The 40,819-nt window shown below is 76.0% G+C and carries 28 protein-coding genes and 1 pseudogene; 15 read left to right on the top strand and 14 right to left on the bottom strand.

Translation table 11 applies throughout. From position 1 onward, the window contains the following. Positions 1 to 214 precede the first annotated feature (214 nt). A complete protein-coding gene (locus IF83_RS0122345) occupies positions 215 to 1,003 on the bottom strand; it encodes a DUF2249 domain-containing protein (protein ID WP_030546886.1) in 789 nt (262 codons plus the stop codon). A gap of 68 nt (positions 1,004 to 1,071) precedes the next feature. Here IF83_RS0122345 and IF83_RS0122340 point away from each other — a divergent pair, with 68 nt between their 5' ends. From IF83_RS0122340 to IF83_RS0122330, 3 genes are all read left to right on the top strand, one after another. Beyond that, positions 1,072 to 1,827: a helix-turn-helix transcriptional regulator gene (locus tag IF83_RS0122340; RefSeq protein ID WP_107046847.1), complete on the top strand. Its 756-nt coding sequence runs from the start codon at positions 1,072 to 1,074 to the stop codon at positions 1,825 to 1,827. Further along, positions 1,824 to 3,248 (top strand): hypothetical protein, encoded by a 1,425-nt coding sequence (locus IF83_RS0122335; protein ID WP_208605926.1) that lies wholly within the window; start codon positions 1,824 to 1,826, stop codon positions 3,246 to 3,248. Before IF83_RS0122340 ends, IF83_RS0122335 begins: the two co-directional genes overlap by 4 nt. Before the next feature lie 83 nt (positions 3,249 to 3,331). Then, positions 3,332 to 5,995, top strand: a complete 2,664-nt coding sequence (locus tag IF83_RS0122330) for a multicopper oxidase domain-containing protein (RefSeq protein ID WP_030546883.1) — start codon at positions 3,332 to 3,334, stop codon at positions 5,993 to 5,995. A 162-nt stretch (positions 5,996 to 6,157) separates the two neighbouring features. On the opposite strand, the gene IF83_RS0122325 is transcribed toward IF83_RS0122330, so the two are convergent. Continuing rightward, positions 6,158 to 7,450 carry a TIGR04053 family radical SAM/SPASM domain-containing protein gene (locus IF83_RS0122325; protein ID WP_244177170.1) on the bottom strand — a complete coding sequence of 431 codons (1,293 nt, stop codon included), beginning with the start codon at positions 7,448 to 7,450 and terminating at the stop codon, positions 6,158 to 6,160. 211 nt (positions 7,451 to 7,661) lie between these two features. On the opposite strand from IF83_RS0122325, the gene IF83_RS0122320 reads away from it, so the two are divergent. The 5 genes from IF83_RS0122320 (at position 7,662) to IF83_RS0122300 (ending at position 15,267) form a co-directional block, all read left to right on the top strand. Then, entirely contained in the window at positions 7,662 to 11,360 is a 3,699-nt protein-coding gene (locus tag IF83_RS0122320) for a nitrate reductase subunit alpha (RefSeq protein ID WP_030546881.1), read from the top strand. A gap of 88 nt (positions 11,361 to 11,448) precedes the next feature. Next, positions 11,449 to 13,002 (top strand): nitrate reductase subunit beta, encoded by a 1,554-nt coding sequence (gene narH, locus IF83_RS0122315; RefSeq protein ID WP_030546880.1) that lies wholly within the window; start codon positions 11,449 to 11,451, stop codon positions 13,000 to 13,002. Between the two features lie 5 nt (positions 13,003 to 13,007). Next, positions 13,008 to 13,808: a nitrate reductase molybdenum cofactor assembly chaperone gene (gene narJ, locus IF83_RS0122310; protein ID WP_078843747.1), complete on the top strand. Its 801-nt coding sequence runs from the start codon at positions 13,008 to 13,010 to the stop codon at positions 13,806 to 13,808. Next, positions 13,805 to 14,590: a respiratory nitrate reductase subunit gamma gene (gene narI, locus IF83_RS0122305; RefSeq protein ID WP_051723139.1), complete on the top strand. Its 786-nt coding sequence runs from the start codon at positions 13,805 to 13,807 to the stop codon at positions 14,588 to 14,590. Before narJ ends, narI begins: the two co-directional genes overlap by 4 nt. Then, positions 14,587 to 15,267 carry a vitamin K epoxide reductase family protein gene (locus IF83_RS0122300; protein ID WP_244177169.1) on the top strand — a complete coding sequence of 227 codons (681 nt, stop codon included), beginning with the start codon at positions 14,587 to 14,589 and terminating at the stop codon, positions 15,265 to 15,267. Before narI ends, IF83_RS0122300 begins: the two co-directional genes overlap by 4 nt. Positions 15,268 to 15,498: 231 nt before the next feature. Here the strand turns inward: IF83_RS0122300 and IF83_RS0122295 are convergent, their stop codons facing one another. Both IF83_RS0122295 and IF83_RS0122290 read right to left on the bottom strand, forming a co-directional pair. Continuing rightward, positions 15,499 to 16,698: a globin domain-containing protein gene (locus IF83_RS0122295; protein ID WP_030546876.1), complete on the bottom strand. Its 1,200-nt coding sequence runs from the start codon at positions 16,696 to 16,698 to the stop codon at positions 15,499 to 15,501. A 223-nt stretch (positions 16,699 to 16,921) separates the two neighbouring features. Continuing rightward, entirely contained in the window at positions 16,922 to 17,398 is a 477-nt protein-coding gene (locus IF83_RS0122290) for a pyridoxamine 5'-phosphate oxidase family protein (protein ID WP_051723136.1), read from the bottom strand. Positions 17,399 to 17,843: 445 nt separating this feature from the next. Here IF83_RS0122290 and IF83_RS0122285 point away from each other — a divergent pair, with 445 nt between their 5' ends. Further along, positions 17,844 to 18,554, top strand: a complete 711-nt coding sequence (locus IF83_RS0122285) for a response regulator (protein ID WP_030546874.1) — start codon at positions 17,844 to 17,846, stop codon at positions 18,552 to 18,554. Positions 18,555 to 18,638: 84 nt separating this feature from the next. Here the strand turns inward: IF83_RS0122285 and IF83_RS0122280 are convergent, their stop codons facing one another. The 4 genes from IF83_RS0122280 to IF83_RS0122265 all read right to left on the bottom strand — a co-directional run bounded on the left by IF83_RS0122280 (position 18,639) and on the right by IF83_RS0122265 (position 22,667). Then, a complete protein-coding gene (locus tag IF83_RS0122280) occupies positions 18,639 to 19,499 on the bottom strand; it encodes a universal stress protein (RefSeq protein WP_030546873.1) in 861 nt (286 codons plus the stop codon). A 279-nt stretch (positions 19,500 to 19,778) separates the two neighbouring features. Next, positions 19,779 to 20,444: a CBS domain-containing protein gene (locus IF83_RS0122275; RefSeq protein WP_030546872.1), complete on the bottom strand. Its 666-nt coding sequence runs from the start codon at positions 20,442 to 20,444 to the stop codon at positions 19,779 to 19,781. A gap of 67 nt (positions 20,445 to 20,511) precedes the next feature. Continuing rightward, entirely contained in the window at positions 20,512 to 21,552 is a 1,041-nt protein-coding gene (locus tag IF83_RS0122270) for a zinc-dependent alcohol dehydrogenase family protein (protein WP_030546871.1), read from the bottom strand. Positions 21,553 to 21,734: 182 nt separating this feature from the next. Then, positions 21,735 to 22,667, bottom strand: coding sequence for a universal stress protein (locus IF83_RS0122265; protein ID WP_030546870.1), 933 nt, complete (start codon positions 22,665 to 22,667; stop codon positions 21,735 to 21,737). Positions 22,668 to 23,132: 465 nt separating this feature from the next. Between IF83_RS0122265 and IF83_RS0122260 the strand changes: the two genes are divergently transcribed. Beyond that, positions 23,133 to 24,029 (top strand): universal stress protein, encoded by an 897-nt coding sequence (locus IF83_RS0122260; protein WP_030546869.1) that lies wholly within the window; start codon positions 23,133 to 23,135, stop codon positions 24,027 to 24,029. A 112-nt stretch (positions 24,030 to 24,141) separates the two neighbouring features. Here the strand turns inward: IF83_RS0122260 and IF83_RS0122255 are convergent, their stop codons facing one another. From IF83_RS0122255 to IF83_RS0122245, 3 genes are read right to left on the bottom strand one after another with little or no spacing between them, the layout of a single operon-like run. Further along, positions 24,142 to 24,555 (bottom strand): DUF742 domain-containing protein, encoded by a 414-nt coding sequence (locus tag IF83_RS0122255; protein ID WP_030546867.1) that lies wholly within the window; start codon positions 24,553 to 24,555, stop codon positions 24,142 to 24,144. Positions 24,556 to 24,566: 11 nt separating this feature from the next. Then, positions 24,567 to 25,007 (bottom strand): roadblock/LC7 domain-containing protein, encoded by a 441-nt coding sequence (locus IF83_RS0122250; RefSeq protein ID WP_030546861.1) that lies wholly within the window; start codon positions 25,005 to 25,007, stop codon positions 24,567 to 24,569. Next, on the bottom strand, positions 25,004 to 27,649 hold the full coding sequence (locus IF83_RS0122245) for a sensor histidine kinase (protein ID WP_030546859.1): 2,646 nt from the start codon (positions 27,647 to 27,649) through the stop codon (positions 25,004 to 25,006). The genes IF83_RS0122250 and IF83_RS0122245 overlap by 4 nt, the downstream gene beginning before the upstream one ends. Before the next feature lie 408 nt (positions 27,650 to 28,057). On the opposite strand from IF83_RS0122245, the gene IF83_RS0122240 reads away from it, so the two are divergent. Beyond that, entirely contained in the window at positions 28,058 to 28,558 is a 501-nt protein-coding gene (locus IF83_RS0122240) for a hypothetical protein (RefSeq protein ID WP_107046846.1), read from the top strand. Between the two features lie 159 nt (positions 28,559 to 28,717). Here the strand turns inward: IF83_RS0122240 and IF83_RS0122235 are convergent, their stop codons facing one another. The 3 genes from IF83_RS0122235 to IF83_RS0122225 all read right to left on the bottom strand — a co-directional run bounded on the left by IF83_RS0122235 (position 28,718) and on the right by IF83_RS0122225 (position 37,115). Next, entirely contained in the window at positions 28,718 to 34,138 is a 5,421-nt protein-coding gene (locus IF83_RS0122235) for a hypothetical protein (RefSeq protein WP_244177168.1), read from the bottom strand. Positions 34,139 to 34,294: 156 nt separating this feature from the next. Beyond that, a complete protein-coding gene (locus IF83_RS0122230; RefSeq protein ID WP_051723152.1) occupies positions 34,295 to 35,107 on the bottom strand; it encodes a hypothetical protein in 813 nt (270 codons plus the stop codon). Between the two features lie 436 nt (positions 35,108 to 35,543). Continuing rightward, positions 35,544 to 37,115 (bottom strand): hypothetical protein, encoded by a 1,572-nt coding sequence (locus tag IF83_RS0122225; RefSeq protein WP_107046845.1) that lies wholly within the window; start codon positions 37,113 to 37,115, stop codon positions 35,544 to 35,546. A gap of 303 nt (positions 37,116 to 37,418) precedes the next feature. Here IF83_RS0122225 and IF83_RS0122220 point away from each other — a divergent pair, with 303 nt between their 5' ends. From IF83_RS0122220 to IF83_RS0122205, 4 genes and pseudogenes are all read left to right on the top strand, one after another. Further along, entirely contained in the window at positions 37,419 to 38,150 is a 732-nt protein-coding gene (locus IF83_RS0122220) for a GntR family transcriptional regulator (protein WP_051723134.1), read from the top strand. Further along, on the top strand, positions 38,147 to 38,935 hold the full coding sequence (locus IF83_RS0122215) for a LamB/YcsF family protein (RefSeq protein WP_030546847.1): 789 nt from the start codon (positions 38,147 to 38,149) through the stop codon (positions 38,933 to 38,935). The genes IF83_RS0122220 and IF83_RS0122215 overlap by 4 nt, the downstream gene beginning before the upstream one ends. Before the next feature lie 11 nt (positions 38,936 to 38,946). Next, positions 38,947 to 39,543 (top strand): annotated as a pseudogene (locus IF83_RS0122210) (5-oxoprolinase subunit B family protein); the annotation flags it as partial. A 404-nt stretch (positions 39,544 to 39,947) separates the two neighbouring features. Continuing rightward, positions 39,948 to 40,802, top strand: a complete 855-nt coding sequence (locus IF83_RS0122205) for a 5-oxoprolinase subunit C family protein (protein ID WP_030546843.1) — start codon at positions 39,948 to 39,950, stop codon at positions 40,800 to 40,802. Positions 40,803 to 40,819 lie beyond the last annotated feature (17 nt).

Here is a 40,819-nt window from a genome sequence, read left to right as displayed (position 1 = left end):
GGCGTGGTGGGGGTGGGGCGAGGGGTGGGAGCGCGCCGTGAAACCCCGGCGTCCGGCTCCGCGGCCCGGGTCCCGACGGCATGAGGCACCGTCAACCAAGTGCCGCGGCGGACCCGTTGGGGCCCGCCCGAGGCGGGGCGGGCCCGGGCGCGCCGAGGCCGGGGCCGCCGGGGCATCGGTCGGCGGCCCCGGCGGCTCTCACCGGCCGGCGCGGTCAGCGGTGGCTGAGGCGGAGGCGCCAGGCCTCCGGTCCGCGCTCCAGGTACTCCACCGAGAAGACACCCGGGTTGCGGGACTCGATCTGGGCCAGCAGCGGCTTCGGGTCGTGCGGGGCGACGAGCACCATCGCCCGGCCGGCCGGAACGGCGCCGAGCGCGCCGAACACCGTGGCGTGACGGATCGCGTGCGGGACCTCGCGGACGTCGAGCTCGGGGTCCGCGGCCTCCTCGGTCTCGCCGCAGGCGCAGTGGCCGCCGCAGCCGCCCGCCTCCGCCTGCTCGCCGTCCTCCCCGTGCTCGTGGCCTCCGAGCATCTCGTGCATGCCCGCGAGCAGCTCCGCGAGGGAGATCTCGGCGGATCCCGCGATCAGCGGCAGGATCAGCGTGTTCTCCTTCTCCAGGTGCTCCTCGAAGAGGACCTGGAGGGCCCGCGCCTCGGCCGCCGCGTGGACCACGGTGGGCGCGGTGCGGACGGCGGCGACGAGCGCGGCGAGCCGTCGGTGCTCGGCGAGCATGCCGTCGACCAGCAGCCGGGCCTCGGTGGTGCCGTGGGCGGCCGGGTAGAGGGCCTTCTCCTCGGCGGTGGCGTGCGGGAGGAGCTCGCGTTCGCAGAAGGCGACCAGGCGCGTCCGGACCTCCGCCGCGTCCTCGGGGTTGCGGGCCGCGGTGTCGAGCAGGACGGAAACCCGTCCGGCCAGCTCACCGGCCAGGTGGGTGTGGTGTGCCTCGACGGCCTCCACGGCGGCGGCGTCCTCGGGGTCCGAGGCGATGGTGATCGTGCTCATGGCGAATCCTCCAGCATTGGCGGCCGGCCGGGGCCGACCGGGTCCGGTGACTGCAATATACTCCGGACATGTCCGTGAAAAATAATGGTCCCCGCCCGGGTGGCGGACCGGACGACCGGCCGCCCCTGTCGCGGCAGCGCGGTGCCGTGCTCCAGCAGTTGCGCGGCCAGACCGGTTCCGTCACCGTCACGGTGCTGTCCAAGCTCTGCGGCCTGCACTCCAACACCGTGCGGGAGCATCTCGACGCGCTGGTCGGCTCCGGCCTGGCGGTGCGCGAGCGCGCCCCGGCCGCCGGCCGCGGCCGCCCCGCGTGGCGCTACCGCGCCCGGCCGCCGCAGCAGTCCGCCGCGCGCGAGTACGCGGGACTGGCCACCGTGCTGGCCGGGCAGATCGCCCGTTCCAGCGCCGATCCGCGGGCGGACGCCCTCGCGGCCGGTGAGGAGTGGGGCCATGCCCTGCTCTCCGGCGAGGAGCCGGCCCGGACACCGGAGGAGGCACGCGGGCGGGTGCTGACCCTGCTGGGCGACATCGGTTTCGCGCCGGAACCCGACGAGGACGGACACGGGGCACGGCTGCCGCGCTGCCCGTTCATCGAGGCCGTCCGCGAGCACCCGGGCGTGATCTGCTCCGTTCACGCCGGGCTGGCCAAGGGCGGCATGGCGGCGCTGGGCGGCGACCCGGAGCAGGTGGAGCTGGCGCCCTTCGCGGAACCGGACGCCTGCCGGCTCCGGCTGGGCATCCCGCCGGGCGGTCCGTCCGGACCGGACGGGCTCGCGCCACGGGGCGGTGCCACCGCCCCGGCGGACGGCGGGGAGTCCCGGTGAGCGGCACGGACGCCGGTGCGCGGCGCTCGGCCGCCGAGGACGCCGGGGACGCGGACGGCCGGGAGACGGCAGCCCGGAGCGCGGGAACCCCGGATACGGAGGCACGGGGGACCGTGCCCCGGAACCCGGCGGCCCGGAGCGCGGAGGCGCGGAAGGCGGGAGCGCGGCGGGCCGTCCTGCTGCTGCCCGCCGGGCTGGCGCTACTGCTCGGGCTGGACGCCGCCCTGATGCTGCTGGACCTGCCCGCGCCGCTCACCGCCGACCGGCTGCCCGAGGTGCACGGCATGCTGCTGGTCCTCGGTTTCGCGGGGACGCTGGTGGCGCTGGAGCGGGCCGTCGCCCTCGGCAGCCGCTGGGCGTACCTCTCCCCGGCCTGCCTCGGCGCGGGCGGTCTCCTGCTCGTCGCACCGGTGGACCTCCGCGCCGGACGGCTGCTGCTGGTGGCCGGTACGGCGCTGCTGCTCGCCCTGTACGCGCGCTTCTGGCGGCGCCAGCCGGGCGCGGCGCTGCTGGCGCAGGGGGCGGGCGCGGTGGCCGCGCTCGGCGCGGCGCTGCTGTGGCTGGGCGGGCTCGACGTGCCCCGGCTGCTGCCCTGGCTCGCCGCCTTCCTCGTGCTGACCATCGCCGGTGAGCGGCTGGAACTGGCCCGGGTGGCGCTGCTCGCGCCGCGGACGGAGGACGCCTTCCTGGCCGCCGCCACCGCCGTGCTCGCCGGGGCGGTCGTGACCCTGCTGTGGCCGGGGGCCGGCTCGGCGCTGCTCGGCCTGGCGCTGCTCGCGCTGGTCGGCTGGCTCACCGCGCACGACGTGGCCCGCCGGATGCTGCGCTCGTCCGGCCTGCCGCGGTTCTCCGCCGCCTGCCTGCTGGCCGGTTACGCCTGGCTGGGGCTGGCGGGGGCGCTGTGGCTGGTGGGCGGGCCGGTGGCGGAGGGGCCGCGGTACGACGCCGTGGTGCACGCCGTCTTCCTGGGCTTCGTCCTGTCGATGATCATGGCGCACGCGCCGGTGATCCTCCCCGCCGTGCTGCGCCGGCCGCTGCCCTACCACCGGGTGCTCGCGGGCCCGGCCTGGCTGCTCCACCTCTCGCTGGCGCTGCGCGTGCTGATCGGGGACCTGCGGGGGTCGGAGGCGGCCTGGCGGCTCGGCGGGGCGCTGAACATCACCGCCGTCCTGCTCTTCGTCGCCACGGCCGCGACGCTCTCGGTCCGCGCGGGGCGGACGGGGTCCGGTCCCGGCAACCGCCGTGCCGGGGATGCCCGTTCCCCCGGCACGGCACCGGCACGCGCCGGCGGCACCGCGGCCGGAGCCGGGCACGCCCGGCCCGCACCCGGCACCCCGGATCCGGCCCCCGTCGGAACGGATCCCGCACCCAGCACACCGGGCCGCGGGCCCGGCACCGAACACCCGGAGGTCCCGCGGTGACTCTGCTCTCCTCTCCCCCGTCGCCCGGCCGGCCGCCCACCTCACCGGCGGGCCCCTCCGCCCGTGCCTCCTGGCATCTCGGGGTGAACGCCGTCGTGGCCGGCTGGCTCGGGCTGTTCGTCGTCGGGGTGCTCGTGCACCCCTTCGTCCCGGTGGCCCGCTGGCTGCTGGTGCATCTGCTGCTGCTCGGCGCGGTCAGCAACGCGATCGTCATCTGGTCCGGGCACTTCGCGGCGTCGGTGCTGCGGCTGCCCGAGGCCGACCGGGGCGCTCCGGCGGCGTGGCGGCTGGGTGTGCTCAACGCGGGGGCGGTCGCCGTGGTCGCCGGGATGGTGGCCGGGCTGTGGCCGGTGGTCCTCGCGGGCGGCGGCGCGGTCGGGGCCGCCGTGCTGACGCACGCGGTGTGGCTGGTGCGGCTGCTCAAGCGGGCGCTGCCCGCGCGGTTCTCCATGACGGTGCGCTACTACGTCGCCGCCTCGTCGTTGCTGCCCGCGGGCGCCGTCCTGGGCGTTCTCATGGCGCGCGGCGGCTACTCGGGCGAGCTCACCGCGCGGCTGCTGGTGGCGCACGAGTTCGTCAATCTGCTCGGCTGGGTGGGGCTCACCATCGCCGGGACACTGATCACCCTCTGGCCGACCATGCTGCGCACCCGGGTGGCCGACGGAGCGGAGCGGGCCGCGCGGCGGGCGCTGCCCGTGCTCGTCGCCGGACTGGCGCTGGCGGTGGCCGCGGCGCTGGCCGGCCCGCCGCCGGCCGCCGCGGCCGGTGTGCTCCTGTACGCGGCCGGGCTGGTGCGCGCGGGGGCGCCGTGGCTGCGCGAGGCCCGGGTGAAGCCGCCGCGCGCCTTCGCCCCCTGGTCGGTGGCGCTCGGGTGCGTTTGGCTGGCCGGGTCCCTGGCGGCGCTGGCGGCCGTGCTGGTCACGGCTCCGTCGTGGGCCGTCGTCGTGGAGCGCACGCCCTCGCTGACCGCCCCGCTCGCCGCCGGGTGGATCGCGCAGGTGCTGCTGGGCGCGCTGAGCTTCCTGGTCCCGGTGGTCCTCGGCGGCGGGCCGGCGGCCGTGCGGACGGCCACCGCCGGTCTGGAGGGCGCCTGGCCGGCCCGGCTCACCGCGGGCAATCTGTCGCTGCTGCTGTGCCTGCTGCCGGTGCCCTCGACCGTCCGGGTCGTCTGTTCGATGGTGTTGCTGTGGGTGCTGGTGCACTTCCTCGTGCTGCTCGTCCGTACGGTGCTGCGGAGCCGGAAGGCCCGCCGCTCCCCCGCTCCGGACGGGTCCGCGCCCGCTCCCGGGCCGCTCCCCGGGCCGCCCGCCGGCCCGGACCGGCACCGGCTGCTCGGCGGGGTGGCGGCCGGGCTGGCCGTCGTGGTGCTGGCCGTGGCGGGGGGCGCGGCACTGGACACCCGTTCGCTGCCGGTGCTCGCCGGCTCCCCGTCGGCGACCGAGGACGGGGGCGAGGTCACGCCCACGGGGAACACCACCACCGTCGAGGTGACCGTGAAGAACATGCGGTTCTCCCCCGGCACCGTCGACGTCCCCGCCGGGGACCGCCTCGTGGTGGAGTTCCGCAACACCGGGACCGACCAGCACGACCTGGTGCTGGAGTCCGGCAAGCGCACCGGGCGGCTCGCGCCGGGCGACCGGGAGACGCTCGACGCGGGGGTCGTCGGCCGCGATCTGGAGGGCTGGTGCTCGGTGGTGGGGCACCGCCAGATGGGCATGGTGTTCGCCGTGAACGTCACGGGCGGCGGCACCGGCGGCGAGGACACCGCCGCCGGCCCGGAGGACGCCGGCGACCCCGCGGGCTCCGGCCACGCCGGGCACACACCGGGCGGAGCGGACGCGAACGCGGACGGTGCCGCGCGGGACTTCGACCCCATGGCGGAGCCCGCCGAGGGCTTCGAGGCCCGGGACGCCGCCCTCCCACCCGCCGCCCGCGGGCCGGAACCCCGCACCCACCGGCGCACGCTCACCGTCCAGGAGACCGAACGGGAAGTGGCACCGGGGGTCCGGCAGACGCTGTGGACCTTCGGCGGCACCGCGCCCGGCCCCGTCCTGCGCGGACGGGTCGGTGACGTCTTCGAGATCACGCTCGTCAACGACGGCTCGATCGGGCACTCGGTCGACTTCCACGCCGGGGCGCTGGCCCCGGACCGGCCGATGCGCACCATCCAGCCCGGCGAGAAGCTGACGTACCGCTTCACGGCGAAGCGCAGCGGGGTGTGGATGTACCACTGCTCGACGATGCCCATGTCCACGCACATCGCCAACGGCATGTTCGGTGCCGTGGTGATCGACCCGCCGGACCTGCCGGAGGTGGACCGCGAGTATCTGCTGGTGCAGTCGGAGCTGTACCTCGGCGCCCAGGGCGGCACCGCCGACGCGGCGAAGATCGCGGCGGAGAAGCCGGACGCGGTCGTCTTCAACGGCTACGCGAGCCAGTACGACCACGATCCGCTCACGGCGCGCGTCGGCGAACGGGTGCGCGTCTGGGTGCTGGCGGCCGGACCGAACCGGGACACCGCCTTCCACGTCGTCGGCGGCCAGTTCGACACCCTGTACGAGGAGGGGAGTTACCGCCTGCGGCCGGACGACCCGGGGAAGGGCGGCGCCCAGGTCCTCGGCCTCGCCCCCGCCTCGGGTGGCTTCGTCGAACTGACCTTCCCCGAGGAGGGCAGCTACCCCTTCGTCTCGCACCGGATGACGGATGCCGAGCGGGGCGCCCACGGGGTGTTCGAGGTCCGCCGCTGACCGGCCGGCCACGCGGGGCCGCCCGGTCCGGGGCGGCCCCGCACCGGCACGCGCGCCCGCGGCTCCGAGCGCGGCCCGGACGTCTCCCGGACGCGCGACGGGGCGGTCCGCGCGGAGCACCCGCGCGTACCGCCCCGTCGCCGTCCGGGCCGCCGCCCCGCCTCAGCGGGCCCCGGGCAGCAGTTCCGCCAGTTCCTCCTGGTAGGGGAAGGAACCCGGCTGATAGCCGCACCAGGGTTCCTCGGCGTACGGGTCGTCGGTGACGCCGTACGCACGGGAGCGGGAGCCGCCGCAGACGGTGCGGAACTCGCACCGGCCGCACCGGCCGCCGAGCCGGTCCGGGTCGCGCAGGCCGGTGAAGAGCTCGGACTCCCGGTAGATCTCGCTGAGTTGGCGCTCCCGCACGCTGCCCGCGCCCAGCGGCAGGAAGCCGCTGGGGTGAACCGTCCCCAGATGCGAGACGAAGACGAAGCCGCGCCCCGCGTTGACGTCCAGCGGCGGCCGGCGGGCGTTGCGGACGGCCGTGTGCAGGCCGAGTTCACCGGCGCGGGCGCGCAGCTTCTCGTAGAGCGGGCCGAGCCGCAGCGCGGGCACGTGGTCGGCGCCCCGGGCCTCCAGGATGCGGCGCTGGAGCACCACCCGGCGGAAGTGGTGCGCCTCGGTGGTCTTGGCGGGCACGGTGAGGCCCACGTCGTACACGAAGTTGAGGACGTCCTCGGCCTCCTGCGGGGTCAGGGCGTCCAGCAGCCGGCCGCGCCCGGTGGGCACCAGGAAGAAGGCGCTCCACAGCATCGCCCCGTGCTCCCGGACGAGCCGGACGATGTCCGGGAGGTCGTCCAGATTGCCGCGGTTGACCGTGGTGTTGATCTGCACCTTCATCCCGAGGCGGCGCGCCTCGTCCCAGGCGTCCAGGGTCCACCGGTACACGCCGGGCACGCCGCGGAAGCCGTCGTGCCGTTCGGCGGTGGAGCCGTCCAGGCTGAGCGAGAGGCCCGTGCAGCCCGCCTCGCGCAGCCCGGCCAGGTTCTCCGGCGTCAGGGTCGGCGTGCCGGACGGCGAGACGGCCACCGGTACGCCGAGCGAGGTGCCGTACGCGACGAGATGCCGCAGGTCGGGCCGCTGGAAGGGGTCGCCGCCGGTGATGACGAACAGCGGTGCCGGGCGGCCGAACGCGGCCACCTGGCGCAGCAGGTCCTCGGCCCCGGCGGTGTCCAGCTCACCGGGGTTGCGCCGGGTGACGGCCTCGGCGCGGCAGTGCAGACAGGCCAGCGGGCAGGCCCGGGTGGACTCCCAGATCACGATGAACGGCCGCTCGGCGACGTTCTGGTGCTGTCTGCGGAGCGCGCGCGGCCCGCGCGCCGGAGCGCGGCCGGGTGCCGGCGCGGCGGCCGTATCCGCCCCGCCGGCCGGTGCGGTGCCGGGCATGCTGCCGCCGGCCGGTCCGTGATCGGTCATGGTTCGGTCCCTCCTGAGTGGCATCCGCTCCAGCATGCGCACCGTCCGCCTCCCGCGGCGGCGGCCGTCCGGGGATCGCCGACCGGGACCTTGGTCCTCTCCGCACCGTGCCATCGGGCCCGGCCGGGCCCGTGCCGGAGGACCTACCGGACGTTCCGGGGGGACCATCGGCCCTGATGGGGACGGCTCTCCGCGATCTAGCTTCTGGGTCATGGCGAACGAGAGAACCGCAGACTCCGGCGGCGACGCCCCCGGCCGCAACTGGCCCCTGTCCGCACGGCGGCTGCTGACGCGCGGTGAGGTGTCCGCGGACGGGCGGGCGGTGTACGGCGAGAACGACCCCCGGTGGGAGGACTTCTACCGGGGCCGCTGGGCGCACGACAAGGTGGTGCGCTCCACCCACGGGGTCAACTGCACCGGCTCCTGCTCCTGGATGGTCTATGTCAAGGAAGGGCTGATCACCTGGGAGCACCAGGCGACCGACTACCCGTCGATCGGCGCGGACTGCCCCGAGTACGAGCCGCGGGGCTGCCCGCGCGGCGCCTCGTTCTCCTGGTACACCTACTCCCCCAGCCGGGTCCGCTACCCGTACGTCCGCGGCACGCTGCTGACGATGTGGCGGGAGGCCCGGAAGCGCCTCGGCGACCCGGTGGCCGCCTGGGCGGAGATCACCGGGGACCCGGCGAAGGCGCGGGCGTACAAGCGGGCGCGGGGCAAGGGCGGGCTCGTGCGCGCCGACTGGGACGAGGTGGCGGAGCTGATCGCCGCCGCCCATGTGCACACCGTCAAGACCTACGGTCCGGACCGCACCGCCGGCTTCTCCCCGATCCCCGCGATGTCCATGGCGTCCTTCGCCGCGGGCACCCGCTTCCTGTCGCTGATCGGCGGCACGCTGCTCTCGTTCTACGACTGGTACGCCGATCTGCCGATCGCGTCCCCGCAGTCCTTCGGCGACCAGACGGACGTCCCGGAGGCCGCCGACTGGTGGAACGCCGGCTATCTCGTGATGTGGGGCTCCAACATCCCCGTCACCCGCACGCCCGACGCGCACTTCCTCACCGAGGTCCGCTACCGGGGCACCAAGGTGGTGGCGGTCGCCCCCGACTACGCGGACAACGTCAAGCACGCCGACGAGTGGCTGGCCCCGCACCCGGGCACCGACGGCGCCCTGGCCATGGCGATGGGGCATGTGGTCCTGAAGGAGTTCCTCGTCGACCGCGAGGTGCCGTACTTCCGCGACTACATGCGCCGTTACACCGACGCCCCGTTCCTGATCACGCTGCGCGAGCACGGGGACGGCTCCCTGGTGCCGGGCCGCTTCCTGACCGCCGCCGACCTCGGCGAGGGCGGGGAGCACCCCGAGTTCAAGACCGTGCTGCTGGACGAGACGACCGGGGAGCCGGTGGTCCCCGGCGGCTCGCTCGGCTTCCGCTGGGGCGAGCAGGGCAAGGGCAAGTGGAATCTGGAGCTGGGCGACACGGTGCCCGCGCTCACCCTGCAGGACCGCGCCGAGGACCGGGTGGAGGTGTCCCTGCCGCGCTTCGACGAGGGCGCGACCGAGGGCGGCTCCTCGATGGTCCGCGGGGTCCCGGTGCGCCGGGTCGGCGGGCGGCTGGTGACGACCGTCTTCGACCTGATGCTCGCCCAGTACGGCGTGCGCCGCGAGGGCCTGCCCGGCCGCTGGCCCACCGGTTACGAGGACGCCTCCGAGCCGTACACCCCCGCCTGGCAGGAGACGGTCACCTCGGTGCCGGCCGTGCAGGCGGCGCGCATCGCGCGGGAGTTCGCCCGCAACGCGGAGCGCACCGAGGGCCGTTCGATGATCGCCATGGGGGCGGGGACGAACCACTGGTTCCACTCCGACACCATCTACCGGGCGTTCCTGGCGCTCACCACGATGACCGGCTGCCAGGGAGTCAACGGCGGCGGCTGGGCGCACTACGTCGGTCAGGAGAAGGTCCGCCCGGTCACCGGGCTGCAGCACCTGGCGTTCGCCTTCGACTGGCAGCGGCCGACCCGGCACATGACCGGCACCTCCTACTGGTACATGAACACCGACCAGTGGCGGTACGAGGCGTTCGGGCCGGAGGAGCTCTCCTCGCCGCTCGGCGAGGGCCGGTTCGCCGGCCGGGCGTTCGCCGACTGCCTCGCCCAGGCGGTGCGGATGGGCTGGACCCCGGGCCACCCGGCGTTCGACCGCAACCCGCTCGACCTCGCCGACGAGGCGAAGGCCGCCGGGCGCGACGTCCCCGCCCACGTGGTGGACCAGCTCAAGTCCGGCAAGCTCAAGTTCGCGGCGGAGGACCCGGACGACCCGGCCAACTTCCCGCGCGTCCTCACCGTCTGGCGGGCCAATCTGCTGGGCTCCTCCGGCAAGGGCAACGAGTACTTCCTCCGCCACCTGCTGGGCGCGGACTCCGCGGTGCGCTCCGCGGAGACCCCGCCCGAGGGCCGCCCGGAGGAGGTGACGTGGCACGAGGAGGCCCCGGAGGGCAAGCTCGACCTGATGGTCTCGGTGGACTTCCGGCTGACCTCCACCGGCCTCTTCTCCGACGTCGTGCTGCCGGCGGCGACCTGGTACGAGAAGGACGACCTGTCCAGCACGGACATGCACCCCTTCGTGCACGCCTTCACCCCCGCCATCTCCCCGCCCTGGCAGGCCAGGACCGACTACGACACGTTCCTGACCATCGCCGACCGGTTCAGCGAACTGGCGAAGGACCACCTGGGGACCCGTACCGACGTCCTCGCGGTGCCGCTCACCCACGACACCCCGGACGAGCTGGCGCAGCCCGGCGGCATCGTGCGGGACTGGAAGACGGGCGCCTGCGAGCCGGTGCCCGGGCGCACCATGCCCAAGCTGGTGACGATCGAGCGCGACTACGCGGCGGTGGCCGACAAGATGCGCGCGGTCGGCCCGCTGCTGGACACCCTGGGCACCACCACCAAGGGCGTCACCGTCCATCCCAACCGCGAGATCGGCGAGCTGCGGCGGCGCAACGGCGCGGTGCGCGGCGGCGCGGCCGACGGCCGGCCGTCGCTGGCCACCGCCTCCCACATGTGCGAGGCGATCCTCGCCCTCTCCGGCACCACCAACGGCCGCCTCGCCACCGAGGGTTTCCGCGCCCTGGAGGAGCGGACGGGGACGGAGATGGCCCATCTCTCGGCGGAGCGGGAGGGCGAGCGGATCACCTTCGCCGACACCCGCACCCAGCCGCGCGCGGTCATGACCTCGTACGAGTGGTCGGGCAGCGAGACGGACGGGCGGCGCTACTCGCCGTTCACCATCAACGTCGAGCAGCGCAAGCCCTGGCACACCCTCACCGGCCGGCAGCACTTCTTCGTCGACCACGACTGGATGGCCGAACTGGGCGAGCAGCTCCCGGTGTTCCGCCCGCCGCTGGACGCCCGCCGCCACTACGGCGACGAGCACCTGGGCGAGGAGGGCCGGGCGGAGGTCACGGTCCGCTATCTCACCCCGCACTCGAAGTGGTCGATCCACTCGGAGTACCAGGACAACGCGTACATGCTGGCGCTGTCCCGCGGCGGCCCGGTGATCTGGATGAGCTCCGCCGACGCCGAGCGCATAGGCGTCCGCGACAACGAGTGGGTGGAGGCGTACAACCGCAACGGCGTCGTCGCCGCCCGGGCCGTGGTCAGCCACCGGATGCCCGAGGGGACGGTGTACATGTACCACGCCCAGGACCGCACGGTGAACGTGCCGAGGACCGAGGTCAGCGGCAAGCGCGGCGGCACGCACAACGCGCTGACCCGGCTGCTGCTCAAGCCGTCCCATCTGATCGGCGGCTACGCCCAGTTCACGTACGCCTTCAACTACTACGGCCCGACCGGCAACCAGCGCGACGAGGTCACCGTGATCCGCCGCCGTGCGCAGCAGGTCGACTACTGATGGCCGGCGCACGGACCACCGCCCCACGCACCCCCGCCCCACGGATCGCGGACGCCCGGACCCCCGGCGCCCAGAGCGGAGCAGCACGATGAGAGTCATGGCACAGGTCGCCATGGTGATGAACCTCGACAAGTGCATTGGTTGCCACACCTGTTCGGTGACCTGCAAGCAGACCTGGTCCAACCGGCCCGGGGTCGAGTACGCCTGGTTCAACAATGTCGAGACCAAGCCCGGCGTGGGCTACCCGCGCGGCTACGAGGACCAGGACCACTGGAAGGGCGGCTGGATGCTGGACCGCCGCGGCCGGCTGGTGCTGCGGTCCGGCGGCCGGGTGAAGCGGCTGCTGTCGCTCTTCTCCAACCCCGACCTGCCGTCGATCGACGACTACTACGAGCCGGTCACCTACGAGTACGACACACTCGTCGACGCCCCCGTGGGCACGCACGTCCCGGTGGCCCGCCCGCGCTCCGTGCTGACCGGCGAGCCCACCGCGATCACCTGGGGCCCCAACTGGGAGGACGGGCTCGGCGGCGCGGAGGAGACCGCCGCCGCGGACCCGAACCTCCGCGGCTCGCTCGCCGAGAAGGTGAAGTTCGAGTTCGAGCAGACCTTCATGTTCCACCTCCCCCGGCTGTGCGAGCACTGCCTCAACCCGGCCTGCGTCTCCGCGTGCCCGTCGGGCGCGATGTACAAGCGGGAGGAGGACGGCATCGTCCTGGTGGACCAGGACCGCTGCCGCGGCTGGCGGATGTGCGTCACGGCCTGCCCGTACAAGAAGGTCTACGTCAACCACGCCACCGGCAAGGCGGAGAAGTGCACCTTCTGCTTCCCGCGCATCGAGGCGGGCCAGCCGACCGTGTGCTCCGAGACCTGCGTGGGCCGGCTGCGCTACCTCGGCCTGGTGCTCTACGACGCCGACCGGGTCGGCGAGGCCGCGGCCGTCGAGAACGAGCACGACCTGCTGGACGCGCAGCGCAACGTCTTCCTCGACCCGTCCGACCCGGAGGTCATCGCCGCGGCCCGCCGCGACGGCATCGCCGAGGACTGGCTGGAGGCGGCCCGCCGCTCCCCCGTGTACGCGCTGATCTCCCGGTTCAAGGTGGCGCTGCCGCTCCACCCGGAGTACCGCACGCTGCCGATGGTCTGGTACGTGCCGCCGCTGTCGCCGGTGCTCGACGCGGTGGGCGAGGCGGGCGGCAACGCCGACGACCCGGACCACGTGTTCGCCGCCGTGACCCGGCTGCGGATCCCGCTGGAGTACCTGGCGAACCTGTTCAGCGCGGGTGACACCGACGTGGTCGCCGGGGTGCTGATGAAGCTCACCGCGCTCCGCAGCCACATGCGCGCCGTCAACCTCGGCGAGACCGGCGAGGAGGCCGCCCTGGCGGCGGTGGGGCTCGACGCCGTCGAGGCGGAGGACCTGCACCGGCTGCTGGCGATCGCCAAGTACGAGGACCGCTACGTCATCCCCGCCGCGCACAAGGAGGACGCCGCCGCGCTCAGCGCGATGGAGAACCGCTGCCCGGTGGAGAGCTCCGGCGACGAGCCGGCCGCGAGCGGCAAGGTGATGCTGGGCCTGCCCAGGATCCGCCGCCGCGACGCCGCCCCGGAGACCGGCGGACTGGCGGGAGGACTGTCGTGAGCCCTCTGAACCCGCTGCAAGCGGTCCGCACCCGGATCCGCCCCGCCGCCCGGCGGCCCGCGGACCTCACCCCCGAGGAGCGGGAGACCCGCGGTCTGCTGCTCCGCCTCTGCTCGCTCCTGCTGCAGTACCCGGACGACGAGCTGGCCGCCGCCCGGGCCGTGCTCGGCAGCTCCGTACGGGCGCTGCCGGACTCCGCCGCGGCCGCCGAACTGGCCGCGTTCACCGAGTGGTTCACCGCCACCGATCCGGACGACATGCGCCGCCACTACGTCGAGGTGTTCGACCTGCGGCGCAAGAGCAGCCTCTACCTCACCTACTACCTGCACGGCGACACCCGGCGGCGCGGCATGGCGCTGCTGACGCTCGCCCAGTGCTACCGGGCCACCGGCTGGGAGAGCGGCAGCGGGGAACTCCCCGACCACCTGCCGGTCGTGCTGGAGTACGCCGCGCTGACCGGCACGGCGGCCGGTGAGGCACCGCTGCGGCGGCACCGGCGCGGGCTGGAGCTGATCCGCCGCTCCCTGGGCGCGGCGGACTCCCCGTACGAGCACGTCCTGGCCGCGGTGCTGTCGCTGCTGCCGCCGGCGACCGACGCGGACCTGCGGGCGGTGGCCGAACTGGCCGCGGCCGGGCCGCCCGCGGAGGACGTGGGCATGGACCCGTTCGACGGCGGCGTGTTCGCCCCGCCCGGCACCTTCACGCCCCCGGTCCCGGCCCCGCCCACCCGGGCGGTGCCCGCTCCGGCCGCTGATGCGTCCGCCGATCCCTCCACCGCTCCGACCAGCAGGGAGAACCTCCGATGACCTTCGCCGGCGGCCAACTCGCCGCTGCCACCACGGCAGGCGACCTCCTGCTGTGGGTGGCCATCCCCTACGCCGCGCTCGCCATCTGCCTGGTGGGCCACGTCTGGCGCTACCGCAGGGACCAGTTCGGCTGGACCAGCCGCACCACGCAGCTCCTGGAGCACCGCTGGCTGCGCTGGGGCGGCCCGCTGTTCCACCTGGGCGCCTTCGCCGTGATCGGCGGCCATGCCGTCGGTCTTCTCGTCCCCGCCTCCTGGACCGAGGCGGTGGGGATCACCGAGCACATGTACCACGTGACCGCCGTGTGGCTGGGCACGGTCGCCGGAATCGCCATGGTGGCCGGGCTGGGGATGCTCAGCGCCCGCCGGCTGCTCTCCCACCGGATCCGCACCACCACCGACCGTTCCGACAAGGTGCTCTTCCCGGTGCTCGCCGCGACGGTGCTGCTGGGCATCGCGGCGACCGCCGCGCACAACGTCTTCGGCGGGGGCTACGACTACCGCACCACCATCTCGCCCTGGTTCCGCGGGCTGTTCACCCTGCAGCCGCTGCCGGAGGCGATGACCGGGGCGCCGCTGCTGTTCCAGCTGCACGCCCTGTCGGCCCTGCTGCTCTTCGCCGTCTGGCCGTTCACGCGCCTGGTGCACGTGTGGAGCGCGCCGGTCGCGTATCTGTCCCGGCCGTATCTGGTCTACCGGCACCGTCCGTCGGCGCCACCGCCCGCCCGGCGGCGCGGAGTCCCGGCGGGAAGCCCCCGGGAGCGGCAGGGGGCCCGGCGGTGACCGCCCGGCACGCCTCCGCACCGGACTCCGCACCGGACTCCGCCTCCGCCCGGCCCGCGCCGATGACCGCCCCCGACGGGGACGGCATCGGCGCGGGCCGTTTCACGGCCGTCCTGATCACGGTGGCGGGCGTCCTCGGGTGGCTCGCCTCGTTCGGCCTGGCCCGGGACTCCTGGGCGCTGATGGAGGACCCGTCCTACGCACCGGCCTGCGACATCAGCCCCGTCATCGGCTGCGGCGACATCGCGCGGACCTGGCAGTCGGAGGCCTTCGGCGGGGTCCCCAACATGCTGTGGGGGCTCGGCGTCTTCGCCGTCGTGGGGGCGCTCGGGCTGGCCGTGCTGGCCGGGGCACGGTTCCGCCGCTGGCTGTGGCTGCTGCTGGGCGGCGGGGCCCTCCTCGGGGTCGTCTTCGCCCACTGGCTGATCTACCAGTCGCTCTACGTCCTCGGCGAGCTGTGCCCGTACTGCATGCTGATCTGGGTGGTCACCATCGCCCTCTTCTGGACGCTGCTGACGGACGCACTGCGCAACGGGGTGCTCCCGGTGCCGGAGCACCGGCGGAAGGCGGCCGAGGCGGTGCTGGACGTGCGCTGGTTGCTGCTCTTCGGCTGGTACGCGGTGATCGCCGTGTTCATCCTGACCCGCTTCTGGTCGTACTGGACCAGTCTCGTCTGAGTCGCGCCTCTGCTCCCCTCTGCTCCAGGCAGCGCCGGCCGGCCGTCCGCGGACCGCTCCCGCGGACGGCCGGCCTCCTCGCGCAGCGGACCGGCAGCGCGCACGGCGGCACACACGGCGGCGCCCCGCCTCCCGCCTGTTCGCGGGGGACGGGGCGCCTGCGGTCGCCGGTGCGCGTCCGGGGAGGTGAACGCCTCCCGGCGGAGCCGGAGCCCGGGCCGGGCAGCGGGCTCAGGCCGCGGGCTCGGCCAGCCACAGGTCGGGGCCGAAGACCTCGTACTTGACGTCACGCGCGGGGACGCCGGCCCGCAGCAGGTCCGTCCGGACGCCGCGCATGAACTCCAGCGGGCCGCACAGGTAGGCCTGCGCGTCCGCGGGGATCTCCACCTCGGAGAGGTCCATCAGGCCGGAGCGGGCCCCGGCCTCCTCGGCACCGTTCTCGTACCAGAAGAGGGCGCGGGTGGCGGGCAGCTTCGCGGCAAGCTCCAGGGTCTCGCCGCGCAGCGCGTGGTCGGCGGGCGAGCGGTCGGCGTGCAGGACGAGCACCTCGCGCTCGGGCGTGACGGCCGCGACGTGCGCCAGCATGGCCGCCATGGGCGTCACGCCGACGCCCGCGGAGGCCAGCACGAGCGGCCGGTCGGAGTCCTCCAGGGCGATGTCGCCGAACGGCGGGGAGAGCTCCAGCTCGTCGCCGACCCGGACGGTGGAGTGGAGCAGGCTCGACATCTCGCCGTCGGGGGCGTCCTCGCCGTCGACCCGCTTCACGGTGATGCGCCGCTCGTCCTCGCCGGGGGCGGAGGAGAGGGTGTACTGCCGGAGCTGCCGTACGCCGTCGGGCATGACCATGCTGACGCTCACGTACTGCCCGGCGCGGGCCTCGGGAGCGGGCTCCCCGTCGGCCGGGCGGAGGACGAAGGAGACCGTGTCGGCGGTCTCCTCGCGGCGGTCGGTGACCCGCCACCGCCGCCAGTTCTGCCCGGGCCCGACGCCCGCGGTCTGGTAGAGCCGGGCCTCCTGGGCTATGAGGGCGCCGGCCATCAGCCAGTAGACCTCGTCCCAGGCGGCGGCCACCTCGGGCGTCACGGCGTCGCCGAGGACGTGGGCGATGGCGCCGAAGAGGTACTTGTGGACGATCACGTACTGGTCGTCGGTGATGCCCACGGAGACGTGCTTGTGGGCGATCCGGTCCAGCAGGGCGTCCGGACGGCGGTCCGGGTTCTCCAGGAGCCAGGTCGCGAAGGCGGCGATGGAACCGGCGAGCGCCTGCCGCTGGACACCGCTGGCCTGGTTGCCCCGGTTGAACAGCCCGTCGAGGAGCTCGGGGCGCTCGGAGAACATCGTGCCGTAGAAGCGGGTGGTGATCTGGTCCAGTGCCCCGCCGACGGCGGGAAGGGTGGCGCGGACGAGCTCGGCGGACTCGGCGGACAGCACGGCAGCTCCCAGGGGGGTGAGGAGAAGGGGTTCCGGCCTCCCCGGCGGGGCGGCCCAATCCGTGTATAGCAGCCGAAATACGAGGTCAGAGGGGCGATGGGACCTCTGCGGGCGATCTCGGGACACAGGTCCCGCACACCAGGGCCAGAAGTCCCGGCTCGCCCCGGGAAAAATCAGGGCCGGACGGCACCCCCGCGGGGTCGCCGTCCGGCCCTCGCACCGGTTACGGGATGGTCCAGAGCCCGGCCGCGGAGGCCGCGTCGCGGGGCTCGGGCGGAGCGATCAGATCGGCGTGGCTGCCGAGGGCGCGCCCGGTGACCAACTCGGGTTCGATGAGGATGTACACGCCGTCGGCGACCGGCCCCCAGGAGTCCGGGCCGACGACCTCCAGCCGCCGGTGCTCCGCCGGGTCCGTCACGACATGGGCGATGCCGGTGACGATCACGCTCCAGCCACTGGAGGTGGCCGCGTCGATCTGGTCCGCCTCGAAGGCGACCACGGCACCGTTCACCGAACCCGCCAGCCGGGAGCCGGCCGAGGTGCGGATGATCACCGAGTAGTCGCTGTCGAGGGCGAAGTTGACCGGCAGGACGGCGGGCAGGGCCTCGCTGGTGTAGACGATCCGCCCGATGGGAACGGTGGCCAGCCTCCGCAGACACTCCTGCCGGTCGAGTGCGTGAAAGCCGTTGTCTCGGTGCATCTGTCCATCCTTGGTACGGCGCGGCGGTCCGCGCCGGGGCATGTGCCCCACGGGTGCCGGGTGGGGCGGGGTACCGGGGCGGCGCCGGGCCCCGGCCGTCCGGCCGGAGGCGACGCCCGCCCCAGCGGTCCAGCATCCACCGGCCGTGCGGCCGGGCGGGAGGGGCCACAGGTCCCGATCCCCCGCCGCACGGTCCCGGCTTTCCCGGCGTAAGGGGTGGAACGGACGGCCCGCCGCCCACTTCCGGTCCCTTCTCGGCGGGTATCCGCTGGAAGAGGGCGGCACACACCGATACGGCGATCCTCCCGCACCGGATACGGTGGGGGTGCGCGGCGCGGGCCCGCGACCGGGCCCGGGCCCGCGTATCCGGGCGGGCCGCACCCGCGCCGTAGGCAGCAAGGCGCCGCCGGCCCCGCGAAGGGCGGCGCGGACAGAGGAGCGATGGATGGCGGAAAACGACCGGGCCACCGGAGACACACCGGTCAAGGTCTTCCTGCTCGACGACCACGAGGTCGTCCGGCGGGGCGTGCACGACCTGCTGGAGGCCGAGCCGGACCTGACGGTGATCGGTGAGGCGGCCACCGTCGAGCAGGCCCTCGTCCGGGTGCCGGCGCTGCGCCCCGACGTGGCGGTGCTGGACGTCCGGCTGCCCGACGGCAACGGCGTCAGCCTGTGCCGGGAACTGCGTTCGCGGATGCCCGATCTGGCCTGTCTGATGCTCACCTCCTTCGACGACGAGGAGGCGCTGCTGGACGCCATCATGGCCGGGGCCGCGGGGTATGTACTGAAGCAGATCTCGGGGACGGACCTGGTCTCGGCGGTGCGCACGGTCGCCTCCGGCCAGTCCATGCTGGACGCGAGCGCCACCACGCGGCTGATGGCCCGCCTCCGCTCCGACGAGGAGAAGGAGCCGGAGCCGGACGCCCTGCCGGGGCTGACCGCCCGCGAGCGGGAGATCCTCACCCTGATCGGGGAGGGGCTGACCAACCGGCAGATCGGCCAACGGCTCTACCTGGCGGAGAAGACGGTGAAGAACCACATCTCGCGGCTGCTGGCCAAGCTGGGTGTGGAGCGGCGCGTGCAGGCCGCCATCATCGCCACCCAGGCGGAGGCCCGGGAGCCCGTGCACCCGCCGCGCGGCCGCGCCCACGGCTGACCCGGGAGCCGGGAAGCGTCACGAAGGCGGGGCGGGTCCGGGCGGACCCGCCCCGCCTTCGTGGTCCCGTGCGGGGGCGCCGGGTCAGATGTCCGGCACCAGGGCGACGGGGCAGCGGGCGTGGTGGGCCACGGCGTGCGGTACGCCGCCCAGCGCCGCGCCCGGTCCGCCGCCGCGTCCGGCGACCACCAGCCCCGCCCCCGCCGACGCCTTCACCAGGGCCTCGGCCGGGGAGAACAGCCGCACGTCCGCGAGGACGGGCACCGTCGGGTACTCCTCCCGCCAGCGGTGCAGCGCGTCGTCGAGGAGCTGCACCTCCTGGTCCTCCCAGGCCCCGCGCTCCTCCTCCAGCACCTCGTACGGGGTCCACGGCGCCGCGTACGGGGCGGGCAGGCTCCAGGCGTGCACCGCGCGCAGCCGGGCCCCGCGCCGCCGCGCCGTCTCGAAGGCGTAACGCAGGGCGCCGTCCGCGGGCCGGCGCGCGTCGAGGCCGAGGACGACCTCGGGTTCCTTCTCCTCCCCGGCCCGGGCCGCGGGGACGAGCACCACCGGGCAGGAAGCCCCGCCGGCCAACTCGAGGGCCACCGATCCGAGCGCCAGCCCCTCGAAGCCGCCCAGCCCGCGCGTGCCCAGCACCAGCAGCCCGGCGGAGCCGCAGGCGGCGGCCAGCGCGGCAGCGGGTGCGCCGGTGGCCTGTTCGCCCACGACGTCCAGGTCCGGCCGGCGCCGGGTGATCTCCGCGACCGCCCCGCGCACCATGCGCTCCGCGCCCAGCCGCCAGGTCTCCGCCGCGCGCGGCGGCGGCTGTTCCTCCGGTTCCGGGGGTGCCACGTGGACGAGGCGGAGGGCGGTTCCCCGCGCCTCCGCCTCGGCCGCGGCCCACTCGGCCGCCGCCAGGCCCGGCCGCGAACCGTCGATCCCGGCGACCACATGACGGTCCGTCATGTCCTGCCCTCCCTCGCGCGAGTCCGTCCCTCCGGGCCACCCTGCCACCCCCGCCCCGGCCCTCCCAGGGGTCCGCCGCGCGGCGCGCGGAATTCCGGCCACGGGACCGTCGCGGCGGGCACCCGGCCGCCCGGCGCGGCACGGGGCGGGACACGGCCGCGAGGCGGAGGCGCGGGGTTCGAGGGCGGCGCGCGTACCGCGGTACGGCGCTGCCGGGGCCCCGTGCGGCACCCCGGCCGTGTCCCCCCGGCTCGACCGGCCCCGTCCCGGGGCGGCGGTTCAGCCCCCGGGGCCGGTGACCGCCCGGCCCAGCTCGCACTCGACCCCGACGACCCCCTCCACCGCACGGGCCAGCCGCGCGGCCACCGGCACCAGCGAGGTGTCCTTGATCCTGCCGCTGAGGGTGACGACGCCGTCCCTCACCGAGACCCGCACCGGTGCCTCCGGGTCCGGGAAGAGATACGAGGTGACGGTGCGCCGCACCTCCTCCTCGATCTCCTCGTCCTTCCGCAGGAAGACCTTCAGCAGGTCCGCCCGGCTCACCAGGCCCTGCAGCCGTCCGTCGGCGTCCACCACGGGCAGCCGCTTGACGTGCTCGACGGCCATGATGCGCGCCGCCTCGGAGAGGGTGGCGTCCGCCCGTACGGTGACGGGCGGCGCGCTCATCAGCTCCTCGGCGGTCGTCGCGCCGGCCTTGGCCAGGTCGGGCAGCCGCCGCATCTGCTCCCGGCGGCTGGGGTCGCTGTCGCGGAACTCCTCCTTGGGCAGGAGGTCCGCCTCGGAGACCACCCCGACGACCCGCGACTCCCCCGCGAGCACCGGCATGGCGCTGACCTTCCACTCCGTCAGCATCCGGACGATCTCCTTGAAGGAGGCGCCGCGGCCGATGGCGACGACCGTCTGTGTCATCACATCGCTCACGATGTGGGGGGTCTCGGCGGGCATGGTGCTCTCCTCTGCGGTGCGGCGGGGGCGGGCGCGGGGCCGGGCGGGCCGGGCGGGCCGTGCGCCGTCAGCTCCGGTTGATGACGACCTTCAGGGCTCCGGTCTCCGCCGCGCGGGAGAAGACGTCGTACGCCTCCTCCATGGCGTCGAGCGCGAAGGTGTGGGTGGTCAGCTCGGCGGCGGGCAGGCGTCCGGCGGCCAGCATCCGCAGCAGTGCCGGGGTGGACGAGGTGTCGACGAGGCCGGTGGTGATCGTCAGGTTCTTGATCCACAGGTCTTCCAGGTGCAGGGCGGCCGGCTTGCCGTGCACCCCGATGTTGGCGACGTGCCCGCCGGGGCGGACGATCCGGGTGCAGAGCTCGAAGCTCTGCGGCACACCGACCGCCTCCATGACCACGTCGGCGCCCAGCCCGTCGGTGATGCCGCGGACGAAGCCCTCGACGTCCTCGCCGGCCAGGACGGTGTCGTCGGCGCCCAGCCGCTTGGCCGCCTCCAGCCGGGACGCGGCGAGGTCGACGGCGACGATCCGGCCGGGGGAGTACAGCCGCGCCGTGGCGACGGCCGCCAGGCCGATCGGCCCGGCGCCCACGATCACCACGGTGTCGCCGGGGGTCACCCGGCCGTTGAGCACGCCGACCTCGTAGGCGGTGGGCAGGATGTCGGAGAGCAGGATCGCCTGCTCGGAGGGCACCTCGTCCGGCAGCTTGTGCAGGGACAGGTCCGCGAACGGGACGCGGACGTACTCGGCCTGGGTGCCGTCGACCAGGTGGCCGAGGATCCAGCCGCCGCCGCTGAGGCACTGCCCGTAGGCGCCCTCGCGGCAGTAACGGCAGCGGCCGCAGCCGGAGATGCAGGAGACCAGGACCCGGTCGCCCACCTGGAAGGCGCCGACCGCGTCACCGGTCTCGGTGATCACGCCGACGGCCTCGTGGCCGAGGACCGTGCCCGGCCGGACCTCCGGGACGTCACCCTTGAGGATGTGCAGGTCGGTTCCGCAGATGGTCGTGGTGTCGACGCGCACGATCGCGTCGGTGGCCTGCTGGATGCCGGGGTCCGGGACGGTCTCCCAGGAGGACTGGCCGGGACCGTGGAAGACGAGTGCTCGCATGATGTGTTCCTCCGTCGTCGTACCTTCAGCATCCGCCGTGCGCGAAGGCGCCGCCCAGTGCCGAGCGGTACCTGCCCGGGACCGATGGTCCCCGCGCCCCATGTCCCCCGTCCGGTCCCTACCGTGACGGCCCGTCGGCGGAGGGCCGCCTCGGGCGCGGGCCGGACGGCGGTGCGCGGGCCTCAGTCGTGCGGGACGACGGCCACCGGTGCCGCCGAGTGGTGCAGCAGCGCGTGCGCCACGGACCCGATGTGGGTGCCCAGCGGGGAGCGGCGTATCCGACGGCCGACGACGACGAGCGAGGCGCCGGCCGACGCCTGCGTCAAATGGTGGGCGGCGCCGCCCACTCCGCACCGCTCGGCCACCTCGACCTCCGGGAACTCCGTCCGCCAGGGCTCCAGGGCCGCGGCGAGCGCCCGCTCCTCGTACCGGGAGAAGTCCGCCGCGCTGGGCACGACGTCGGCCGTGGTCGGCGGGTAGGCGCCGGCGGCCGGCCTGCTTCCCCAGGTCTCGGCGGGCGGCAGCCGGTAGCTGTGCACGACCCGGAGCGGGGCGGTGCGCCGGCCGGCGGCCTCGAAGGCGAAGCGGATCAGTTCCTCGCAGGGCCGGTGCAACTCCAGGCCGAGGACCACCTCGCGGTACGGGGCGGCGGCCGGGCCGCCGTCCGGACCGGCGCCGTCGCCGCTCCCGGGCGTCGCCCCGGGCCGGACGAGCACGGTGGGCCGGGTCGCGTGCGCCACGGTGGCCAGCGCCACGGAGCCGACCAGGAACCCGGCGACGCCGCCGAGCCCACGGGAGCCCAGGACCAGCAGGTCCGCCGAGCGCGCGATGCCCTGCAGCACCTCCGCCGGCCGCCCGGTCACGTCCTCGGCGGTGACGTCCAGCTCGGGGTGGCGTTCCCGGAGCGCGGCGACCGCCTCGTCCGGGATGCCGCCGGTCCATTCGTGCTGGGTCTCGGTGCCGACGAAGGGGGCCTGGACGAGGTGCGGCTCCTTCTCCCGGACGTGCACCAGCCGCAGCGGCACCCCGCGGAGCAGCGCCTCGCCCGCCGCCCACTCGGCGGCGGCCGCGCTCTCGGGGGAGCCGTCGAGGCCCGCGGTGACGGTGCCGTTCATGAGTGACCTCCGGAGGGTGAGCGGTGCGGCCCGCGGAGCCCGGGCGGCCGCCCGCGGGCGCGTCCGGCCGTCCGGGCGGCCCGCGGGCCCGGATATGGCTGGGGGCGCGCCCGGGGCAGCCGTGTCCGGTGCGACGAGTCCCCCGATCCGGCCGGTGTAACCGGCCCGGACGGGGGATCACACCTCCGGCCGGTGGCCGCCCCCGGGAACACCGGGCGCTCCCGTGAGGGCGGCGGTCCCGCGAGGTACGCTCCCCCCGGACGGTGGGCTTCCGCCGTCCGGCGGGGAGGTGGGCGGTACCGGGTCACCGGCCGCCGGGCAGGGGGCCGTCCCGGGCCCTCCGGCCGTACGACGGGACCAGGGTCCCTGTTCGGGGCCGTCCCGCCTGCCGGAAACTGATCACACGGAGCCGGGACCGCCCGGCGCCGTGAACGCGATGTTGTTCTGGATTCTTGAGGAGTCGGCATGAACCACCCTGTCACGGTCGGACTCGACGGTTCGCCCGAGAGCCTCGCCGCCGCCGAATGGGCCGCCGGGGAGGCGGTCCGGCGGAAGCTGCCGCTGCGGCTGGTTCACGTCCGGCCGCCGGCGCCGCCGACCCCGCCGGGCGGTGTCGACATCCATCACTGGGAGGAGAAGCTCCTCCGGGAGAACCGGGAAGCCCTGGAGCAGCGCCACCCCGGGCTGTCCGTGACGACCGGCCACATCGTGGACCAGGACCCGGTGCACGCCCTGCTGGGCGCCTGCGACGAGGCGGACCTGCTCGTCCTGGGCTCCCGCGGGCTGAGCGGCATGGCCGGTTTCCTCCTCGGCTCCGTCGCCATGTCCACCGTCGCAAGGGCCGCGAAGCCGGTGGTGCTGGTACGGGCCGCCGCGTCCGGTGCCGGGGCCCCGGGTGCGGCGGTGCCCGCGCCGGAGGGCCGCGAGGTGGTGCTCGGCTGGGACGTCCGGCGTCCGGACGACGCCCTGCTCGAGTTCGCCTTCGACGCGGCCGAGCGGCGCGGCGTCCCGCTGCGCGTCGTGAGCGCCTGGGCCCCCGCCCCCGCCCTCCGCTACGAGCCGACGGCCGCGGCCGGGATGAATCTGGAGCCCAGCACCGAGGAACTGGCCAGGGAGCGGGCCGAGACCCTGGAGGGTCTGCTGCGGCCGTGGCGGGAGGCGCACCCGGGCGTCGAGGTGGTGGCGGGCGTGCCGCTCGGAAGCGCCGGGCGGGAGCTGATCGAGGCGGCCGCGGACGCGAGTCTGGTGGTGGTCGGCCGGCGGCGCACCTCCGCCCTGCACATCGGGCCGCGCCTCGGTTCGGTGGCCCACGCGGTGCTGCACCATGTGTCCGCGCCGGTCGCCGTGGTGCCGCACGACTGACGCCGGGCGGACCGCCCCGGATGCTCCGGGCCCGCCGCCGGTCCCCGTTCCGTGCGGGGAGCCGGCGGCGGGCCCGTGCCGTATCCGCCGGCGCGTCCCGGTGCCGGAGCGGTCAGAGGGCCCGGAGGCCGGCGATCACATCGCGCAGGATGCTCTCGTCCGGCAGCTCCGCCGGAGGCACCGGGCGGGAGACCCGGACCAGGTCCTCGTCGATGAGGTCACCGATGAGCACCCGGACGACCCCCACCGGCAGATCGAGATCGGCGGAGAGCTCGGCCACGGACTGCGGGACGTCCCGGCACCGTTCGACGATGTCGATGTGCTCCGGGGAGAGCGTGTGGTCCACGGCCGAGTGGCCCGCGTAGAGATCGGCCGCGCCCCGGTCCTGGGCGACGACCACGGCGATCAGGTCGAGCTTGTCCTCCGCCGCGCTGCGGGTGCGCCCGCGCGTCATCGCGTACGGCCGTACGACCGGTCCGGCCTCGTCGTCGAACCAGTGCCCTTCCCCCTGGCCGTCTTCGCTCATGCCACCCCCCGTCACCCTCCGCCGGCCAGGTCTTCGCGCGGGGCGGTACCGAGGTGCGCGCCCACCCGCTTGACCAGCAGAGTCATCTCGTATGCGATCTGGCCCACATCGGAGTCCGCGTCCGCCAGCACGGCGAGGCAGCTGCCGTCGCCCGCCGCGGTGACGAAGAGGAAGGCGTCGTCCAGCTCGACGACGGTCTGCCGGACCCGGCCCGCCTCGAAGTGCCGGCCCACGCCCCTGGCCAGGCTGTGGAATCCGGAGGCGACGGCCGCCAGATGCTCGCCGTCCTCGCGGCTCAGGTCCTGGGAGGTGCCGGTCGGCAGTCCGTCACGGGACAGCACCAGGGCCTTCCGGATGCTGCCGACGCGCTCCACCAGCTCGTCGAGCAGCCAGCTCAGCTCGCCCGCTCCGCCTCGTGCGCCGTTGCGTCCCATGGCCTGCGGTGAGGTCATCGACCGTTCCCCTCATCTGTCGTTCCTGGTGCTGTGTCCCCGGCGGTCCCGGTGCCGGTGTCGTCACCGTGCTGCTCCCGGCCGCGCTGCCAGCCGCGCTGGAGCGAGGCCATACGGGCCCGCACCTCCTCGGCGTCGCGGTCGGGCTCCGGGTCCGCCGTCTCCGGCGGCGGCTCGGACCGGGGTCCGTGCTCGGCCTTGAGCTGGGGGGCGAGGCTGGCCTGGCGGACGCGCTTGGGCAGTCCGGCCGGGCCGGCGGGACGGGCACCGGGCCCGTCCTCCCCGTCGTCGGACGGGGTGCGGCGGGCGGCTTGGACGGGCCGGCCGTGGTCGGAGACCAGGACCGGGGTGCCGCGGCGCGGCCGCGGCGCGGAACGGGTGGTCTCCGGGCCGGCGGTGTCGCCGTCGCGGGCCTGCTGGTGCTCCGCGGCCGGGGCGGCGGCGGAGCCGGACCGGTCCCTCCGCGCGGCGCGGTCGGCGCGGCCCGTGCGGTCGGCGCGGTCCGCGGGCTCGTCCCGGTCGCCGGGCCGGCCGGTGCGCCGGCGGGCGCGGAAGAGCAGCCCCTCGTGGTCGGCCTCGTCCTCGTCCGGCGCCTCCAGTTCGACGGGGCCGTCGAGGGCCGGCATACCGCGCCGCGAGGGGCCGCCCAGCGGCACGGGCACCTGGGCGAGGGCCGCGAGCTTGCCGCCCGGTGCCGGCACCTCGGCGGTGTCCTCCGAGCCGCCCCGGCCGTCGGCCGCCTTCTCGGTGAGGAGAGCGGCCGGGATGAACACGACCGCCGTGGTGCCGCCGTACGGGGAGGTCTGGAGGGAGACCCGGACCCCCTGCCGCTGCGCGAGCCGGCTGACGACGAAGAGCCCGAGCCGGTCGGTGTCGGAGAGTTCGAACTCCGGGGTCTCGGCCAGCCGGAGGTTGGCGTCGAGCAGCGCCTCCGGCGTCATCCCGAGACCGCGGTCGTGGATCTCCAGGGTGAAGCCGTTGGCGACCCGCTCGCCGTGCACCTGCACCGCGGTGTGCGGGGGCGAGAACACCGTGGCGTTCTCCAGCAGTTCGGCGACGAGGTGCGTGAGGTCGGCGACCGCCGGGCCGGCGACCGCCAGCCGCGGCAGCCGGCGCACCTCGATGCGCTCGTAGTCCTCGACCTCCGCGACGGCCGCCCGGACCACGTCCATGAGCTGGATGGGCCGGCGCCACTGCCGGGCGGAGACGGCCCCGGAGAGGATCACCAGGCCCTCGGCGTGGCGGCGCATGCGGGTGGTGAGGTGGTCGAGCTTGAACAGGTCGGCGAGTTCGTCGGCGTCCTGGGTGCGGCGCTCCATGGTGTCGAGGAGGCTCAGCTGCCGGTGGAGCAGGACCTGGCTGCGGCGGGCGAGGTTGACGAAGACCTCGGAGACGCCGCGGCGCATGTCGGACTGTTTGACGGCCGCCTCGACCGCGGCCCGCTGCAGGGTGTTGAGGGCCTGGCCGACCTGCCCGATCTCGTCCTGGCCGTAACTCAGCCGGGGGGCCTCGGCCTCGACGTCGACGTGTTCCCCGGCGGCGAGCCGGCGCATGACGGCCGGCAGCCGGACGCCGGACATCTCGTGGGCGTCCTTGCGGAGCCTGCTGAGATCGCGGGCGAGGCTGCGGCCGATACGGAACGAGATGGCGATGGAGGCGACCACCAGCAGGAAGCCGAGCACGGCCACCGACGCCGCCTGCAGCAGGACGCGGGTGACGTGCGGCTCGACACGCTCCTGGTAGCGGCCGATGGACTCGATGCCCATCCGGTCGAGATCGGCCAGGGCGGTCTCGGCGGCGGACTGCCACCGCTCGGCGTTGACGTCCTCCAGCCCGTCCGGGCCCTCCGAGATCAGCTTCTCCTCGATGGCGCGCAGCTGGGAGGTCTCGGAGCCGGTCCAGAACTTCTCGTAGCGCTCGCGCTCCGCGGCGGGGAGCTGCGCGAGGTTGAGGCTGTAGAGGAGCTTCCGGTCGGCCACGCGGTCGGCGAACATCCGCAGATCGCCCTCGGACAGGGTCCCCGAGGTGAGCGCGGCGGCGAGCAGGGAGTCCTCGCGGGCCAGCGACTCGCGGGCCCGGATGGTGCCAATGTAGGCGCGGCCCTCCTGGTCGAGCTCCAGCTCGTCGAGGGCGTAGGCGTGCAGGGCGAGCAGCAGTTCGTGGCAGGGGTCGACGAGTTCGTTGTACGTGGCGAAGGCGTCGGCGGGGGCGAGGGTGCCCTCCTGGGCCTTGCGCCGGACGCTGTCGAGCCCCTCCAGCTCGTCCTCCAGGTCGTGCAGCCGGTCCCGGGCCCCGGCGTCGGCGCCGATCTTCTCGTGGACGCCCTCGGCGGCCAGGGCGGTGCGGAGGGTGCCCACCGCCTCGTCGGTGGCGCTCTCCGAGCTGTGCAGCTTGGCGAGGGCGTCGGCATTGCGCGGGTCGGCGAGGTAGACCAAGGTCTGCCGGCGTTCCCGCTGCAGGCTCTGCCCGAGCTGCTCGGCGGGGATGCCGACCTTGTCGATCAGCGGGCTGATGTCCAGCAGCCGCTTGGCCTGGCTCCCGGTGAGCGCCGTGGCCAGTGCCCAGGCCGAGAGCAGGGAGACCAGCGGCACCAGCAGCAGCGCCACGATCTTCCTGCGGATCGACTTCCCGCGAAAGCGCATGGCCTCCCCCACTGTCAACCCCGGCTCGCCGGAGGTGCTGTTCCGTATTCCGTCCGCAAACGGCGTGAGCCTACTACTGCGAGGGTGACAACTCGAAGACCAGTCCGGGTATCCGCGCATGTGCCGGTAAAGACCCGACCCGGAGCTGTCGGACGATTCCAGGACATCACACGAGGCGCGTCCGCGCAGGCAACACCGTCCAACACCAGGCGAACGCGGCCATGTTGGCCGGAAAGAGCCGAGCCCGGGAACCTCCGCCCCTTTCCGGTCGTGATCCCTGGTGGAGGGTCGGAAGCGGATTTCCCGCCCACACCGGTTTTCGGAACGACGCAAGGCGGGCAGCCGACCGGATACCGGGCTCCCGTGCCCGGCCCGGCATCACCACCCGCGGGGGAAAGTGAAGGTTTGATGGACACGCAGGCACACCGCCCGACCCGGGCGGGCGCGAAATCCCCGGATGAGGCGCGGGATCACGTCATCCCGGCGGACGCGTCCTTCGACGCGCCCGGCACGGGCACCCTCTGGACGGTCGAGCCGGCGATCCGGCCGCCGCTCCCCGAACCGGTCCGGACGGCCGCGGTGCGGGCGGGCATCATCGTCGCCGTGACGCTGATCACGGCCATGATCGCCTTCTTCTGCACCATGGCCGCCGTGTGGGCGGCGCTGCCCGCCGTCCTCACCACCGTGGCCATGACCATCGCCGCCACCTGGAGCGTCCTCGACGTCTGGATCACCCGTCAGGTGTGGAACCAGCGGCACGGGGTCGTCTCCGTGCCGAGCAGCACCGCGCGCGCCCTGCGGCGCGAGCGGCGGCGGGCCCGGCGCGCGGCGCGGGCCGCAGCGCGCGAGGCGGCCCGGAAGGCCCGCCGGTCCTCCCGTCCGGCGGGGCGCCGCCTGTCCTCCGTCTGACCACTCCGGGCCGGCCTCGGGTCGGCCCGGAAGCGGCCTTCCGTCTCCGGGCCCCTTCCTTCCGGCCTGTCGGCGCCGCCCGGCGGCCCGGCGTCTTCCCGCCCCGGATCCCGGCCCGTCCGTCCAGCCCTCGAGCCCGCAGCGCCCGCGCCCTCCCGGTCACGGTTCCTTCCGGCCGGGCTCCTCTCGGATCCCGCCCCGTGCGCGGCTCCCGTCCCGCTCCCCCGTTCTCCGCTGTTCCCCGGCTGCCGGGGCCTCCCCGTTCCCGGACTCCGCCCGCTCCGGCCCCGCCTGTCCCCCGTCTCCGGCGCCGCCGGGCTCCGGCGGGCGGCGGAACATCCGGGTGGCGGTGATCTCCCCGTGCACCGCCCCGCCGGCGTCCTGCCGGGGCAGGCCGGGGCGCAGATGCTCCTCGACCCGGATGTACTTCAGCCCGGCCCGCAGATCCGCGTCGTTCCGCAACCGGATCACCAGCGGGAACTCCGCGAGCGCCGTGGTGTCGAACAGCCCGGTGGTGTAGAGGAGCTGCACCCCGAGGGCGTCGGCCACCGCCCGCTGCAGCTCCAGCAGATAGGTGGCGTTGGCCCGGCCGATCGGGTTGTCGAGGAACAGCGTGCCCGCGTGCCGGTGCCGGTCACGGCCGCGGTCGTTGCTGCGCAGCGCGGCCATGGTGCAGTACAGCGCGATGGCGGCGGTGAGCAGCTGGCCGCCGGAGAAGACGTCTCCCATCTGCCCCACGGGGACGCGTTCGGCGCGCAGCACCGCATCCGGCTTGAGGATCTCCACGGCGATGCCGCGCGGCTGGAGAGCGGCCGCGACCCCGCGCAGCAGCAGGGTCATGCCGTCCCGGCGCAGATCGGAGTTCTTGCGCACCGCGCCGCGGGTGGCCTCGTCGATCACCTCGCCCAGCCGCTCGGTGAGCGTCGCCTGGTCGGGCTCCTCGAACCGGATGCGGAGGAACTCCTGTCCCGACCACTCCCCCAGCCCGCCGGGCAGCCTCGACAGCCGCTGCGCCGAGCGCAGGGTGGCCAGCGAGGCGTCCACCAGGCCGCGCAGCCGGTCGACGATGCTGTCCCGGTTCCGCTCCAGCTGCTCCAGCTCGTCGGTGAGGACCCGCAGCCGGGGCTCGAACGCCTCCCGCCAGGCAGCCGCGTGCTCGGCGAGGGCGGCGGCGGGCAGCTCCCGGATCTGCTGGCGGGCGGGGGTGCGGACCTGTTCGTAGCGGACGGCGTTGGCGTGCCGTACGAGGATGTCGCTCGCCTCGCGGACCGCGGCCTCGGCGGCCGAGAGGTCGGCGGCGCAGCCGCGCAGCGACCGCCGGGCCTCGGCGGCGGCCTGCCGGGCCTCCTCCGGGCCCCCCGGGTAGGGCGCGGGCGGTTCCCCGCCCTCCTGCTCGCCCGCCCGGTCCGGCTCGCGCAGCAGGTCGCGCAGGAGCGCGGCCGTGTCGTCGAAGCCGCTCGCCGCCTCCTCGGCCGCGCGGTGCGCGCGCAGCAGCCCGGCGTGGGCGGCGCGGGCCGTCTCCCGGGCGTCCTCGCGCGCGGCGAGTTCGGCGGTCGCGGTGCGCAGCAGGTCCTTGGCCTGCTCGGCGCCCGCGGGGACCAGCTCCTCGGGCAGCTCCGTGTAGGCCGTCCCGGGCTGCCCGTCGGGGCCGGGCGGCGGGGCGAGCCGTTCGGCCTCGCCCCGGTAGCGGCCGAGCTGCTCACTGGCGGCGGAGGCGCGCGACTCCAGCAGCTGCACCTGGGACTCCGCGCGGGCGGCGGCCGCCTGGCGGGACGGGCCGTCGGCGCCGTCGGCGCTCTCCAGGAGCTGGGCGGCGCGGTTGCGCACCTTGTTGGTGAGCCGGTCGAGCTCGGCGCGGGCCGCGCTCTCGTCGCTCTCCGCGCGGGCCTGTTCGGCGCGGAGGTCGGCGCCGACGCCGACCTTCTCGTAGAGCTGGGAGGCGGCCCGGTAGGCCTCGCGCAGATCGGGGAGGGCGGCGCCGCGGGTCTCGGCGGCGCGCCGCCCCTCCCGGGCCGCGTCCTCGGCGACACCGGCGATCTCGGCCCGCTCGGCGCGCAGGGTGCGGGCGGTGCGCCGGGCGTCGTCGGCGGCGCGCTGGGCGGCCCGGCGGTCCTCGTCCGCGGCCCGGGCCCGCTCCCAGCAGGCCGTGGCGCGGGCCTCGGCCTCGGCGGCCTCGTCCGCCGTCTCCCGCAGCCGGGTCTGCCAGCGCGTCCGCTCCCGCAGCCGGAAGGCGAGGCCGGACAGGGCGTCGGCCGTGCGACGGGCGCGCTGGGCGGCCTTCTGCCGTTCGTCGCGCGCCGCGGCGGCCCCGGCGGCGGCCTCCTCCGCCTCGGCGCGGGCGGTCCTGGCCTCGGCGAGCCGTTCGCGTGCGGCGGCGGCCGCGTCCCGGGCCGAACGGGCGGCCTCCGCCAGCTCGGTGAGCCGGCCGGGCGGGCAGTCGTCCCGCCAGGAGGCGATCCGGGCCGCCAGGGCGCGGTCCTCCGCCAGCCGGGCCGCCAGGGTGCGGATCTCCTCGTCACGGGCGGTGGCGCGGGCCCGGCGGGCCCGGCGTTCGTCGTCGGCGGCGTGCTCGTCGTGCATGGCCGGGTTCGGCGGGACGAGGAACACCTCGGTCTCGGGGCCGCTCCCGCCGGGGCCGGCCGCCGGGGGCGGGGCGAGCAGCGCGGCGGCCGTGCCGACGGCCACGGCCGAGCGGGGCAGCAGCGCGGCGCCCGCGAGCACCTCCCGGGCACGGGCGTGGGTGGCGGGGTCGGTGATGACGACGCCGTCGACGAGCTCGGGACGGGCCGCGAGGACCGTGGCGTGGTCCTCGGGGGCCACGGCCTGGGCGAGGTAGCGCCAGCCGGGCAGGGCGGGGATGCCGTGCTCGCCGAGGTACTCGACCGCGGCCAGGACGTCGGGGCCCGGCGGCAGAAGGCCGCCGTCGCCGAGGGCGCCGAGGATGCGGGCGTCGTCGGCCGCGGCCGTCCTCAGCTCGAACAACTGCCGTTCGGCGGAGGCGACTCCGCGGTCGAGCAGATCGCGCAGGGCCTCGGCGTAGCGGTCGAGCTCCTCGACGGTCAGCGGGCCGTCGGCGGCGGGCGGTGCCGGGTGGGCGGCATCCGGGGCCGGGCGCGCAGCGTCCCCGGTGCCGGAGCCGGAGCCGGCGCCGGCGCCGGAGTGGGAGTCGCCGCCGGAGTCAATGACGGTCTCCGTGCCGGTGGCCGGCGCCGCCGTTCCCGTTCCGGCGGTCCCGGGTCCCGCCGGATGCCCGGCCGCCCCGGCCGCGGCCGCGGCCTCCCGGTCGGTCCCGGGGCTTCCCTGGGGACGGGAGGCCGCGGTGCCGCCGTCTGCCGTTTCTCCGCGCGGCGCGCCGCCGGGCAGGCCGGCTCCGTCCGGCGCCGCTGCCCGGCCGCCGTCCGCGTGCTCGTCCGCCCCCCCCTCGGACGCGGGGGAGTTGATGCCCTGGAGGTCTCCGGAGCGGGCCGTACCGCCGGGCCCCGTGCCCCGGGCCCCGGTGGTCCGCGGGTCCTCCGGGCCGCCCGGGTGCGGGATGGCCGCCCGGACGCCGGCACCGGACGGGGAACCGCCGGCCGCGTGGGCCGCCCCGGTGCGGTCCGGGGCGGCGCCGGCGCCGCGCGGGGCGGGTACGGCGGCCGTTCCCGTGCTGCCGGAAGCCCCGGTCCTCCCGCCGTCGGCGGAGCCCGCGGAGCCGCCGGCCGGGGAGCCGGGCTCCGCCGACGGCTCCGGGCCGGGCCCGGGGAGGCTCAGCAGGTCGGCCAGGCGGGGCTCCGCGGCGATGGCCGCGGCCGTGCGGCCCTCGGCGGCGTGGGCGGACTCCGCCGCGCGGGCGGCGTCCTCGGCACGGGACGCGGCCAGGTCGGCGCGGGTCTCCTCGGCCGCGGCCTCCCGGGCCCGCTCGGCCGCCGCCCGTGCCGTGTCCCGGGCGGCGTCGGCGGCGGCGACGGCGGTCCGTACGGCCTCGCCGGCGGCGAGCGCGGCGCGCGCCGGGTCCGCGTCGGGCGCGGTGTCGTCGAGCCAGCCGGCGCGGACGGCCTCCGCGGTCTCCTGTCCGACCTCGGCGAGCCGCTGCCGCAGATGCTCGGCCTCGCTGCGGGCGCGCTGGGCGGCGGTCGCGGCCTCGGTCGCGCCGCGGTGGGCCGTCTCCCCCTCGCTCTGGAGCGCGGTGGAGCGGGCCTCTTCCTCGGCCGCGTTCCGCTCGCTGCTCTCGACGGCCGCGTCCAGCGCACCGACCAGCTCGGCGGCGGCGGTCGCCCGGGCCGCGAGCGCGGGGGCGGCGTCGCGCTCGGCCTCGCGGATGGCGGCGGCGACGCGCGCGGAGCGGTCGGCGGCGGCCCGGTGGCGGAGCACGGCCTCGGCGGCCTGCCAGGCGGAGAGGAGGGTGCGGGCCTCGCCCAGCTCCCGCTTCTGCGCGGCCGCCGACTTCTCGGCGGCCGCGAGGGCCAGGGAGGCGTGCCGGTAGGCGAGTTCGGCGGCGATCAGGGAGCTGCGCTCCCGGGCGCGCTCCGCCTCGGCGACGGTGCGCTCCGCGTCGCCGACCCGCTCGGCCAGTTCGGCGGCCCGGCCCCGCTCCTCGCGGGCGCGGGCGGCCAGCCGCCGGACGAGGGTGCGGGTGCGACGCTCGGCCCCGGCGTGCACCTCGCGGGCGCGCTCCCGCTCGGCCGCGGCCTCGGTGATCCGGCCGAGCAGGTCGACGGAGCCGGCCGTGAAGTCCCGTTCGGCGGTGAGTTCGGCGCGGCGGCCGAGCTTGTGGGCGAAGCCGTGCACGAGGTCGGCGAGGCCGTCCGTGTCACGGGTGTCGGTGACGGCGCGGAGCAGCAGGTCGGCGAAGTCGGCATCGTGTCTGACGGCGAAGAGTCCGGCGGCCTCGCCCTCGTCGGCGTTCATCTCCCGCTGATAGCGGAAGAGTTCGGGGTCGAGGCCGAGTTCGCCGAGGTGTTCGTTCCAGCGTTCGTGGATCTCCTCCCAGACGACGTCGAGGTTGGGGTAGGCCCGGCCCGCCTCGGTGAGGGCGTCGCGGAAGCCCTTCATGGTGCGGCGACGGCCCCGGGCGCCCGACACGCCCTCGGCGGGGGCCCGGACGGCGGTGGACTCGGCGACCGGCAGCGAGTCCAGACTCATCCCCGGGCCGGGGCGGAAGGAGTACCAGGCCTCGGCGAACTTCCGCGGGTCCGAGGAGACCTGGCGGCCGCGCCACTCGCTGACCTTGCCCACGACGACCGTCTCGCCGGTGAGGGTGTGCATCCACTCCAGGGCGACGTGCCCGCAGTCGTCGGCCAGGAGGAACTTGCGGAGCACGCCGGAGCTGGCGCCGCCGAGGGTGTTGCGGTGGCCGGGCAGCATCACGGAGAAGATCAGTTTGAGCAGGACGGACTTGCCGCCGCCGTTCTCCAGGAAGAGCACTCCGGCGGGGGCCGGACGGCGCGGCGGTCCGGTGGGCTCCTCCTCGAAGAAGTCCGCCTGGGTGGGGGCGGGGGTGGCCACGGGGTCGCCGACGCCGCGCAGATCGAGCACGGTGTCGGCGTAGCGCGCGCCGGCGGGGCCGATGGAGTAGAGGCGGACCCGGGACAGCTCGTACATGGCGGCGGACTCTCGTTGGGATGCGGACGGTCGGGATGGGCGGACGGTCGGGGTGGGCTGGCGGGCGAGGTGGGCGGCCGGGCGGTCGGCGCTCCCGGTGCGGCGGTCCGGGACGCCCGGCCCGGGGGACGCCGCGCCGTCGGGGCGCCGGGCCCCTCAGCCGTGGAAGGGCAGTCCGGCGTCGGCGACGAGTTCGCCGCTCTCGTCCGGGGGCAGCAGGGTCGGGGTGCCGTCGCCGACGGTCACGACGCCGAGCTCCAGCAGCTCTGCCATGGCGGCGGAGCCCGCCATGTCGCGCACCTGGAGCTGGTAGCGGGCGGTGGTGCGGTACGAGCCGCCGGCGTCGTCCCCGGTGCGCTGGAGGAAGCCGGAGTCGGTGAGGAACGCGACGGCCTTGCCCACGATGCCGGTGGTCGAACCGGCCAGCCGGCGGGCGTCCTTGGTGGCGCCGGTGGCGCTGCGCCGCGACCACACCCGCCAGGCGGCCTCCAGCCCGGGGGCGCCGGTGGCCGGGTCGGTGTTCTCGCCCGCCGCCTCGGCGCGCTCCTCCAGCCGGCGGCAGGCCTGCCGGACGAAGGCGTCGACGCCGTTGACGGTGATCCGGCCGATGTAGCCGTCGTCGGCAAGGTCCTCGGGGCGGGGGAAGGCGAGGGCGGCGACGGCGAGATGCGCCAGGCCGTGCAGGAAGCGGTCGGTGGTGTCGGAGGCGGCGCGGCGGGCGTAGTCGCCCATGCGGACCGCGAAGACGGAGTCCTCGGCGGCGGTCACCACCATGCCGGCGCGCGCCGACACCTCCAGGACGACGAGGCCGAGCCCGGTGGCGACCGCGTCGGCGAGCCGGGCGAACGCCGGGTCCTCGCGGTGCCGGCGCAGCAGTTCGGCGTAGTCGGCGTCGCGGGCGGGGAGCAGCTTGGGCTGGAGGCCGTAGGAGACGAGCCGGGCGGCGTCGGCGGCGTCGGCGGGCGTGATCCCGGCGGCGCCCGCCGGAGCGCGCGGGCCGTCCTCCTCCCGGTCGCCGGGCGGCGGGCCGCCGTCGCCCGGCGCGCTGCGGAGACCGTCGTCCACGCCGTACTCGTTCACTGCTGTCGCTCCTTGCCGGGTGCGGGGGGCCGGACGGCGGTCCGGGTGGTACGGGGGCGGCCGGTGGGCGGGGCGGCGGGTGGCAGACACCGGCTCCGGGCACGGCCCGGGCGGGCCGTTGTGCCAGTGATCGTCACGGCTGTGCGTGTGACGGCCGGGCCCCTGGCGGCCGTGACGGCTGAGCCCGCGCGGGCCGTGCCGGTGGCCGGGCCACGACCGCAGGCGCGGCCGGGTGCGCGCCGGGCCGTTCCGGTACGTGCCCGGGCGCCCGGGGGCTGCCGGGACGGCACCGGGGCGGCGGGCCGGGTGCGGCGTCCCGGGGTGGTCACGCCGCCTCCGTGCTGCGGTCCGCGGCCATGCCGGCCGCGTCGAGCAGGGCGGTGCCGACGATCAGGTCGGCGCCGCCGTACTCCGGGTCGTCGAGCTGTACCCCGTCGTCCACCGCGAACAGCAGGCGCTGCTCGCCCTGGCGGTAGGCGGTGCCGACCGGCGGGCTCGCGGCGTGCACCGCCAGCAGGGCGACGAGATACGGCAGTTCGGGGTCCCGGCGGCGGGCCTTCGCCAGCAGCCCGGAGAGCCGGCGAGGAGCGTCGGGCGGCAGGTCGAGCAGCTCCAGGGCGCGGGCCAGCTGCTCCTCGCTGAACCGGCTGTCGTCGGGCGTGGCCACGAGGTCCGGTTCGGGCATCTCCGCGCCGAGGTGCTCGCGCTCGGCGGGCGGGGTGAGGAGCAGGTCCGTGAGGTCGCCGAGGCGCACGGCGGGGGGTGTGCGCAGCCCGCTGCCGCGGGCGAAGAACGCGTCGGTCACCGGAAGGGCCCGCTCCACGGGCAGCGGCAACAGCGGCGCCAGCAGCTGGCCGTACAGGTCGAGCCCGGCCCGCGCGGAGGGCGCGGCGAACGCCTGCCGGTCCTGTTCGGCGCGGAACAGCGGGCCGGCCTCCAGCAGCCGGGTCTGCAGCTGGGTGTGGCGCCGGACGCAGTCCTTGACGATGTCGACCAGCTCGGCGGCGCGCCGCTTGTGCTCGGGGTCCTCCGCCTCGTCGCGGGCACGGCGGATGTTGGTGAGGATGGCGTTCTCGTGGCGGTAGCGGTCGGCCACGTGGTCGAGGGCCTCGGCGATCAGGTCGGGCACCTGGTTCAGCCAGTCCACGGCGCGGACGTTGCGGCGGGTGGCCTCCAGGGTGCGGCGCAGCGTCTCGGCGTACTGCACGGTGCGGTAGCGGGCCTGTTCGGCCGCGAGCTGGGCGTCGGCGAGCCGGCCCCGGTTGATCAGGACCTCCAGCTTGACCTCGGCGGCGATCTGCGCGCTGGTGACGTCGGTGTCGAGCGCGCCGACCAGGACGTTGACCGCCTCGTCGGTGGTGCGCAGATAGACGCCGCCCCCGGGGCCGGGGACCTCCTCGATCAGCTTGAAGTCGTAGTCCCGGCGGACGTACGCGCCGTCGGGGCCGAAGGTGCCGTAGACGGCGCGGAAACCGCGGTCCACGCTGCCGACGTTGATGAGGTTCTCCAGGACCCAGCGGGCGACCCGGTCGTGCTCGGCGGCGGGGCGGTCCGGGGCCTGGGCCGCGACCCGGGGCAGCAGCCGGGCCACGACCTGCTCGTGGTCGGCCCCGGTGTCGAAATCCATGTTCAGGGTGACGAGGTCGATGGCGGCCAGCGCCGTCTCCGCCATCGCGTAGACCGTGTACTCACCGGCGAGGTTGGCCTTGCGCGCGTCGAGGTCGTGGAGCGGCGCGGTGCAGGCGAGCGCGCGCAGCCGCCGGGCCAGCCCCTCGTCGGCGGCGGGCCCGGGCGCGGGCCGGGCCACCGAGCCGGGCTGTACCCCACTGAGCTGCGGCGGAGCGGAATCCGAGACGTGCGACTTCACGACGCACAGAGTAGGTCCTCGCGCTGACATCCTCCCAAACGGCGCGGATGGGACCGGGCTTGGCGGGCGGCTCGCGCCGGTGGGCGCCACGCCCTCCCCGCGGAAGGGCCGCACGGAGTGCGTCCGGGCCGGTTCCGCTGCCGGCCGGTACCGGCGGCACCCGCTGTCGGAGGGCGGTGGGATGCTTCTCGCGTATCACCGCACCCGCGGCTTCCCGGGCGGGGCAGGGCCGGGGTCTCGTGCGGGGGGAAGGGCCGTCCGCCGGGCCCGGAGCCGCCGCGGCTACTGTTGTTCAACAATCCACGCCGTGTTCCGCTTGCCCACGGGGGGCCCATGGACCGCACCAACGCGCAGGCCGCGTCCGCCGCCGATCCCTTCGCGCCGCTCGCGGCCGACCGCGACCGGCTCGGCCGCGGCAGCACGGCGCAGCGCGTCGCCGACGTCCTGCGCGACCGGATAGCCGAGGGGACGCTGCCGCCCGGCACCCGGCTCTCCGAGGAGGCGCTCGGCGCCGCGCTCGGCGTCTCCCGCAACACGCTGCGCGAGGCGTTCCGGCTGCTGGCGCACGGCCGGCTGGTCGTGCACGAGGTGAACCGGGGCGTCCGGGTGCGGGTGCTGAGCCGCGCGGACGTCCTGGACATCTTCACCGTCCGGCGGGCCCTGGAACTGGCCGGACTGCGCGCCGCGCCGCAGGCCCGCCCGAGCCAGCTGAGCGCTCTCGCGCAAGCCGTGGCGGGGGGCGAGACCGCCGCGCGGGCCGGTGACTGGCGGGCCGTCGGGACCGCCGATCTGCGCTTCCACCGGGCGCTGGGCGGGCTGGCCGGCAGCCCCCGGATCGACGAGTACCTGAGCCGGGTCCTCGCCGAGTTGCGCCCCGCCCTCCTGGCGCTGCCCCGCGCCCGCTGGCTCCACGAGCCGCCGCCCGTCCGGAACCGGCGCTTGACGGATCTCCTCGAACGCGGTGCGCTGCAGTTGGCCGAGGCGGAGCTGGACAGCTCCCTCGCCGACTCCCGGCAGATGCTTCTCGACACCCTGGGGGACACGATGGGGAAGGCCGCCCGATGACCGCTTCCGCACCTCCGTCCGCGCCCGTCATCGACCTCAACGCCGATCTCGGCGAAGGGTTCGGCCGCTGGAGCCTGACCGACGACGAGGCCCTGCTGTCGGTCGTCACCAGCGCCAACGTGGCCTGCGGCTTCCACGCCGGCGACCCGTCCACGATGCGCCGGGTGTGCGCGCTGGCCGCCGAGCGCGGGGTGCGGATCGGCGCCCAGGTCTCCTACCGGGATCTGGCGGGCTTCGGCCGCCGCGCCATGGACGTGCCGCGCCGCGAGCTCGCCGACGAGGTCGCATACCAGATCGGGGCGCTCGACGTCTTCGCACGGGCCGCCGGTTCACGTGTCTCCTACGTCAAGCCGCACGGCGCGCTGTTCAACCGCACGGTGCGCGACGAGGAGCAGGCCGCGGCGGTCGTCGAGGGCACCCTGCTCGCGGCGGGCGGCCGCCCGCTGCCCGTGCTCGGGCTGCCGGGCTCGCGGCTGCTGGACGCGGCGGAGGGGGCCGGGCTGCCGGCGGTCGCGGAGGCGTTCGCCGACCGCGCCTACTCCGCTGACGGCACGCTGGTGCCGCGCGGCCGGCCGGGCGCCCTCGTCGAGGACCCGGAGGAGGTCGTGGCCCGCTCCCTGCTGATGGCCGTGGACCGGCGGGTGGCGACGGTCGAGGGCGAGAAGATCACCGTGCGGGCCCGCTCCCTGTGCCTGCACGGCGACACCCCGGGGGCCGCCGCGCTCGCCGTGATGGTCCGGGAGGCGCTGATCGCCGACGGAGTGGCCCTGGAGCCCTTCGCGTGAGGGTCCTGCGGATGGGGCGGCACGCCCTGCTGGTGGAGCCCGGCAGCCCCGAGGCGGCGAGCGCGCTCCACGCCGAGCTCATGCGCCGGCGCGAGGCGGGTGAGCTGCCCCCGGTGCGCGAGATCGTGCCGGCCGCGCACACCGTGCTCATCGACGGCCTGGACGACCCGCGGGCCCTCGCCGCCGAACTGGCCGGCTGGGAGGTGCCCCCGCCGCCCGCCGGGGCGGGCCGCACCGTCCGCGTCCCGGTCCGGTACGACGGCCCGGACCTGGCGGAGGTCGCGGAGCACTGGGGTGTCCGCCCCGGGGAGGTCCCGGAGATCGTCGGCGGGGTGCGCTTCCGGGTGGCGTTCTGCGGTTTCGCCCCGGGCTTCGGCTATCTGACCGGGCTGCCGGAGCGCTACCGGCTGCCGCGGCGGGCGACGCCCCGGACCTCGGTGCCGGCCGGGTCGCTGGCCCTCGCCGGGGAGTACGCCGGGGTGTACCCCCGCTCCTCGCCGGGCGGCTGGCAGCTGATCGGCAGTACCGGCGAGGTGCTGTGGGACCCGGCCCGCGAACCGGCGGCGCTGCTCACCCCGGGCACGGAGGTGCGCTTCGTCCCCGCCGGCGGTCAGGCGGCCCTGCGGGACAGGAACGGGGCGGCCGGACGCGACGAGCGGCCCGCGGCGGCGCGGAACGAGAATGCACCCGCGCGGGACGGCGGCCCGGCGGTCCTACGGGACGGCCCCGCGACCGTGCGGGACGGGAGCCCCGCGGCCGTACCGGGCGGGAGTCCGCCCGCCGCGCGGGACGACGGCCCGGCGGCCGTGCGGGAGGGAGTCCGGTGAGCGACGGCCGTACGGCGGTGACCGCGGCCACGGCAGCGACGGCGGGGCCCGGAGCGCTCGAAAAGACCGGTGCGTCGCCCGGGACGACCGGAGCGCTCGGGGTGGCCGGGGCACCCGGACCGCCCAGGGCCCCCGGCCCGTCCGGAACACCCGAACCCCCCGCCGCACCCGAGCCGTACGCGTCCGTGATCCGGGCCGAGCGGCCCGGCGCGCTGACGACCGTCCAGGACCTGGGGCGGACCGGCCACGCCCATCTGGGGGTCCCCCGGTCCGGCGCCCTCGACCTCCCCGCCCACCGGCTGGCCAACCGTCTGGTCGGCAACCCCCCGGAGGCGGCGACCCTGGAGACGACCGTGACCGGCGTCGCGCTCCGCGTCCGGAGGGCGGTCACCGCGGCCGTCACCGGCGCGCCCTGCGCGGTACGGGTCGACGGCCGGCCCGCGCCCTGGGGAGCGCCGGTGCGGCTGCCGGCCGGCGCGGTCCTCGACGTCGGCCCCGCAGCCGGCGGCCTCCGCTCGTACATCGCCTTCGCGGGCGGGGTGGCGGCCGAGCCGGTGCTGGGCAGCCGCTCCGCCGATCTGCTCTCCGGGCTCGGCCCTCCCCCGCTGGCCGCCGGCGACGAACTCCCGCTCGGCACACCGCACGGGCCGCCCGCCCCGGTGGACGCCGCGCCCTGTCCGGGCCCGCCCGCCGAGCTGGTGCTGCCGGTGCTGCCGGGGCCGCGCCACGACTGGTTCGCGCCGGACGCGCTCGACTCCCTGGCCCGGGCCCGGTACGCGGTGTCGCCCGCGAGCAACCGGATCGGGCTGCGCACCGAGGGCCCGCCGCTACGGCGTTCCCGTACGGGCGAACTGCCCAGCGAGGGCATGGTGCTCGGGGCGGTGCAGGTGCCGCCGGACGGCCGCCCGGTGGTGTTCCTGGCCGACCATCCCGTCACCGGCGGCTATCCGGTGATCGGCGTCGTCCCGGAGGAGCATCTCTGGGCGGCGGCCCAGTCCGCCCCGGGCACGCCCCTGCGCTTCGTCCCGGTCAGCCGCTGACGCTCCCGGCCGGAGAG

Origin of the sequence: Streptomyces albus subsp. albus, from assembly GCF_000719865.1 — a bacterium.
Lineage (GTDB): Bacteria > Actinomycetota > Actinomycetes > Streptomycetales > Streptomycetaceae > Streptomyces > Streptomyces albus_E.
The sequence above is the reverse complement of the archived record's forward strand: the minus strand, read 5'-3'. Positions and strand labels throughout refer to the sequence as shown.

Bases quoted from the DNA above. Each gene is read 5' to 3' on its own strand.
- IF83_RS0122340 (WP_107046847.1), top strand. From the start codon at position 1,072: ATGTCCGTGAAAAATAATGGTCCCCGCCCGGGTGGCGGACCGGACGAC.
- IF83_RS0122245 (WP_030546859.1), bottom strand. From the start codon at position 27,649: ATGCGCTTTCGCGGGAAGTCGATCCGCAGGAAGATCGTGGCGCTGCTG.
- IF83_RS0122285 (WP_030546874.1), top strand. From the start codon at position 17,844: ATGGCGGAAAACGACCGGGCCACCGGAGACACACCGGTCAAGGTCTTC.
- IF83_RS0122250 (WP_030546861.1), bottom strand. From the start codon at position 25,007: ATGACCTCACCGCAGGCCATGGGACGCAACGGCGCACGAGGCGGAGCG.
- IF83_RS0122235 (WP_244177168.1), bottom strand. From the start codon at position 34,138: ATGTACGAGCTGTCCCGGGTCCGCCTCTACTCCATCGGCCCCGCCGGC.
- IF83_RS0122280 (WP_030546873.1), bottom strand. From the start codon at position 19,499: ATGACGGACCGTCATGTGGTCGCCGGGATCGACGGTTCGCGGCCGGGC.
- IF83_RS0122345 (WP_030546886.1), bottom strand. From the start codon at position 1,003: ATGAGCACGATCACCATCGCCTCGGACCCCGAGGACGCCGCCGCCGTG.
- IF83_RS0122320 (WP_030546881.1), top strand. From the start codon at position 7,662: ATGGCGAACGAGAGAACCGCAGACTCCGGCGGCGACGCCCCCGGCCGC.
- narI (WP_051723139.1), top strand. From the start codon at position 13,805: ATGACCTTCGCCGGCGGCCAACTCGCCGCTGCCACCACGGCAGGCGAC.
- IF83_RS0122265 (WP_030546870.1), bottom strand. From the start codon at position 22,667: ATGAACGGCACCGTCACCGCGGGCCTCGACGGCTCCCCCGAGAGCGCG.
- IF83_RS0122275 (WP_030546872.1), bottom strand. From the start codon at position 20,444: ATGCCCGCCGAGACCCCCCACATCGTGAGCGATGTGATGACACAGACG.
- IF83_RS0122215 (WP_030546847.1), top strand. From the start codon at position 38,147: ATGACCGCTTCCGCACCTCCGTCCGCGCCCGTCATCGACCTCAACGCC.
- IF83_RS0122260 (WP_030546869.1), top strand. From the start codon at position 23,133: ATGAACCACCCTGTCACGGTCGGACTCGACGGTTCGCCCGAGAGCCTC.
- narH (WP_030546880.1), top strand. From the start codon at position 11,449: ATGAGAGTCATGGCACAGGTCGCCATGGTGATGAACCTCGACAAGTGC.
- IF83_RS0122270 (WP_030546871.1), bottom strand. From the start codon at position 21,552: ATGCGAGCACTCGTCTTCCACGGTCCCGGCCAGTCCTCCTGGGAGACC.
- IF83_RS0122225 (WP_107046845.1), bottom strand. From the start codon at position 37,115: ATGTCAGCGCGAGGACCTACTCTGTGCGTCGTGAAGTCGCACGTCTCG.
- IF83_RS0122290 (WP_051723136.1), bottom strand. From the start codon at position 17,398: ATGCACCGAGACAACGGCTTTCACGCACTCGACCGGCAGGAGTGTCTG.
- IF83_RS0122255 (WP_030546867.1), bottom strand. From the start codon at position 24,555: ATGAGCGAAGACGGCCAGGGGGAAGGGCACTGGTTCGACGACGAGGCC.
- IF83_RS0122325 (WP_244177170.1), bottom strand. From the start codon at position 7,450: ATGACCGATCACGGACCGGCCGGCGGCAGCATGCCCGGCACCGCACCG.
- IF83_RS0122220 (WP_051723134.1), top strand. From the start codon at position 37,419: ATGGACCGCACCAACGCGCAGGCCGCGTCCGCCGCCGATCCCTTCGCG.
- IF83_RS0122240 (WP_107046846.1), top strand. From the start codon at position 28,058: ATGGACACGCAGGCACACCGCCCGACCCGGGCGGGCGCGAAATCCCCG.